40 protein-coding genes and 2 pseudogenes (2 of these 42 cut by a window edge) are annotated in these 57,671 nt (G+C 67.6%); 15 read left to right on the top strand and 27 right to left on the bottom strand.

The genetic code is table 11. The features are described from left to right. Nucleotides 1–529, top strand: the 3' portion of a protein-coding gene (locus MF607_RS07540; protein ID WP_242117033.1) for a response regulator. It extends 89 nt beyond the left edge of the window; the window shows 529 of its 618 coding nt (coding positions 90–618); its start codon lies off the left edge, out of view; it ends in the stop codon at nt 527–529. A gap of 453 nt (nt 530–982) precedes the next feature. On the opposite strand, the gene MF607_RS07535 is transcribed toward MF607_RS07540, so the two are convergent. The 9 genes from MF607_RS07535 to MF607_RS07485 all read right to left on the bottom strand — a co-directional run bounded on the left by MF607_RS07535 (nt 983) and on the right by MF607_RS07485 (nt 17,023). Beyond that, entirely contained in the window at nt 983–1,216 is a 234-nt protein-coding gene (locus tag MF607_RS07535; protein ID WP_242117031.1) for a hypothetical protein, read from the bottom strand. 424 nt (nt 1,217–1,640) lie between these two features. Next, nucleotides 1,641–4,889: a hybrid sensor histidine kinase/response regulator gene (locus tag MF607_RS22675; RefSeq protein WP_277925781.1), complete on the bottom strand. Its 3,249-nt coding sequence runs from the start codon at nt 4,887–4,889 to the stop codon at nt 1,641–1,643. Nucleotides 4,890–5,055: 166 nt separating this feature from the next. Beyond that, nucleotides 5,056–8,274: an error-prone DNA polymerase gene (locus MF607_RS07515; RefSeq protein ID WP_242117029.1), complete on the bottom strand. Its 3,219-nt coding sequence runs from the start codon at nt 8,272–8,274 to the stop codon at nt 5,056–5,058. A gap of 210 nt (nt 8,275–8,484) precedes the next feature. Further along, nucleotides 8,485–10,029, bottom strand: a complete 1,545-nt coding sequence (locus tag MF607_RS07510) for a Y-family DNA polymerase (protein ID WP_242117026.1) — start codon at nt 10,027–10,029, stop codon at nt 8,485–8,487. Continuing rightward, a complete protein-coding gene (locus MF607_RS07505) occupies nt 9,926–10,705 on the bottom strand; it encodes an ImuA family protein (RefSeq protein ID WP_242117024.1) in 780 nt (259 codons plus the stop codon). The genes MF607_RS07510 and MF607_RS07505 overlap by 104 nt, the downstream gene beginning before the upstream one ends. Before the next feature lie 262 nt (nt 10,706–10,967). Further along, nucleotides 10,968–11,852, bottom strand: a complete 885-nt coding sequence (locus tag MF607_RS07500) for a transglutaminase family protein (RefSeq protein ID WP_242117257.1) — start codon at nt 11,850–11,852, stop codon at nt 10,968–10,970. Continuing rightward, on the bottom strand, nt 11,852–14,341 hold the full coding sequence (locus MF607_RS07495; RefSeq protein ID WP_242117023.1) for a circularly permuted type 2 ATP-grasp protein: 2,490 nt from the start codon (nt 14,339–14,341) through the stop codon (nt 11,852–11,854). Before MF607_RS07495 ends, MF607_RS07500 begins: the two co-directional genes overlap by 1 nt. Nucleotides 14,342–14,493: 152 nt before the next feature. Beyond that, complete coding sequence (locus tag MF607_RS07490; protein ID WP_242117022.1) at nt 14,494–15,951, bottom strand: methyl-accepting chemotaxis protein; 1,458 nt, start codon at nt 15,949–15,951, stop codon at nt 14,494–14,496. Between the two features lie 115 nt (nt 15,952–16,066). Then, nucleotides 16,067–17,023 carry an L-threonylcarbamoyladenylate synthase gene (locus MF607_RS07485; protein WP_242117021.1) on the bottom strand — a complete coding sequence of 319 codons (957 nt, stop codon included), beginning with the start codon at nt 17,021–17,023 and terminating at the stop codon, nt 16,067–16,069. Nucleotides 17,024–17,069: 46 nt separating this feature from the next. Here MF607_RS07485 and MF607_RS07480 point away from each other — a divergent pair, with 46 nt between their 5' ends. Continuing rightward, nucleotides 17,070–18,791 carry an acyl-CoA dehydrogenase family protein gene (locus MF607_RS07480; protein ID WP_242117020.1) on the top strand — a complete coding sequence of 574 codons (1,722 nt, stop codon included), beginning with the start codon at nt 17,070–17,072 and terminating at the stop codon, nt 18,789–18,791. Here MF607_RS07480 and MF607_RS07475 read toward each other — a convergent pair. From MF607_RS07475 to MF607_RS07455, 5 genes and pseudogenes are all read right to left on the bottom strand, one after another. Beyond that, a complete protein-coding gene (locus tag MF607_RS07475) occupies nt 18,788–19,786 on the bottom strand; it encodes a DUF2332 domain-containing protein (RefSeq protein WP_242117018.1) in 999 nt (332 codons plus the stop codon). The two genes, MF607_RS07480 and MF607_RS07475, sit on opposite strands and share 4 nt — an antisense overlap. A 4-nt stretch (nt 19,787–19,790) precedes the next feature. Beyond that, entirely contained in the window at nt 19,791–21,596 is a 1,806-nt protein-coding gene (locus MF607_RS07470; RefSeq protein WP_242117016.1) for a methyl-accepting chemotaxis protein, read from the bottom strand. Nucleotides 21,597–21,633: 37 nt separating this feature from the next. After that, the gene (locus MF607_RS07465) at nt 21,634–24,372 is read right to left on the bottom strand and encodes a TonB-dependent receptor (protein WP_242117013.1); all 2,739 of its coding nucleotides are present in this window, start codon (nt 24,370–24,372) and stop codon (nt 21,634–21,636) included. Between the two features lie 232 nt (nt 24,373–24,604). Beyond that, nucleotides 24,605–25,651: pseudogene (locus MF607_RS07460) on the bottom strand (glycoside hydrolase family 43 protein); the annotation flags it as partial. Nucleotides 25,652–25,665: 14 nt separating this feature from the next. Next, entirely contained in the window at nt 25,666–26,697 is a 1,032-nt protein-coding gene (locus MF607_RS07455; protein WP_431311914.1) for an arabinan endo-1,5-alpha-L-arabinosidase, read from the bottom strand. Between the two features lie 550 nt (nt 26,698–27,247). On the opposite strand from MF607_RS07455, the gene MF607_RS07450 reads away from it, so the two are divergent. Beyond that, entirely contained in the window at nt 27,248–29,590 is a 2,343-nt protein-coding gene (locus MF607_RS07450; protein WP_242117010.1) for a glycoside hydrolase family 127 protein, read from the top strand. Here MF607_RS07450 and MF607_RS07445 read toward each other — a convergent pair. The 11 genes and pseudogenes from MF607_RS07445 to MF607_RS07395 form a co-directional block, all read right to left on the bottom strand. After that, the gene (locus tag MF607_RS07445) at nt 29,587–29,847 is read right to left on the bottom strand and encodes a CopD family protein (RefSeq protein WP_242117007.1); all 261 of its coding nucleotides are present in this window, start codon (nt 29,845–29,847) and stop codon (nt 29,587–29,589) included. The genes MF607_RS07450 and MF607_RS07445 overlap by 4 nt on opposite strands. Before the next feature lie 247 nt (nt 29,848–30,094). Then, nucleotides 30,095–30,391: pseudogene (locus MF607_RS23120) on the bottom strand (hypothetical protein); the annotation flags it as partial. A gap of 47 nt (nt 30,392–30,438) precedes the next feature. Next, entirely contained in the window at nt 30,439–30,804 is a 366-nt protein-coding gene (gene copC / locus MF607_RS07435) for a copper homeostasis periplasmic binding protein CopC (RefSeq protein WP_242117002.1), read from the bottom strand. Between the two features lie 124 nt (nt 30,805–30,928). Then, nucleotides 30,929–31,861: a 2-hydroxyacid dehydrogenase gene (locus tag MF607_RS07430; protein WP_242117001.1), complete on the bottom strand. Its 933-nt coding sequence runs from the start codon at nt 31,859–31,861 to the stop codon at nt 30,929–30,931. 11 nt (nt 31,862–31,872) lie between these two features. Beyond that, nucleotides 31,873–34,065: a TonB-dependent siderophore receptor gene (locus tag MF607_RS07425; RefSeq protein WP_242117000.1), complete on the bottom strand. Its 2,193-nt coding sequence runs from the start codon at nt 34,063–34,065 to the stop codon at nt 31,873–31,875. Nucleotides 34,066–34,278: 213 nt separating this feature from the next. Further along, the gene (locus MF607_RS07420; RefSeq protein ID WP_242116999.1) at nt 34,279–35,433 is read right to left on the bottom strand and encodes a M20 aminoacylase family protein; all 1,155 of its coding nucleotides are present in this window, start codon (nt 35,431–35,433) and stop codon (nt 34,279–34,281) included. A gap of 22 nt (nt 35,434–35,455) precedes the next feature. Then, complete coding sequence (locus MF607_RS07415) at nt 35,456–35,950, bottom strand: Lrp/AsnC family transcriptional regulator (protein WP_242116998.1); 495 nt, start codon at nt 35,948–35,950, stop codon at nt 35,456–35,458. Nucleotides 35,951–35,988: 38 nt separating this feature from the next. Further along, on the bottom strand, nt 35,989–37,365 hold the full coding sequence (locus tag MF607_RS07410; RefSeq protein ID WP_242116997.1) for an aminotransferase class III-fold pyridoxal phosphate-dependent enzyme: 1,377 nt from the start codon (nt 37,363–37,365) through the stop codon (nt 35,989–35,991). Between the two features lie 173 nt (nt 37,366–37,538). Further along, nucleotides 37,539–38,606 (bottom strand): tartrate dehydrogenase, encoded by a 1,068-nt coding sequence (locus tag MF607_RS07405; RefSeq protein WP_242116994.1) that lies wholly within the window; start codon nt 38,604–38,606, stop codon nt 37,539–37,541. Then, nucleotides 38,603–40,027 carry an NAD-dependent succinate-semialdehyde dehydrogenase gene (locus MF607_RS07400; protein ID WP_242117255.1) on the bottom strand — a complete coding sequence of 475 codons (1,425 nt, stop codon included), beginning with the start codon at nt 40,025–40,027 and terminating at the stop codon, nt 38,603–38,605. The genes MF607_RS07405 and MF607_RS07400 overlap by 4 nt, the downstream gene beginning before the upstream one ends. A gap of 41 nt (nt 40,028–40,068) precedes the next feature. Then, complete coding sequence (locus MF607_RS07395; RefSeq protein ID WP_242116991.1) at nt 40,069–40,974, bottom strand: GNAT family N-acetyltransferase; 906 nt, start codon at nt 40,972–40,974, stop codon at nt 40,069–40,071. Between the two features lie 327 nt (nt 40,975–41,301). Here MF607_RS07395 and MF607_RS07390 point away from each other — a divergent pair, with 327 nt between their 5' ends. Genes MF607_RS07390 through MF607_RS07370 form a run of 5 tightly spaced genes read left to right on the top strand, consistent with a single transcriptional unit; the run spans nt 41,302 to nt 47,642 of the window. Beyond that, nucleotides 41,302–42,582 carry an NAD(P)/FAD-dependent oxidoreductase gene (locus tag MF607_RS07390; protein WP_242116988.1) on the top strand — a complete coding sequence of 427 codons (1,281 nt, stop codon included), beginning with the start codon at nt 41,302–41,304 and terminating at the stop codon, nt 42,580–42,582. Then, nucleotides 42,579–44,105, top strand: coding sequence for an ABC transporter substrate-binding protein (locus tag MF607_RS07385; protein WP_242116986.1), 1,527 nt, complete (start codon nt 42,579–42,581; stop codon nt 44,103–44,105). Before MF607_RS07390 ends, MF607_RS07385 begins: the two co-directional genes overlap by 4 nt. Beyond that, entirely contained in the window at nt 44,102–45,061 is a 960-nt protein-coding gene (locus MF607_RS07380) for an ABC transporter permease (RefSeq protein ID WP_242116984.1), read from the top strand. Before MF607_RS07385 ends, MF607_RS07380 begins: the two co-directional genes overlap by 4 nt. Next, nucleotides 45,058–45,855 (top strand): ABC transporter permease, encoded by a 798-nt coding sequence (locus MF607_RS07375; protein ID WP_242116982.1) that lies wholly within the window; start codon nt 45,058–45,060, stop codon nt 45,853–45,855. Before MF607_RS07380 ends, MF607_RS07375 begins: the two co-directional genes overlap by 4 nt. Then, a complete protein-coding gene (locus MF607_RS07370) occupies nt 45,852–47,642 on the top strand; it encodes an ABC transporter ATP-binding protein (RefSeq protein WP_242116980.1) in 1,791 nt (596 codons plus the stop codon). Before MF607_RS07375 ends, MF607_RS07370 begins: the two co-directional genes overlap by 4 nt. 66 nt (nt 47,643–47,708) lie before the next feature. Here the strand turns inward: MF607_RS07370 and MF607_RS07365 are convergent, their stop codons facing one another. Both MF607_RS07365 and MF607_RS07360 read right to left on the bottom strand, forming a co-directional pair. Next, entirely contained in the window at nt 47,709–48,413 is a 705-nt protein-coding gene (locus tag MF607_RS07365) for a cupin domain-containing protein (RefSeq protein ID WP_242116978.1), read from the bottom strand. Beyond that, the gene (locus MF607_RS07360) at nt 48,410–49,072 is read right to left on the bottom strand and encodes a haloacid dehalogenase type II (RefSeq protein ID WP_242116976.1); all 663 of its coding nucleotides are present in this window, start codon (nt 49,070–49,072) and stop codon (nt 48,410–48,412) included. Before MF607_RS07360 ends, MF607_RS07365 begins: the two co-directional genes overlap by 4 nt. Before the next feature lie 381 nt (nt 49,073–49,453). Here MF607_RS07360 and MF607_RS07355 point away from each other — a divergent pair, with 381 nt between their 5' ends. The 7 genes from MF607_RS07355 to MF607_RS07325 all read left to right on the top strand — a co-directional run. Then, nucleotides 49,454–50,881 (top strand): aldehyde dehydrogenase family protein, encoded by a 1,428-nt coding sequence (locus MF607_RS07355; protein WP_242116972.1) that lies wholly within the window; start codon nt 49,454–49,456, stop codon nt 50,879–50,881. Beyond that, a complete protein-coding gene (locus MF607_RS07350) occupies nt 50,878–52,053 on the top strand; it encodes a DSD1 family PLP-dependent enzyme (protein WP_242116970.1) in 1,176 nt (391 codons plus the stop codon). Before MF607_RS07355 ends, MF607_RS07350 begins: the two co-directional genes overlap by 4 nt. 1 nt (nt 52,054) lies before the next feature. Further along, nucleotides 52,055–52,453, top strand: a complete 399-nt coding sequence (locus tag MF607_RS07345) for a RidA family protein (protein ID WP_431311913.1) — start codon at nt 52,055–52,057, stop codon at nt 52,451–52,453. A gap of 26 nt (nt 52,454–52,479) precedes the next feature. Beyond that, on the top strand, nt 52,480–53,679 hold the full coding sequence (locus MF607_RS07340; RefSeq protein WP_242116968.1) for an acetyltransferase domain-containing protein: 1,200 nt from the start codon (nt 52,480–52,482) through the stop codon (nt 53,677–53,679). A 40-nt stretch (nt 53,680–53,719) separates the two neighbouring features. Beyond that, the gene (locus tag MF607_RS07335; protein ID WP_242116966.1) at nt 53,720–55,045 is read left to right on the top strand and encodes an NAD(P)/FAD-dependent oxidoreductase; all 1,326 of its coding nucleotides are present in this window, start codon (nt 53,720–53,722) and stop codon (nt 55,043–55,045) included. Between the two features lie 91 nt (nt 55,046–55,136). Further along, nucleotides 55,137–56,843 (top strand): Hsp70 family protein, encoded by a 1,707-nt coding sequence (locus MF607_RS07330; RefSeq protein WP_242116964.1) that lies wholly within the window; start codon nt 55,137–55,139, stop codon nt 56,841–56,843. Then, nucleotides 56,840–57,671, top strand: the 5' portion of a protein-coding gene (locus MF607_RS07325) for a hypothetical protein (RefSeq protein ID WP_242116962.1). It continues 683 nt past the right edge of the window; 832 of the gene's 1,515 nt are visible here — the first part of the coding sequence; it begins with the start codon at nt 56,840–56,842; its stop codon lies beyond the right edge, outside the window. The genes MF607_RS07330 and MF607_RS07325 overlap by 4 nt, the downstream gene beginning before the upstream one ends.

Raw genomic sequence — 57,671 nt, 5'->3', positions numbered from 1 at the left:
CGTCGAAGCCGGCTCGCTCGACCGCGCGGTACAGACCGTCCGCGAAACAACCGACCTCGCCCTAATCCTCCTCGACCTGAACATGCCCGGCGCCATCGGCTATAGCGGCGTCGCCCTGCTCCATGCCGAGGCGCCCGACGTCCCCATCCTCGTCATCTCCGGCGCCGACCGCGCCGCCGCCTATGCACAGGTCGCCCGCTTCGGCGCGGTCGGCTTCGTCGGCAAGGACGCCCCGCTCGACCATATCGAATCCGCCATCGCCGCCGCCCTGTCCGGCGACCGCATGACCCCCGACACCGCGTCCGAGGACGACATCGCCGCCCGCGTCGCCACCCTCACCCCCACGCAACTGCGCGTCCTGCTCGGCGTCCTCGCCGGCCGCCTCAACAAACAGATCGCGCACGACCTCGGCATCGCCGAAGCCACGGTAAAGGTCCACATGACCGCCGTGCTGCGCAAACTCGACGTCGGCAACCGCACCCAGGCGGCGGTAGCGGCCCGCGCGCTGGGGCTGGAGGTGTCGGGGTAGGAGGGAGGACGGGGTTATGGAAACCGGTTGCGCTTGGGCAAGGTCGAGTTTTAGTGGGAAGCGAACTTAAACCGTCTGCACGACGATGCCTCCAAATCGCGCCTCGTCCGCCCAACACCTCACTCCATCCACGAAGCACTCATGGTTCGGGTAGTCGGCTCCGGTAGTTACGTATCGTGCGGCGTACCGGCCGTCCGAGCTTGCCTGAAAGAACTGGATCAACTCGCCGTCCACATCCGCCGCCCGTTCGACGCATGAGCGGCAAAGATAACGGGGATACCGTAGGTTCGGCTTCACTTCTTTCCCGCAGGTCGGACAAACCTGAACCATACGCGGACCTCCTCTCCCACCTTAGCCGCGCGTCTTCATGTCCGCTATTAGCGAAAGCCGACATGCCGGCCGGTGACTGCCGCAAAGGCAACCTCCGACGCGATGTCCCCTCGTGAGGGGTATTTAGTAGTTATCGCCTACGAACTTGAGAATGGCGATGCAGAGGAAGCGCAGAGCGCCGGCGAACAGTATCATCGGCGGCCCGAGCCAAAGTATCTGCCTGTCCCATCCCCAGCCAAGATCGAAGGCCCAGTCGCAAAGGGTTAAGCCCCACATGATCGACACGAGACCTACAAACAGGACGAAGATGACGTTCACCGCTCTGCGTTGCCGGTCCACGAAGCGTTCGACTTTCATCGGCAGATGATTGCACGTGGCCGAAACGTCCGCAATTGGGCGAAAGCAGACACGGGCGCGCTTTTTATTAGGAGCATCTTTGAAGAGGCGTCCCGAAAACGAAGACGCCGATCCTGAATGTGTCGAATTCCCCAAACCAATTCCGAGGCGCTCTTACCGACATCAACGGGCGACCATCGCCGGCTCGGGCAACGGACCGTCGACCCCCGAACCCCCACAACGCTTTCCTACAAGCCGAACGCTTGCCAATCTCCGCCCACGCTCTTTCCCATTGTCGACGCCCATCCCGCGACCCAAACAGCACCGCCCGAAGCAAAAGTGTCAACTTCCGCGGAACAGGCCACGCTTAACCCATTGTATTAAAACAATCTCACCCCTTGCAAAACCTTTGCATACTGTCACCTTCGTCAACTTCCACGCCCCGCTAACCCGCCAGCCACGCGTCGAAAACCTCCCCCGACAACGGCTTCAACAACACCGCCACCCCCGAAGCTTCCGCCCGCTCCGCCAGCGCCCGCCCGGCATCCGCCGTCACCAGCGCCACCCGCAAGCCCGGCGCCTTCCCCCGCAACATCCCGATCAGCGCCAGCCCATCGACCGCTCCGCCCAGATCATGGTCGACGAACGCCACCGCCGCCCCCTCGACCTGCGCCAGCGCCTCCTCGACCGTGGCCGCTACCCGCACCCCATGCCCCCGGCTGCCAGCCAGCGCCGCCATTCCCCGCCGCACCCCAACATCGTCGTCGACGATCAGGCAATCGAGCGGCCGTACCGCCTGCGCCACCCTCCGCACCGGCGGGGCGACCACCGCGCCCTCCGCAGCCGGCAACATCACCGCAAAGCGGCTCCCCCGCCCGACCCGGCTGTCGAGCGTCACTTCCGCTCCCAGCAACGCCGCCGTCCGCGCGACGATGGCGAGGCCCAGCCCCAGCCCGGCATCCTCGGCATTGGCCAGCCGCTCGAACTCGCGAAACACCCTTGCCCGGTCGCTCTCGGCAATCCCCGGCCCGCTATCGACGACCTCGATCCGCACCATGCCGCCCCGCCGCCGCACCCCGATCACCACCCCGCCCCGCGCCGTATAGCGTACCGCATTGCCCAGCAGATTCTGCACGATCGAGCGCAGCAGTACCCGGTCGGTCTCGACCACCGCATCCCCTGGCCCCAGCCGCAGCGTCAGCCCCTTGGCCCGCGCCTGACGGGCAAAACTGTCGACCAGTTCGCTCAGCAACCCCCGGACCGCGAAGCGCGTCGGCACCGGCACGATCCCCCCGGCATCCAGCCTCGATATGTCGAGCAGTGCGCGCAGCAACTGGTCCGCCGCAGCGATCGACTGGTCGATCCGCTCGACCAGCGGCCGGGCGCGATCGTCCGCCCCCCGCGCCAGCGCGGCGGTGAACAGCCGCGCGGCATGGAGCGGCTGCAACAGGTCGTGGCTCGCGGCGGCGAGGAACCGGGTCTTGTCGGCGGTCGCCCGCGCCAGTGCGGCATTCGCGTCCGACAGCGCGCGCGTCCGTTCCTCCACCCGCTGCTCCAGCTCGGCGCGCGCCGTCTCGACCGCGCGCAGCGCCTTTGCCTCGGCGGTAATGTCCGAGAAACACATGACATAGCCGCCGCCCGGCATCGGCCCGCCGACGGTTTTCAGCACCCGCCCGTCGTTCCGGACCCGTTCGAAACTGTGCCGCGTGCCGCGCCGCATATGCGCCAGCCGCCGGGCGACATGGTCGTCGACCTCGCCGGGGCCGCAATCGCCGCGCAGGGCATTGAAGGCGATCGCATCGGCAACCGGCGCCCCGACCCGGATCATCCCGGCCGGAAAGCCGAACAGGTCGAGATAGCGCTGGTTCCACGCGACGAGGTTCAGCTCGGCATCGACCACGCTGACCCCCGGATCGATATGCTCCAGCGTCGCGGCGAGCAGCCCTTTCGAGAATTGCAGGCTCTGCCCGCTCGCATCCAGCATCCGCGCGACGTCTTCGGCGCCCAGTGCCTCGCCCGACAGGGCGGAGGCGACCAGCCGCCGGGCCGAGGATACGCCCACCACCTGCGCCACCAGCCGTTCCGCCTGCCGCGCCGCCCGGGCATCGACATGCGTGCCCTCGCCCAGCCCGGCGGCCGCCCGTTCCTCGCCCACGAAACGCGCGACCAGCCGGGTCAGTTCGCCCAGATCGCGCACCGGCGGCACCCGTTCGTCGCGGGCGAACGGCAGGCGCGGCGCACGCGACGCGGCGACGATCGCATGGACGATCAGGTTCGCCGCCAGCGTCGCCACCGCCGCCGCCGACAGCGCGCCCATGCCCGGCACCCCCGACACCGGCAGCGGCGCGCCGGTCAGCGTCGGCACGAACAACAGGAACGTCCACCCGACCAGCCCGGTGGTCAGCCCCGCCTTCGCCGCCAGCGGATCGCGCCCGCCGCGCCGGATCGCCAGCAGCAGCGCCGGCGCGAACTGCGCCATCGCCGCGAACGCGACCAGCCCGATCGCCGCCAGCCCCCGGGTCGTCGGGATCAGCAGCGCGCATGCCGTCGCCACGCCAATGATCCCTGCGATCACCCCCCGCCGCACCCATAGCAGCGTGCGCCCGACATGCTCGGCCGCGGCAAGGCGCGGGCTGCGCAGGAGCAGCGGCGCGATCAGGTCGTTCGACACCATCGTCGCCAGCGCCACCGTCTCGACCACGACCATCGCCGTCGCGGCCGAGAAGCCGCCGAGAAAGCCGAGCAGCGCCACCGCCGGCGCGCCCGCCGCGACCGGCATGGCGATGACCAGCAGGTCGGGGCGCGCCATCCCGCCCTGCACCAGCGCCGCCCAGGTGATCGGCAGCACCAGCAACGCGGTCAGCATCAGATAGGCGACGAACGGCCAGCGCGCCCGCCACGGATCGGCCGGCTCGGTCGCGGCGACGACCGTCACCTGGAACTGGCGGGGCAGGCACAGCATCGCGGCGGCGGCCAGCAGCGTCGTGACGACGAAATCGCCAAGGTCCGGCGCGCGCGCGAACCCGGCCGACAGCCGCGCCAGCCCTGCACTCCGCGCGTCGGGCGCCGCCCCGCCGACCAGCAGGATGGCGAACAGCGCCACCCCGGCAAACGCCGCCAGCTTGACCACCGATTCGATCGCGACCGCCGCCAGCAGCCCGGACTCGGCGCGCGGCGCGGCGTCGCTGCGCGGTCCGAAGGCGATGGCGAACCCGGCCAGCACCAATGCGGTGACAACGACCGGCCGCGTGACATCGGCCATGCCTGCCAGGGCGGCATAGCTGGTCGCGACCGACCGCAATTGCAGCGCAACATAGGGCACGGTGCCGATCAGCGCGATCAGCGTGACCAGCGCCGCCACCCCCCGGCTGCGCGAAAAGCGCGATCCGATGAAGTCGGCGATCGACGTCGCGCCATCGGCCTGCACCGCGCCGACCAGCCGCACCAGCAACCGCCCGCCCAGCACGAAGATCAGGATCGGCCCCAGATAGATCGGCAGATACGCCCAGCCATCGGCAACCGCGCTGCCGACCGCGCCGTTGAACGTCCAGCTGCTGCAATAGACCGCCAGCCCCAGCGTATAGACGATCCGCCGGTCGCGCGGCGTCAGCCCGCGTCGACGCGCGCCCCATGCCACCGCGAACAGCAAGGCGGCATAGCCGATCGCGACCGCGAACAGCAGCAATCCGTTCATGCTTGGCCTCCCGTCCGGTGTCCTACGCGTAGAGTCCGATCCGGCAAAGCCGGATCGGGGCGGCACCGGCCCACTCCCCCACCCGACCACCCACAGCGTATCCTGGACTGGGTGGTCGGTTGGGGGAGTGGGCCGGTGCCGCTTCCACGTAAGTGGCCAGCCGATATCAGTGGAAATCGCGCGACTTGGGTACCAGCCGCACGTCGCGCGGATGGCGCGAGGCGACCGGACGGACCGCTTCGTCGCCGCGCGACGACGGGATCGGCGGCGGCGCTTCGCCCAGCCTGTCGAGCAGGTCGCTGCGATCCCATACCCGCGCACCCATCAGGTGGACGATCCCCTCGCGACTACGCTGCACCTCGCCCTCGACCAGCATCAGCCGCGCGCCCATCACCTCGCGCCGATACGCCTCGAACAGCCGCGCCCACAGCACGACATTGGTGATGCCCCCCTCATCCTCCAGCGTCACGAAGATCGCATTGCCCTTGCCCGGCCGCTGCCGCACGAGGACGAGGCCGGCGGCGGTGACCCTTGCCCCCGCCTTCGCCGCCATGATCCCGGCGCAGCTGGTCACCCCCATCCGATCGAGCCGGTCGCGCAGGAACTGCATCGGATGCCCCTGCAACGACAGGCGCAGCGTCTGGTAATCGGTCACGACATGCTCGACCGCCGGCATCGCGGGCAGCGCCATGTGCGGCTCCGCGCCCAGTTCGGCGGCACGGGCGTGCGCGAACAGCGGCAGTTCGGCATCGGGCGTGCGCCGCACCTCCCACAACGCCGCGCGCCGGTCGAAGCCGATCGAGCGGAACGCATCGGCATCGGCCAGCAACCGCAGCGCCCGCTGCGGCAGTCGCGCCCTTCGTGCCAGTTCCTCAACGCTGGCAAAGGGCCGCACGGCGGCGATCGCCTCCGCCCAACCCTCCCGAAACCCGTCCATCTGCCGAAACCCCAGCCGCAGCGCGCGTTGTTCCCCCTCCAGCTTGTTGTCCCAGTCGCTGACATTCACATCGATACCGCGCACCTCGACCGCATGGTCGCGCGCGTCGCGGACGATCTGCGCCGGCGCGTAAAACCCCATCGGCTGCGAATTGAGCAGCGCGCAGGCGAACACTGCCGGGTGATGGCATTTGATCCATGACGATACATAGACCAGTCGCGCGAACGACAGCGCGTGGCTTTCGGGAAAGCCATAGCTGCCAAACCCCTCGATCTGACGGAAACAACGCTCGGCAAAGTCGGGCTCATAGCCACGCCGGGTCATGCCCTCGATCAGCTTTTCGCGCAGCTTCTGGATCGTGCCGGGATTGCGGAACGTCGCCATCGCCCGGCGCAGTTCGTTCGCCTCGCCCGGACTGAAATCGGCGGCGACGATCGCCAGCTTCATCACCTGTTCCTGGAACAGCGGCACGCCATAGGTCTTGTCGAGCAGCGTCTTGAGTTCGTAGGGATCGTGCGGCGGTTTCGGCGACGGATAGGTCACCACTTCCTTGCTGGCCCGCCGCCGCAAATAGGGATGCACCATGTCGCCCTCGATCGGCCCCGGCCGCACGATCGCCACCTGTACCGACAGGTCGTAGAGCGAGACAGGCTTCAGGCGCGGCAGCATGTTCATCTGCGCCCGGCTCTCGACCTGGAACACGCCGATGCTGTCGCCCCTGTGCAGCATCCGGTAAACATCTTCGTCGTCCGCCTTCAGGTCGACGGTCAGGTCATGCTCGCCCAGCCCGTGGAGCCGGAGCAGGTCGAACGCCTTGCGGATGCAGGTCAGCATGCCGAGCGCCAGCACATCGACCTTCATCAGCCCCAGCGCGTCGATATCGTCCTTGTCCCATTCGATGAAGGTCCGCCCTTCCATCGCGCCGTTATGGATCGGCACCATCTCGTCCAGTCGCCCCTGCGTCAGCACGAAGCCGCCGACATGCTGCGACAAATGCCGCGGAAATTCGAGGATCTGGTCGACCAGCCAGCGCAGTTGCGCGATGTCGGGATTGTCGAGATCGAACCCGGCACTGGTATAGCGCCGCGCCTCCATCTGCCCGGCGAAACTGCCCCACACGGTGCTGCCCAGCCGCTGCGTCACGTCGCGGGTCAGGCCCAGCACCTTGCCGACCTCGCCCACCGCGCTTCGTGGCCGGTAATGGATGACGGTCGCGGCGATGCCCGCCCGCTCGCGGCCATAGCGGGCATAGATATACTTGATCACCTCCTCGCGCCGTTCATGTTCGAAATCGACGTCGATATCAGGCGGCTCGCCGCGCTGTTCGGACACGAAGCGCGAGAAGAGCAGGTCGTGCTCGCTCGGGTCGACCGAGGTCACACCCAGCAGGAAGCACACGATCGAATTGGCCGCCGACCCGCGCCCCTGGCACAATATCGGCGGATCGCACGTCCGTGCGAACCGGACGAGATCATGGACGGTCAGGAAGTAATGGGCGTATTTCTCGCTGCGGATCAGCGTGAACTCTTCGTCCAGCCGCCGCTGCACCTCGACCGGCAGATCGGGACCATAGCGTTCGTGTGCGGCGGTCATCGCCAGATGTTCGAGCCAGTCCTGCGCCTCCCATCCCGGCGGCACCGGTTCGTGCGGATATTCATATTTCAGGTCGGTCAGGCGGAAGGTGATGCGCTTGAGGATTGCGACGCTTTCCTCGACCGCTTCGGGACAATCGCGGAACAGCCGCGCCATTTCTTCCGGCGATTTCAGGTGGCGTTCGGCATTGGCGGCCAGACGTTTGCCGGCGGCGGCGATCGTCGTCCCCTCGCGAATACAGGTCAGCACATCGTGCAGCGGGCGCTGTTCGTGGCCAGCATATAGCGCGTCGTTGGTCGCAAGCAGGGGCACGCCGACACTCCGCGCCAGCGCGATCCTTGCCGCCAGCCGCCGCCGGTCGCGCCCGCCGCGCGGCATCGTCGCCGCCAGCCACACCCGCCCCGGACAGGCGTCGCGCAGCCGCGTCAGCAACGCCGCATCGGGCGCGGTGACGATCAGCAGCAACCCTTCCTGCCATGCCAGCAGATCGGTCAGTTCGAGATGGCAGTCGCCCTTCTTCGCCTTAAGATTGCCGCCACTCAGCAACCGGGTCAGCCGCCCCCATGCCGCCCGATCGACCGGATAGGCGACGATGTCCGGCGTCCCGTCGGCGAATACCAGCCGCGCGCCGACGACGAAATCGAAGGGATAGTCGGGCAGCCCGGCCTCATGCCGCTTCTCCTTCGCATTCTTTAACGACAGAAACGCCTGCACGACCCCGGCAACCGTGTTGCGGTCGGCGATCCCGATCCCGGCCATCTTCAGTGCGTTCGCCTGCCCCACCATCTCGGACGGCGGCGACGCCCCGCGCAGAAACGAGAAATGCGTCGCGGCGATCAGTTCGGCAAAGGCCATCTCACGGACGAGCCTCGCCCGCTCCGCCCGTCATCCCGGCGCAGGCCGGGATGACGAAGGGGCACGCAACCCGCGTCATCGCCACACCACTTTTCGTCATTCCCGCGAAGGCGGGAATCCATTCACGCCGACGCTGCGAATGGAATCGAGCCGCCAGCGCATATGGATTCCCGCCTCCGCAGGAATGACGGGGGCCAGAGAACCACCCGCTCACGCAAACACCCCATGCACATACCAGAGCGGATCGGGCGTCTCGCGATCGTACAGTCCATGCCGGAAGATCCAGTAGCGCCGCCCCCGCACATCCTCGACCCGGTAATAGTCGCGCGTCCGCACCTTGGCCTGGCCCCTACGCCACCACTCCGCCGCGATCCGTTCCGGCCCCTCGAAGCGGATCACGTCGTGCAGCACCCGCCGCCAGCGAAAGCGATGCGGCGGGCCGTCGGGCACCTCGGCCATCACCTCGATCCGTTGCGGGGGGTCGAACAGGTGGATCGGGCGCAGCGGCGGTTCACCCTTCTCGGGCGCGTCCCAGCCGGTCGGGACCGGCGCATCGATCGCGTCGATGGTCAGCACGCCTTGTTCCGGCAGGTGGCTGTCGCCCGGCGCGACCCGCGCGATGCGCCCACGTCCCAGCCGGGTAGTCAACCGGTCGACCAAAGCCGCCATTGCCTCCTCGCTGACCGCACCGCCCTCCAGCTGCAACTGCGTTGGCGCCAGCGGTTCGAGTGCGGGCACGCTCATCCGGATCATGTCGAAACCGAACCCCGGATCGATCGGATCGGCCAGCGCATCGATCCGTTCGCGGAACAGCCGCAGGATCGATGGCGGATCGCGAAGCGGCAGCCCGCTTTCGACCGCCAGATCGCGCAGCGCCCCGTCCGCCCGGTACAGCCGTACCGCGAACCGCCGCCCGCCCCGGTCGCGCGCGGTCAGTTCCGCCTCCGCCTCCGCCGCCAGATCGCCGATCGTCGCCAGCACATCGGCGTCGCGCGCGATCGGTTCGGCAAAGCGCCGTTCGAAGAACAGTGCCGGCAGCGCGCGGCGCGGTCGCAACCGCTGATCGGCGTCGCCCAGCAGCCGGGCGAGTGCCGCTACCGTCTCCTCGCCGAAACGTGCCGCAATCGGCGCGGTCGGGCGGCTCGCGAGATCGCCGATGGTGCGCAGGCCCGCCCGGCGCAGCGCCACCGCAATTTCGTCGTCGAGCCGCAGCGCCGCCACCCCCAGCCGCCGGATCGCCGCCGCCTCGCTCGCCGCCGGCGCGCTCTGGAACCGGGCGAGCGCCTGTGCCGCATCGGGCGTATCGGCCAGCGCGTGGCGCAACGTCCCAAACCGGGCGAGACGCGCCTCGACCTCGGCGACCAGCGCCGCTTCGCCGCCGAACAGGTGCGCGCAGCCGGTAATGTCGAGCGTCACCCCGTCACCGCCGTCCAGCGCTACCAGCGGCGTGAACCGGTCGCAGGCATCGGCAATCCGCTCCAGCCAACCGTGATCGGCGAACGGATCGGCATCGACCACCGCCAGTTCGGGCAGTTGCGCCCGCGCATCGGCCAGCGCCATGCCGGGGGACAGCCCCTTGTCGAGCGCCTGGGGATCGACCGAAGCGATGCGCAACGCGCCCCGCACCGTCTCGACACAGACGAACGGCGCATCATCCGGCACGGCGCAGGGGGATTGGCGCAGCAGCCGGTCGGCGGGCAGGAACGGCCACCACAACGCCAGATGGCGTCGGGCTGGTGAAGACGGCTTGCTCACGGTTCCACTCCACTTGCCAGCGGCCATCGGCACCCCGGCCGCGCTGACGCAATAATTCCAGGTCGAAGGTCGGATGGCCCGGCGCATTGGCCGGCAGGGGTTGCGACGCGCACGACCGCACCGCCCAGCGGGTATCGGCGGCGCTCGCCACCGGCGTCGCGGCGATACGCAGCAACAACGCCGCCACCCCGCTTTCCTCCGCCGCCAGCGCGAGCCGGCGGCTGGCGGTCAGGTCGAGCACTTTGGGATCGCGGTGCAGTTCGATCACCGCCACCCCGACTCCGGCACAACGCACCACATCGGCGGCGGCGCGCAGCACCGACAGGGCATTGGGCAGCACTCCCAGCAACAGCCGGGCGGGGTCGACGCCGATCTCGACCAGCCCCGGGGCGTGCAGATGCCCGCCACCGCGCACCGCCGATTCTTCACGCAGCCAAACGATGCCACCGCCGAGCCGAATCGACAGCATGCCGGCAAAGCCGGTTGCGCTGCCCGCATCACCGCCCTCCAGCGCGAAAATCTCGTGCAACCGCCCGCGCGCAATGCCGCCCGCCAGCGCCGCATCAATGTCGCCATGCCCGGTCGCGACGCGAACCGCCTTGCCCACCGGCGCGCGCCGCTCCATGGCGGCGACTCGCAGCTTCAACGCGGACAGGGTGGGCGACTCTTCGTTCATGATTTGTTCTCTATCGCGCGTCTGTTGCGGATTCGTCAATCCAGTGGGATTGGAATGATTTCACGCGAAGGCGCGAAGGCGCAGAGAGGGTGCGCGGCTTGGTATCCGCGTGCGTCCGGCAGACGATCCGCACCTGGATGCCGTGGGATAAGGCCGCTGTCGCGGAAGAAGGCTGAGGCAGACGCAACCCCTCTGCGCCTCCGCGCCTCTGCGCGAAATCTACCTTCTGCTTTCTCTTCGCGTCTTCGCGCCTTCGCGTGAATCAATCGACCGGCAATGGCTCGACATCGACCGACACATGCATCGTCTGCGCCCCCGACCCCAGCACCACGCCGTCGATCGGTGCGATGTCGGCATAGTCGCGGCCGATCGCCATCACGACATGGTCCTCCGCCATCCAGATGCCGTTGGTCGGATCGACACCGACCCATCCCAGCTCGGGACCGGCCCAGACCAGCACCCACGCATGCGTCGCATCGGCGCCGACCAGCCGCTCCTGCCCCGGCGGCGGCAGCGTGCGCAGATAGCCCGAGCAATAGGCGGCGGGCAGCCCCGCGCCGCGCAGCCCCGACAGCATGATCTGCGCGAAATCCTGACACACTCCGCCGCGCTTGGCGAAGGCTTCGGCGGGCGGCGTGTCGACCAAAGTCGCGGTCGGATCGAAGGCAAAATCCCGCTGGATCCGCCGGGCCAGCGCGATCGCCGCGTCGAGGATGCCGCGATCGTCGGTCAGGTCCTCGGCACACCATGCCGCGATTTCGGGTACGATCGGAACGTGGGCGGAGGGGAAGAGATAGCTGACCGGGCTGGCCGGCCCGGCATCCTGCACCGCCGCCACCATCGCCCGGATGTCGCCCAGCGTCGGATCGCCCGGTGACGGGAACGGGATCGGACGCTCGACCCGCACGGTCGCGCGACTCTCGATCGTCAGCGTCTTTTCAGGCCGATCGACTACCAGTCGCGTTACATTGGCCAGCCCCGCCTGCGCCCGCGCCGGCGCGGTCGACCCGCCCGGCTCGACCAGCAGCGCATAATCCTCGAGTTCCTGTCCCGACCACAGGATCGGCCGCAGACGCAGGTTGCAACGCGCGAACCCGGCCGCCTCGGCATAATCGAAGCGGGTGATATGGCGGATGGCATAGCGCATCATGCCAGCGTCAACCCGGCTTCGCGGAGCGCCTGCGCCCCCTGCAGGAAATAGCGCGTGGCGATGGCGTCCGACAGTTTCTGCAACTGCTGGTTGATCTCCAGCAGCCAGCCCCGATCGAGCCGTTCGGCCGATCCGATCGCGACCGCCGCGGTCAATCGCGCGGCGATGCGCTGCTGCGGTTCGGCTATGCCGGCATCGTTCAACACCGGAAGCTTGCAAAGATGCTGGACGATCGTTTCAACCTGAAATGCGATGCCGCGCGGATTGCCGGGGTCGAGCGCGATCAGGTCGATCACCGGCACCCGTGCGAACCCGATAAGATAGCGCTGGCGATAGCTGATCTGGCTGTCGGCAAGGTCGAGCAGCGTCGACAGGTCCTCGGCGCTCGCCCGGCGCAGATCGACCGCCAGCAAGGTCCGCGTCGCCGCCATCGCGCGTTCGATCCGCCGACCCAGGTCGTGGAAGCGCCACGCATCGGTTCGCCCCATATGTTCGGCCGACAGCCCGGCCAGCGCCGCATAGCGATGCTGCAACGTGCCTGCGCGGTCGAGCAACGTGCCTGCGGTCGGATGCGGCGCGTCGAGCAGCCGCACCATGTCCGCCGACAGCCGGTCGCGCGACACGCCGCCGATACCCGTCGCCATGCGGTTGATCGCGCGGACGCTGCCCCAGCCCTCAACCGATTCCATCGCCTCCCGCCCGAAATCGACCAGGTCGCGGCGACGGTGGCTGGGCGGCCGGGCGGCGGCGCCGGTATCGGCGATGATCGTCACCAACCGCTCGACCGTTTCCGGCGCCAGCGCCGCGCCGGTATCGGCCGAGATCGAATGACCGAACAGCACGCGGATGACGCCCAGCAGCGCCTCGCCCCGTTCCAGATAGCGGCCCAGCCAGAACATGTTGTCGGCGACGCGGCTGGGCAGCGTGCCGGGATTGCGGCGCAGTTCGACGCTGTCGGCCGGCTGAAGCAGCGATATCGGTGCGACCGGATCGGGACCGTGGACGATGACGTCGGCCGACCACGACCCCTCGCCCATCACCGCCGCGCGCGCATCGGGCTGGTCGCCGATACGGACGAACCCGCCGGGCAGCACCACCCAGCGCCCGTCGGCCCCGCGCGCGGCGAAAACCCGCAGCGAGAAGGGGCGCGGCTGCAAACCCTCGCCACAGGCGGTCGGCATGGTCGAAAGCTCGGCGACCTCCTGACCCACATAATCCTGCGGCCGCAGCGCCATCGCCGTCGCCAGCCGTTCGCGTGCCTCGCCGTCCAGTGCGGCACCCAGCACCGCGCCGTCCGGCAATCCTGCGACCGGCGGGCCGGCAAAGGCCGGTCCCACCACCAGCTGATCGAGCGAAGTCAGCACATGCTCGCGGTCCGCCGCGCGACCGCACCACCATGTCGCAATCGACGGCAATGCGGGCGCTCGCCCGAGCAACCGTTCCCCCAGCGCCGGCAGGAACGCGGCAAAGGCCGGCGATTCGAGCACGCCGACACCCGGCGCATTGGCGATCACGACATTGCCCGCCGCCATCGCGTCGACCAGCCCCGGCACGCCGATCGTCGAACCGGCATCGAACGCCAGCGGGTCGATCAGCCGCGGGTCGATCCGCCGCCACAGCGCGTCGATCCGCTTCAACCCGGCGATGGTGCGGACATAAAGGTGATCGTCGCGCACCGCCAGATCGGCACCCTCGACCAGCAGGAACCCCAGATAGCGCGCCAGATGCGCCTGTTCGGCATAGCTGGGATTGAGCTTGCCCGATGTGAGCAACCCGATGCGCGGCTCCGCCCGGCGACAGGCGGCGGCGATCCCGGCGCGCATCGCGGCGAAGAAGGGCGCGTGTCGTTCGATATTCAACCGCGACGGCAGACCGCCCAGCGTCCGCGCCATCGCCAGCCGGTTTTCGAGCGCATATCCCGCCCCCACCGGCACGCGGACATGGTCCGCCAGCACCCGCCAGCGTCCGTCCGGACCGCGACACAGGTCGGCGGCGACGAAGTGCAACTGGTGCCCGCCCGGCGGCACGACGCCGACCATCGGCCGCAGGAACAAGGGCGATCCGGTGACCATCATCGCCGGCAACGTGCCGTCCGCTACCAGTTGCTGGTCTCCATGGATGTCGGCGATCACGCTCTCGAACAGGTCGGCGCGTTCGGCCATCCCGTCGGCAATGATGCGCCATTCGTCGGCACCGATCAGCAGCGGGACCGGCGACAGCGGCCAGCGGCGTTCCTCGCTCTCGCCCGCCGCGCGATAGGCGGTGCCGATATCGTCGGCATGGCGTTGCGCCCGTTCGCGCGCGGCGGCCAGCGTATTGCCGGGCAGGCTGGCCAGTTCCTCGAACGCGACCTCCCATGCCGAACGGTCGCCATCGGTCGCGGCGGACAGCACGTCGCCCTGCGGCGCGCGGGTCCGATACTCCGTCAGCCAGCGCTCGCCCGTCGCGCCAGCATCATACCGTCCGTTGATCGCGCGGCTGGCCATAATGCTTCCCAAAACCCCGACCATTCCCAAGCACGCGCGCCGCACAGGTGCAACCGGTTTGCGGAAATGGGTACGGATGCGAGGAGGTTTCTCCGCGTATCAGGCAGCATCGGACCTCCTACCCCCACCGGTCGGAAGTAGGAGGTCCGGCTTTACGCAGCCGCCAGCCGCTGCTGCATCCGATGCACCTCGTTGCCGCTCTCTGCCGCCCCGGACAGCTTGAACCGCGCCACTTCGGTCGCCAACACCTCGGCCTCCTGCGCGAGCACGCGGGCGGCGGCGGTGGCTTCCTCGACCATCGCCGCGTTGCGCTGCGTGACATTGTCCATCTCGGACACGGCGGTATTGACCTGTTGCAGGCCGGTCGACTGCTGCGCCGCCGACGTCGCGATGCCCGAAACGAGGTCGCTGATCTCGCCGATACGGCCGATGATCCGTTGCAGCGCCTGTCCCGTCGCATTGACCAGTTCGACGCCGACTTCGACCTGTTCGGACGAGGCGAGGATGCGCGTCTTCACGTCCTTGGCGGCATCGGCCGAACGCTGCGCCAGCGCGCGGACTTCGGACGCGACGACGGCGAAACCCTTGCCCGCTTCGCCCGCACGGGCCGCCTCGACACCGGCGTTCAGCGCCAGAAGGTTCGTCTGGAACGAAATGCCGTCGATAACGCTGATGATCTCGCTGATTTCGGCGGACGACCGCTGGATACCGCCCATGGCATCGACCGCGCGGCGGACGATCTTGCCCGATTCCTCGGCTTCGCCGCGCGCCTCGCCGACGATGCGGTCGGCACGCGATGCGCCCTCGGCGGTCTGGCGGACGGTGCCGACGATCTGCTCCATCGCCGCCGCCGTTTCCTCTAGACTCGCCGCCTGCTGTTCGGTGCGCTGCGACAGGTCGTCCGATGCATGGCGGATATTGCCCGATCCGATGCGGATCTGCTCGCCCGATCGGGTGACCATGCCCAGCGTCTCGCACATCTGCCGGCGCATCGCTTCGAAACTGTCGGCCAGCGCCTGATATTCGCGCGGCAGCCCCTCCAGCGACACGGTCAGGTCGCCCTGCGCCATTCGTTCGAACGCCGCCCCGCAGCGCTCGATGACGGCGCGCCGCCCGGCCTGTTCGGCCTCGAAATAGGCGGCGAGCGCGATGTCCATATCGATCAGCGACGCCTTGACTAGCGCGGTCGCCGCGCGTGCGCGCGCCCGCGCTCCGAACGGCCAGCCGATCCGCCCCAGCACCAGGCGCGGCAGGACATGCTCGAGCATTCGCGCATAGCCGCTGATATACCAGGTCGGCGCCAGCCCGATGCGGGCATGGACCTGCCCGATATTCGATGCGGCAGCGGCATAGTCGCGGTTGATCGGTCCCGAAAACAGCTTGCGCCAATGGTCGAGCTGCTTGTCGCGGGCATGGTCCATCCGCGCCTGCGACTGGAACATCGCGCTGATCGACGGCGTCGCCGCGATATGCCGGTAAAGCGCGGTCAGCGCGGCAGGCGCATGGCGTTCGATCGCGCGCTTGACCCGCGGAAACGAACGATAGCTGCGATCATCATAGGCGAACGCCGCCAGTCTCTTGTCGAAGTCGATTTCGTCGGTTGCACTCACGATCGGTACCCTCCCGTACCAACGCAAGCTACCGCCCGACGGTTAATGTTGCGTAGCTTTTTAAAGGCAGGGGCGTCGCGTAAGTCCCGGTAAAGCGCCGACTTGCAGCATCGGGTCAGACCGGCGTCGCCGCGCGGCGCAGCCGGTCGTTGATCGCCGCACCCAGTCCCGCATCGGGGATCGGTGCGACCGCGATTCGCCTCGCGACCGACGCATCGGCGACGTGCAACGCGTCGAACAGCCGCGCCGCCGCCTCGACCGGATCGCCGCTGGCCGACAGTGTCGCGTCGCCCGCGAACGGCCCGAAACCGATCCACCATTCACCGTCGCGGCGATCGATCGCGTGCAGCCGAACCGGCTTCGACGGGGCGTAATGGCTGGCGAGTTGTCCCGGCGCCTCGATCCCCGCCCCCGCTCCGCCGACCGCGACGCCCAGCAGGTCCGCCACCGCCGATCGCGTCACCGGGCCGGGGCGCAGTTCGCGGACCTGCCCGTCCATACAGGCGATGATCGTCGATTCGATGCCGCGCGTCGTCGGTCCAGCATCGATGACCAGCGGAATGCGACCATCGAGGCTGCGCAGCACATGCTCGGCCCGTGTCGGGCTGATCGATCCGCTGGCATTTGCGGAGGGCGCGGCGAGCGGCCGTCCGGTCGCCGCCAGCAACGCCTGCATCGCGTCATGCGCCGGCACCCGGATCGCGACCGTCGGCAGCCCCGCGGTCACCAGCGCGGCGATCCCGGCTCCCGCGCGCATCGGCAGCACCAGGGTCAGCGGCCCCGGCCAGAAGGCGTCGGCCAGCCGCAATGCATGGTCGTCGAACACCGCCAGCGTCTGCGCCGCCGCCAGCGTCGGTACATGGACGATCAGCGGGTTGAACCCCGGCCGCCCCTTCGCGGCATAGATGCCGGCGACCGCATGCGAATCACCGGCGTCGGCGGCAAGGCCATAGACCGTCTCGGTCGGCACCGCGACGCAGCCGCCATCGGCGATTACCGCCGCCGCCGCATCGATCGCCGCCATGCCGTACGGTAAGGTGACGGTGGCGATGCGGGGGTTTGGAGCGGTCATGATTTGGGCGCTATACCGGCAAAAACACGAGATCGAGAGAGGGCAAATGGAGCTGACCCCCGCCACCGCCGAACAGCGTTTCGCGCTGACCCATGCCGCCGGGATCGAGGCGCTGGCAGCCGATCCGCGCTTCGCCGATGCGACGCCCGACATGCTGGATGCGATCCTCACCGGTATCGGCGAATTCGCCGCCGGCGAATGGCGGCCGCTCGACCGGATCGGCGACACGGTCGGCGCGCGCTGGACCCCCGAGGGCGTGGTGATGCCCGATGGCTATCGCGGCGCCTATCAGGCCTATGTCGCGGGCGGTTGGGGCACGATCGGGTCGCCCGCCGATTTCGGGGGTCAGGCGATGCCCTTCGCCGTCGCGACCGCCGTGCTGGAGACGCTGGGGACCGCCAATCTCGGCTTCGCGCTCGCCCCTACGCTGACGGTAGGCGCGATCGAGGCGCTGACCCATCATGGCAGCGCCGAGCAACAGGCGCGCTATCTGCCCAAACTGGCGACCGGCGAATGGACCGGTACCATGAACCTGACCGAGCCGCAGGCCGGATCGGACGTCGGCGCGCTGACGACGCGGGCGGAGCCGGTCGGCGACGGCAACTGGCGCATCCGCGGCACCAAAATCTACATCTCGTTCGGCGATCACGACATGGCGGACAATATCGTCCACCTGGTCCTCGCCCGCACGCCCGGCGCCCCGGCGGGGACCAAGGGGATTTCGCTCTTCCTAGTGCCCAAGTACCGGCTCGACGCCGATGGCAATCCGGGCGAGCCGAACGACATCCGCGTGGTATCGATCGAACACAAAATGGGTCTGCATGCCTCGCCAACCTGCGTGCTGTCGTTCGGCGACCATGGCGACTGTTTCGGCGAACTGATCGGGGCGGAGGGCGCGGGGATGCGCGCGATGTTCACGATGATGAACAATGCCCGCCTCAACGTCGGGCTGCAGGGCGTGCAGGTGGCGGAGGCGGCGACGCAGCGGGCCGTCGCCTATGCCCGCGAACGCGTCCAGTCGCCGCGCGCCTCGACCGGCGGTGCTCCGGTCGCGATCATCGAGCATCCCGATGTCCGCCGGATGCTGCTGCGGATGACCGCGCAGACCATGGCCGGGCGGGCTTTGGTCTATTACGCATCGGGTCAGGTCGATCGCGCGACGCTGGGGATCGAAGGGGCGAAGGCACGGCTCGATCTGGTGACGCCGCTCGCCAAGGCGCATGGCACCGATATCGGCTGCGAGGTCGCGAGTCTTGGGGTGCAGGTCCATGGCGGCATGGGCTATGTTGAGGAAACCGGCGCGGCGCAGCATTATCGCGACGTCCGCATCACCCCGATCTATGAGGGCACCAACGGCATCCAGGCCGCCGATCTGGTCGGGCGCAAGCTGTCGGGCGATGGCGGGGCGGCGATCGACGCGCTGTTCGCCGACATGCGCGGCGAGGTCGAACACGCCGCGCTCGGCGATCTGCTCGGCGATACGCAGGCGGTGGCGCGCTGGATGCTGGAGGCGAGCGTCGACGACCGGCTGGCGGGCAGCTATCCGTTCCTGACGATGCTGTCGACCTGCGTCTGCGGCTGGCTGCTCGAGCGGCAGGGGCGTGCGCTAGCCGGGGTCGACGACGCGAACTTCGTGGCGCGCAAGCGGGCGGCGGTGACGTTCTACCTCGACCGGATCGTGCCCGAGGCGCGTGGCCTCGGCATGGCGGCGATGGCGGGTGCCGGCGGATTGTACGGCCTCAGCGCGGAACAGTTCGCCGCAAGCTAACCGTGCCAGTCGATCCAGTTGCCATAGGCGTGGCAGGTAGCCAGATGCCGGACATCGCCGTCGGGATAGGTGGTGAGCGTCAGATGGACCGCATCCCGCGCGTCGGTCCATTCGAAGCCGATCCGCGCCAGCGGATAGTCTACTGCGGCCATCGCGTCGGTCACCGCCGCCCGCGTCGCCGGGCTGCAATATTGCAGCGCCATGGTGTGGATCACGACGCGGCAAATGCCGCGATCCGGCGGGTGTGCCAGTTCGGCGGGTAGCCAGCGAAGTATGTCATCGCACGCGATCGATGGCGGCACGTCGTCGGCGACCGCCAGCGCGTGGCGCAGCCGTTCGGCGCGTTCGGGTTCGTCCGCCCATACATAGGCCATCAGCCGTTCGCGCGCTTGCTGATCGGCGGCGGCGAGCGGGCGCAGGTCGACGCCGCGCGTCCCCACGATCTCGACCGGGCGCGCGAGTGGGGCCTGCCCACGCCACTCGGGCGTGATCCGTACCGGCGAATCGCGACGCCCGACCTGCACTCCGCCCAGATCATAGGCATAGCGCGCGAGGTTCAGGTTCAGCCCGGCGCTTGCCCCCAGTTCGAGCAGTTCGACCGGCAGGTCGTGGATTCCGCGCAGTGTCATCAACGCAGCCATGATCGCCGCCGCCCGCCCGACCTCGTTGGTCTGGGGCGGCAGCCGCATCCAGTCGGCGATGAAGCCGTCCGCCGTCGCCATGGCGTTGCCGATCACCGCATCGAAATCGCCGGCCCGCATGGCGTAGAGCGCGCCGAGCGCCGCATCGTCGCCGCGCCGGGCCAGCGCATGCAGCGCGGCATTGAACCGCATCGCCAGCGCATCGGCGGCGGCATCGCCCGGCCAGTCGGCGATCAGCGCTGCGGTACGCGGCGCGCGGGCGAGTTGACGCTCCCCCGCCCCCAATACCGCCGCGACGAACGCCGAGCCCAGGTCGCGCGCGACCAGTGCATATTGCCCCAATGGACCCGGCATGACGTCAGAACGCGTCCCAGTCGTCGCTCGCATTGACCGCGCGTCGCGGCGCAGGCTCGGGCGGGGCGACCCAGCGGCGCTGCTGCTTGCGTGGCGTGAACTTCGCTACGTTCGCCGCGGTACCGCCATCGATCGCAAAGGTCGCGACCGATCCGGCAAGCGCTTCGGCCTCCGACACCAGCTGCCGCGCGGCGGCGGAGGTCTGTTCGACCATCGCCGCATTCTGCTGGGTCATCGCGTCCATCTCGGCGATGGCGACGTTGATCTGGCCGAGGCTGGTCGCCTGATGCTCCGACTGACGGGCGATCGCGTCGATCGACCCGCTGACCGACGTGACGCGCTCGATGATCCGTCCCAGCGCCTGCCCGGTCTGCCCGACCGGTTGCACGCCGGACTGGACATGGGTCGATGCCGACTGGACCTTGTTCTTCACCTCGGTCGCGGCATCGGCCGAACGCTGCGCCAGCGCGCGGACTTCCGACGCGACCACGGCGAAGCCCTTGCCCGCCTCACCCGCGCGCGCCGCCTCGACCCCGGCGTTCAGCGCCAGCAAATTGGTCTGGAACGCGATGCCGTCGATCAGGGTGATGATCTCGGCGATCTCGTTGCTGGCGCGTTCGATGCCGTGCATCGCCTCGATCGCCTGCCGTACGATCGCGTCGCCACGCTCCGCCTCGGTCCGGGTATCGGCCATCGCGCTGCTGGCGCCGGTCGCCGCCCCCGCCCCGTCGCGGATCGATTTGGTCACTTCGTCCAGCGCCGACGACGATTGCTGCAACGCCGCCGCCTCGCGCTCGGTCCGTTCGGCCAGATCCATGGCGGCTTGCGAGATTTCGTCGGAATTATGCTTGATGCTCTGCACCGTGCCGCGCACTTCGCCCAACACCCGGTTCAGGCTGGACGTGGCGTTGTTGAAATCGTCGGACAGCGCGCGGAACGCGTCGGGGACATCGGCGACGCGCGCGGTCAGATCGGCCTGCGACAGGCTGCGCAGGCCGCCCCCGATCGCGGTCATCGCCGCCAGCCGGTCATGATCGTCGGCGACCTTCGCCGCCGCCGTGTCGCGGAACACCAGCACCGCGCGCGCCATATCGCCCAGCTCGTCGCTGCGCCCCGCCGCGTCGACCGCGATATCGTGCCGCCCCGCCGCCAGATCGGCCATCGCCTGCGTCAGCGTCGTGATTGGCCGCGCAATCTGTCGGCTGAGCATGACCGACAGCGCGATGGCGAGCCCGATCAGCGCGATGCCGCCGATCGCCAGCGCGATCAGCGCAGTGGTGATCGCGCTGGCCTGCGCCGCCGAATTCGCCTCCATCTCCTCGGTTTCGGTTGCACGCAGCGCGCGCAGCGGCAGCGCCACCTTGCTGACCAGTACCTTCTGCCCGGCGCCGCGCACTTCCTCCTGCGCCGCGTCGCGTTCGCCGGCTTTGACCTTCGCAATCAGCCGGTCGCCCCAGTTCTGCCGCCATGCCAGCGTTTCGCGGCGCGCTTCCTCCAGCTGGTCCTTTTCGGACTGGACGGTCAGCATCGCCGCCAGCGCGGCGGCCGTCTCGTCGAACTCCTGCCGCCCTTCGTCATAGGATTTCAGATAGGTCGGATCGCCGGTGACCAGGAACCCCCGAAACTGGCTGTTCTGCCGCAGGATCGACGTTTCGAGCGTCAACGCCTTCGCATAGACCTCCTGGCTGTGATTGTTCCGTTCAGTCGACCGCGCGATCATCATGATGCTGGCAAAGAACACCAGCATCACCACCGCCGCCGAAGCGATGACGGCGAGGAACGACAGCCCGAGCTTGCGAGGAATTTTCATGGGTTCGGTTCGTCCGTAACAGGCGTGGATGACGTCATCAGAATCGCGACCGCAGCGTAATGCCGTAGGTCCGTGGTTCGGCAAGGTAAGAGGCGGTCATCGCATTGCCGACGCCGAAGGCAGGCGCGCCGAAGCGCGTTACCTGCGACACGCTGCCCGCACCTTGGAACGGCAAGGCAAAGGCGACCTGCTGATAATCGGTATCAAGGATATTCTGGCCCCAGAACTCGATCGCCCAGCGCTGTTCGGGACCGCGCAGACCGATACGCGCGTTCATCAGGAAGAAACCATCGAGCCGCTTCTCGGCGAACAGGTCCGATCCGGTATTATAGTCGCTGGTCAGGCGGCTATCGACATAGAAGAGCGCGCTCAGGCTGCGCCCGACGGGCGGGGTCCACACCGCCGAGTTGGTGATCGTGTGGCGCGGCGCGTTCGACATCTGGTTGCCGGGCAGCAGGAACAAGGCGGCGTTCAGCGGCTCGCCCGCCTCGCTGCCGACCAGATTGTCGCGATACTGGGTATGGGCATAGGTATAGCCGATATTGAACGCGACGTCGCGTGCCGGATAGGCACCGGCTTCGAATTCGAAGCCCTGCGTCACCACGCCCGCGCCGACCTTGCCCGAACACGCGCCGGTCGTCGAGTTGTTGTCGCCATCGGCACCGGCCAGCGACTGGTCGCACGAACTGATGTTCTGGACGATGAAGTTGGTGCCGTTGAAGGTGTTCAGCTGGAAATTGCGGAACGCCGATCGAAACGCGGCGAGGTTCGCGGTGAACTTTGCCGAGCTGTATTTGACGCCGATTTCCAGCGCCTGCACCGTTTCCGGGTCGAAGCGCAGGTTGCGCGCCGATGCCGCCGTCGGCGTGGTGAACACGGTCCCCGACAGGTCGGAACGGTCGAGATTATAGCCGCCCGCCTTGTACCCGCGCGCATAGGACGCATAGAGCAGCGTGCTCGCCGCCGGCTTCCACGACAGCACGGTCGTGCCGGTCACCTGTCCTTCGCTCAGCTTGTCGCGGATCGGCAGGCCGGTCAGCGCGGCGGTCGAATTGCCCGTGCAGGTCAGGGTAACGATGCCGGCCGCGAGCGACCGCAGCGTCGCGTTGCTGCTACCGAGCAGCGGCGCCATCGCTGCCTGCTGACTGGGGCAGACGGTGTTGTTGTTGACGAAGCTGGCGTTCAGCGACTTCTGTTCATGGGTATAGCGCAGGCCGCCGGTAAAGCTGAGCGTATCGGTCACCTTGAAGATATTATGGGTGAAGAACGCATAGTTGCTGCTGGTCTGGTCATAGACGTCGCGCACGCTGCCGAGATCGTTGAGCGTGCTCAGCCGGTCGATCGCGCCGATGATCTGCGGACCGACCGCCGGGGTCAGCGCGGCGCGACCAGCAGTGCTCAAACAACCGCTCGCCGCCGGATTGCGTAGCGCCGCCAGCGGGTTGATCGTCGCCACGACCCGGCATGCCGCGAACGCGCCATATTGGGCACCGAAGCGGAGATTATCGACGACCTCCAGATTTTCGTGGGCGTAATAGCCGCCGACCATCCAGTCGAGACGGTTGTTGAACAGCCCGCCGCTCAACCGCGTTTCCTGCGTAAAGGTATGGAACTCGCGATAGGCGTTCCCGTCGTCGGGGCGATAGGCGATGTCGACATTGCCGTAATCGACATCGGCCGCGCCACCGGCCTTGTATTCGCGATACGCGCTGATCGAGATGAGCTGGAGGTTGGAAAAGGTCCAGCCGATCCGTGCCGATGCGCCATAGTCGGTGGTGACGTTGCTATAGGCCCGCCCGGGCGTGTTGGCGATCCGGCGGTTATACGGATCGCCGGCGCTGGGCAGCACGCCGCCCAGGCTCTGCAGGATCGACACAATCCGGTTCTGCGCCGATGGCGTATAGTCGCCCGGGACACCCGGCGTCGGATCGATCTTCTCCTGCGTATCGATATAGACCGCGCCGCAGCATTTTTCGTCGCGGTGCGTATAGTCGCCGATCAGCCGGATCGAGAAATTGTCGACCGGTTTGAAGAACAGCTGCCCACGCACGAACGTGCGGTTGCGGTCGTTGTAATCGGTGTTGTTGACGACATCGCGATAGAAGCCGTCGCGCTTGCCGACGACGCCGTCGACGCGGAACGCCAGCTTGTCCTTGACGATCGGCCCGGTCAGCGCACCGGCAAGGCGCACCGCATTGAAATTGCCGTAACTCGCCTCGCCATAACCGCCGAATTCGAACGAGGGATATTTGGTGTAGATGCTGATCGCGCCCGCCGACGAATTGCGTCCCGACAACGTGCCCTGCGGCCCGCGCAGCACTTCGATCCGCTCGACCTCGCCCAGATCGTTGAGGCCCGAGCCGGTGCGGCTGCGATAGACGCCGTCGATGAACACCGCGACCGAGCTTTCGAGGCCGGGATTGTCGCCGACCGTGCCGATGCCGCGCAGGCGTGCCGCCGCATTGGCTTCGGACCCGGTCGAGGACACGATCAGCGACGGCGACAATTGCGCCATCTGGCGAATGTCGGTCGCGCCCGAATTCTGGAGTGCGGCGGTGCTGTAGGCGCTGACGGCGATTGGTACGTTCGACAGGCGCTGCGAACGCCGAGTCGCAGTGACGACGATATCGGAGGTGTTCGCGGATTCCTGTTCGCCGGGTTTTACCTCCGGCTTGTCGCCCTTGGTCGTTACGACGCCGCGCAATCCCTGCGCTGCCGCCGGTCCCGCCACCACTACAGCGGCGGTCGCCGCAAGCAAAACTCCCAACTTCCGCATCAACGCTCCCCCACCCGGCATTCTGCCCGCAGGGAAATCATTAGACCGGCAGCGGATACTAGATAGTTAACACGAAAGACGCCAAATGACCGTTCCCAAGACAAGGACGGATCGAAACGGTCGAGACGTGTATTGGCCGGTCACTGTTCTGCGTCGCTTCTTCGCCAACGCAAATCCGCCGGGCAACGCATGGCTGCCCGGCAGGCGATCGATTCGGTGTCGTTCAGACCCGCAGCGGACCGTTGGCGGCGGGCGGTTCGAACTGGGGTACGCCGTCCGCATCGTAGCGGACCGGCTGGACCCGGGTGTGGCGATTGGGATCGAACAGCGGGTCGCCGGTAATCTTCTCATAGTCACGGGCGTGGAAGACCAGCATGTCGCGACCGCGTTCGTCGACGGTGAAGCTGTTATGGCCGGGGCCGAATATCTTGCGGGCTGGATCGGTCTTCATCACCGGCTGCGGCGACTTGGTCCATGCCGTCGGGTCCATGATGTCGGCATCGTCGCGCGCGGTCAGCATGCCCAGGCAATAGCGCGCGTCGGTGGCACTCGCCGAATAGGTCAGGAACAGCCGCCCGTTGCGCGCGAGCAGCGCCGGAGCCTCGGCAACCTTGTAGCCGCGAATCTCCCATGGCAGCGTCGGCACGGTCAACCGCGCGGGCTTGGCGGCCAGCGTCAGCGGCGTCGCAAGCGGGGCGAGATACAGGTTCGAATTGGTATCAATTCCCGGCTCGCGCTGCGCCCATGCCAGATAGCGGGTGCCGCGATGCACGAAGCTGGTCGAATCGAGGTTGAAGCTGTCCCATGGCGTCTCCAACTGACCCAACACGGTCCAGTTGCCGGTCATCGGATCGGGACCATCGCACACCACCGCATAGGTGCGGATGCGGAACACGTCCTCGCCGCCGCCGCTGGGACCGGCGGCGAAATACATGATCCACTTGCCGTCGATCTGGTGCAGTTCGGGCGCCCACAGGAAACCGGAGCGCGGGCCCGACGCCTCGTGCCGCCACAGGACCTTTTCCTGCGCGTTCGTCAGCCCGCCGATCGTCTTCGACCGGCGCAGTACCAGTCGGTCATATTCGGGCACCGATCCGGTCAGATAGTACCAGCCATCGGTGTGGCGAAACACCTGCGCATCGGCGCGGTTCTTGACCAGCGGGTTGACGATGCCGGTCGTGCCCCCGCGACGCCGCTGCGCCCAGGCGGGCAGCGTGCTCGCGGTACCGGCGGCGGCCACCCCGCCCAGAAACAGGCGGCGGGACAGGGCTTCGGTCATCAGCATTCTCTCCATTACTGTGCGCTCGGCCAGCCGTCGCCGCCCCATGTCAGGGTTGCGATCCGCAGGGTCGGTGCCCCCGCATTTTCCTTGTCGTAGGCGTGATAGACGATACGGTCGATCCCGTCGCCACCACGGTAATGGCCGGCATGACCGGGCCCGCGATACCGGCCCTTTTCCTCCAGATCGGCGCGCAGCAGCACGGTGCCACCGCCGGCCAGCATCGAACTGCCATCCTTGCCCAGATAGGGTCCGGCGATCGTCTTCGACCGGCCGATCACGGTGTAATAGGTGCTGTTCACGCCCTTGCAGCAATAGTCGTAGCTGGCGATCAGCCAGTAATATCCGCCGCGTTCGAAGATATAGGGCGCTTCGATGATCGACGGCGCCCCGGCGGGCACCGAGCGACGGGCGAGCGCCAGCGGCTTTGCCTCGGGGTTCAGCGGCTTGCCGGTCCGCGGGTTCAGTTCGACCAGCTTCAATCCGCTCCAGAAGCTGCCGAACGACAGCCAGTGGCGACCGGACCTGTCGACGACGAATGCCGGGTCGATCGCGTTATACGCATCACCCGGCACCGATCGCAGCACCATCCCTTCGTCGCGCCAGCCATAGCCGCGTGCGTTCGGGTCGAGCGTCGCATTGGTAGCGAGGCCGATCGCCGAACGGTTCGATCCGAAGGTCGAGACCGAATAATAGAGGCGATAGCGGCCGTTCACGAACGAGATGTCGGGCGCCCACAGATTGCGCGCGCCCGGTATCGCCTTCACCGTCCAGTCGGGCAGTTTGGCAAAGGGCGGCGTGCCCGCCTGCCAATGGACCAGATCGTTGGAGGTCCGCTCGGCGAGCAGCCCCTGCCCGTCGCGACCGATGCCGGTCGAAAAGACGTGCCACGTCGCCCCCTGCCGGATCAGCACCGGATCGTGGACCGGACGGATATCCCCCTCCGGAGCCGCGGTCTGCGCGACCCCCGCCCCGGCGAGCGACAACGCGGCAACCGTCAGCAGCGAGCCTGCCAGCCCCATGTTACTGGGCCACCGGCCAGCCATCGGCACCCCGTGTCCGATGATCGTGGTTCTGCGGTCCCATCGCCCGCGACCGGGCGTGGTGCGCCTGCCCGAGGGTCTCAGGCTCGCATTCGTCCCTTTGGCTGCAATCACGGCAGCAACGACCAAGCGATAGCGGATGCCGACACTGGTATTTCTGCCGCGATAACCACGGTATCCTCCCGATCCGACAGCAATTTTATACTCAGACAATTACGGCGGTATTCCCGGAACGCAATAGGCTCGACTTGAAATTTTTGCCGGATGTTAGCTGGCCTTGGCGAGCAGCGAGCGTCCAGTTCAGCCCATGTGTAAGTGGCTGCTTCAGCGAAGACCTGCAATTCGAGGTTTGTCCGATGCAATGCGCACCGCCGTACCCATCACTATGATAGCGATACCAACGACAAGAATGCCGCGTTGCAGGTTGACCGACACGATAAAGTCGGACAATTTCCAACCGAAGAGGATTATAGAACAGAAACGTCAGTCAGGACCATCGATGTCGAACCACGTCACGTCTTCGCCCCCATGCTGCGCCGGAACGGTCCGGGCAATGACGGTCAGTCGACGCAGCCTGCTGATCGGCGCCAGCCTGTTGCCGTTCGGCGCGTCGGCGCTGGCCGCGACTCCGGCGATTCGTCGAGCGGAACCGGTTCCGGCGCGATTCGTGACGTTGCAGCCCTCGCCCTTCGCCGAGGCGTTCGCCGCGAACCGTCGCTACCTGCTCGACCTCGACCCCGAACGACTGCTGCACAATTTCTACATCTCGGCCGGGCTGCCCGCGCCCAAGCCGGTCTATGGCGGCTGGGAAGCGCAGGGGATTGCCGGCCACAGCCTTGGCCATTGGCTGTCGGCCTGCGCGCTGACCGTCGCCAATAACGGCGATGCGGCGGTAGCGACGCGGCTCGACCATGCGCTGAAGGAAATGGCGCGGATACAGGCGGCGCATGGCGACGGCTATGTCGGCGGCACCACCGTCGAACGCGATGGGAAGACCGTCGACGGCAAGATCGTGTTCGAGGAACTGCGCCATGGCGATATCCGCAGCGGCGGGTTCGACCTCAACGGCGGCTGGGTACCGCTCTATACGTGGCACAAGGTCCATGCCGGGCTGATCGACGCGCATGTGCTGGCCGGCAACAAGCGGGCGATGCCGGTGCTGCTCGGCATGGCCGGCTATCTGGCCGGGATACTCGAGCCGCTGTCCGACGAACAGATGCAGCGCATCCTTGCGGCCGAACATGGCGGACTGAACGAAAGCTATGCCGATACCTATGCGCTGACCGGCGATGCCCGCTGGCTGCGCATGGCGGAGAAGATCCGGCACAAGGCAGTGCTCGATCCGCTGACCGCGCAGCAGGACAGGCTCGCCGGGCTGCACGCCAATACCCAGATTCCGAAGGTCATCGGCCTTGCGCGCCTGCACGAACTGACCGGCGCACCGGCGCATGCGACCGCCGCGCGCTTCTTTCACCAGCGGGTGACCGGGCATCACAGCTATGTGATCGGCGGCAATTCCGAACGCGAGCATTTCGGCCAGCCCGACCAGCTATCGAAGCGGCTGGGCGAGGCGACGTGCGAGGCGTGCAACAGCTACAATATGCTGAAGCTGACCCGGCACCTCTATGGCTGGCAGCCCGAGGCGCGCTGGTTCGATTATTATGAGCGGGTGCAGATCAACCATATGCTCGCCCATCAGCGCCCGTCGGACGGGCGCTTCGTCTATTTCATGCCGCTGGCGGCAGGGGCGCGGCGGACCTATTCCAGCCCCGACGACAGTTTCTGGTGCTGTGTCGGATCGGGCATGGAAAGCCACGCCAAGCACGCAGATTCGATCTGGTGGCAGGATGCGGACACGCTGTACCTGAACCTGTTCGTGCCCTCGAAGCTCGACTGGAGCGAGCGCGGGCTGGCGGTCGATCTGGATACCGCCATGCCGCTGAAGGGCGATGCGACGCTGACGGTGCGGCGCGCACCGCGTGGGCGTCAGGCGATTGCGATCCGCCTGCCCGGCTGGGCAAAGGACCCGGTGGTGGCGCTCAACGGGCAGGCGATCGCGCCGACGCTGCGAAACGGCTATGCGGTGATCGATCGCCGGTGGCGCGCGGGCGACAGGGTCGCGCTGACGCTGCCGATGACGCTGGCCGCCGAGCCTACGCCGGATGATCCGACGATCGTCGCCTTCACCTATGGCCCGCTGGTGCTGGCGGCCGATATGGGCAGCGAGGCGCAGCCGTTCGACAGCACCGGTCCGGCCTTGGTCAGCGACGGCGCGATCGCCGCCAGCCTGACGCCCGCCGGCGACAATCGCTTCACCGCGACCGGTGCTCTGGGCGAGGCGCTGACCTTCCGGCCCTTCTATTCGCAATGGGACCGGCGAACGGCGGTATATCTGCCGACCTTCACCAGCGACCGCTGGGCGGCGGCGCGCGGCGACTATGTACAGGCGCAGGCGGAAGCGCGCGCGCTTGGCCGCCGCACCGTCGACACGCTGTATATGGGCGAGATGCAGCCCGAGCGCGACCATCAGGTGGCACCGGGCGGCAGCGAGGTCGTCAACTGGTCGGGTCGCTCGGCCCGGCGGCTCAAGCCGGGTCAGACGCTGTCGATGACGCTGGCGCGGCGGCCGGGACCGGCGGTGCTGCGCCTGCTGATCTGGGGCCGCGACGTCGATCGCGCGGTCGATATCGCGATCGACGGTGCGCCGCTCGCGACCGCCACCCACAAGGGGCCGGCGGCGGACCGGTTCGTGGCGCTCGACTATCCGATCCCCTCGGCGGGCGCGCAGGGGCGGCCGGACGCGAAGGTCGATCTGACCGCGAAGAAGGGCGATGCGGTGATTTATGAAGTGCGGATGCTGACCGCCGAGGATGCCGCGCCGGTGACCGCAGTTTAGGACATTGCCGAAACCGGCGGTTCGAGCGTCCCGGCCCAGCCGATCAGCAGCACGATCAGCACGCCGGCGGCGAACTCGGTCGACAGGCTGATCCTGAGCGCGCGCAGGTCGCCGCTGGCGGTCAGGCGCGGCGTCAGCACGAAGCGGTTGGCGGCGGCGAGCGCCAGCATCAGCGCGAACAGCGCCAGCTTGGCGAGGAGCAACTGTCCGTACAGGCTGGTGCCGAGCCGCGCGATGCCGTCGATGCCGACCAGCATCGCGGCGTTGGACGATGCCGGTCAGCACGATCGCGGCGACGATCGCCGTGCCCAAACCGGCAAAGTCGGCCAGTGCCCCGGCGGTCTGCGGCGATCGCCGAACCGCAAGGGTGACGAACACCGCCAGCGCGCCGATCCACGCCCCCGCCGCAAGTAGATGGACGATGTCGGCGATCAGGTGCAACCGGCCCGCCACCCCCTCTTCCATCGCACCATGGCCGTTCCACGCCAGCGTCGCACTGGCCACCGCCGCAAGCAGCGCGACGGGCGTGAAGCGCGGCTGCGGCACCAGCAATGCGACCAGCATCGCGAGCAATGCGGCGCTGCGAACGAGGAAGGCGGTACCGGGCGTCGTGTCGCGCACCAGCATCAGCAGCAGGTCGCGGTCGACCGACCCGACCCCCGCCCCGGTCATCGCCGCCGCCAGCAGCACGAAGGCGACGGTCGACAGCAGCAGCGCGGCCACGGTCGCCACGATCAGCGCCCGGCGCGCGACCAGTTGCCGGCGCGCGAACCATGCCAGCCCGAACGTCGCCGGCAACACCGCCAGCAACAGGCCGCGCACGACGATGAGCGGCCCGTCGCCCAAGGTCAGCCGACCGTGATCGTGTAGCTGCCGGTCACCCGGTGGGTGTCGGACGACACGACGTGCCAGTCGACCCGGTAGCTGCCGCGCGGCAGCGGGCGGGCCAGCGTCAGCACCAGCGAGCTGCCGTCATCGCCGACCTTCGCGGTGGTGGGAATGCGGTGCGGGCCCATGCCCGGCATTGGCAACATGGTCAGTTCCGCGCCCGACAATGGCGCGACCAGCTTTTCGGAAAAGGTCAGCGTCAGCGTCTTGGGCGCGACCGCGACCTTCGCTTCGGCGGCCGGGGTCGCGGATACGAGCTTGGGATGGGCGAGCGCCGGGGTGGCGAGCAGGGCGGCAACAGCGAAACCGGTCAGGACGTGACGCATGGACGGGAACCTCCGAAATGGGGACGGCGAACCACCGTCTGCTTGTCTGTACGCAGGCGGGGCAATCGCCCCTCATTCGATCGTTCGGCCGCGCGGACCGGCTCCCCGGACGCAAGCAATGCCATCAGTAACCGGCGCTGCGGTCGACCAGCCCCGGGGGCAGGGTCCCGGCGCGATGGGCGAGGATCGCCGCCGCCACCGCGCGCGCGCCGCCATCGATGTCGGTCTCGGCGGCGACGTGCGGGGTCAGCACGACCCTGGGATGACGCCATAGCGGATGATCCGGCGGCAACGGTTCGGGATCGGTGACGTCGAGCATCGCGGCCGCGACCTGACCTGTGTCGAGTGCGGCGAGCAGCGCGACCTGGTCGAGATGCCCGCCCCGCCCCATGTTCACGATGGCAGCGCCACGTGGCAATCGGGCAAAGGTCGCGGCGTTCAGGATATGGCGCGTTTCCGCGGTCAGCGGCAGCGCGCAGATCAGTATGTCGCTGATCGCCAGCACATCGGTCAGCGCGTCGGCGCCATGGCGGCAATCGATGCCGGGCAGGTCGCGCGGGCGCCGGCTCCACCCGGTCACCGGAAAGCCGAGCGCCGCGATCTGCGTCGCGATCGCTCCGCCCATCGCGCCAAGGCCGAGGACGGTCACCCGCCGCGCCCCCTTGGCAATTACCGGCTGCGGCGCCCATTGCCCGGCACGCTGTGCCATCAGATAGTGCGGCAGGTCGCGATGCAGCGCCAGCACCGCCAGCGTCGCATAATCGGCCATTTCGACGACCAGTCCGGGCTCGACCGTGCGGACCAGCGCGACATGGTCGGGAAGGGCGTCGGCACGCAACTGGTCGACACCCGCCCCGACCGAGAACACCATCGCCAGATTCGGCAACATGGCGAACAGGTCATCGGGCGGCGTCCACGCCGCGACATGGGTGATCGCCGCAGGATCCCCCATGTCGGGCCATAGCCGTACCGTCAGCCCGGGCACCAGCCGGGGGAGCAGCGTCTGCCACCGCTCCCCGCGCGCCGGCGTTCCCAGATGGAGCAGGACGGGGTCCATCGTCCGTCCGCTCAATAGGAGTAGCCGACCCGGACCATGAACTGGCGCGGTGCGCCGGGCAGCGTCCACAGCCGCGAATAGGAGCTGGGGAAATAATGTTCGTCGAACAGGTTCGTCACCTCGCCCGACACGCGCAGCCGTTCGTTCGGTTCGTACGACGCCATGACGCGGGTCAGCGTATAGCCCGGCAGATAATAGAATTCGCCGTTCGCGAAGCGGAAGCCCGTCTCGCCCAGCCGCTTGCCGACATAGTTGACGCCCGCACCCAGCGTCAGGCGGCTGCTGCCGATGTCGAAATCCTTGAACACCAGCGCGCTGCCGCTGTTCTTGGGAATGTTGAGCAGCGGGTCGCCCTCGCGCAGACCGAAGCCGAAATTGGGGTCGAGCGCGTTCGCGGCGACCTCCGCATCGATATAGGCATAGTTCAGCTGCACGCGGAAACCGGCCGGCAGGTTGCCCGACAGTTCCGCCTCGACGCCCTTGCTGCGTGCCTTGCCGACCGCCAGCGAGAAATTGGCGTTGACCGGGTCCGCGGTCAGCACGTTGTTCTTGGTCGTCTTGAAGAAGGCGAGCGTACCGGTCAGCCGCTTGCGCAGCAGCGACACCTTCGCCCCCGCCTCGTACGAAACGGTACGTTCGGGTTCGAAAGCGTTGTTGTTCGCGTCGGTCCCGTTGTTCGGGCGGAAGCCGCGCCCGTAATTGGCGTAGATCGAGACGTTATCACCGAACACATAGGTCGCGCCGACCGACGGGCTGAACGCGGTCTTTTCCTGCATCGTGCGACGCGCGGCGACACGGTCGTCGACAATCTGTTCGAAATTGTCGAAGCGGCCGCCGAACCGGACCTTCAGCGCATCGGTCACATCGACCTGATCCTGCAGATAGGTACCCCAGCTGTTCTGCCGTTCCAGATAGCTCTGGAACCGGCCGGGGGTGGGCAGCTTGCCATAGACCGGGTCGAAGATGTCGATGCGATTGCCGAGCACCAGATTGCCGGCGGTCTGCGACGCCACGACCGGCGGGCGATAGCGGTTCTGGACGACGTCGAGCTGATAATCGTCCCAGTCGGCGCCGATGATCATGTGATGCTGCAGCGGGCCGGTCGCGAATTGGCCGCTCAATTCACCGCGGAAGGTCAGGTCGGTGGTCGAATAATCGCGTTCGCGGCGCTGGCGCGACAGGGTGGTGCCATCGGTATAGATGCGCTGGCGACCGGCGGCGAGTTCGGCCTCGGTCGAAATGCCCTTGAAGAAGGTATCGCGATAGCCGATGCCGAGCACCAGCGACCAGTTGGGGCTGAAGTCATGCTGCAACTGTGCCTGATGGCCCATGGCGCGGACATGGACCGGGCCATCGCCCGGTTCGCCGAAGAAGCGTTCGCGCGGTACCAGCTTCAGATCGCCGGTCGGCGCGACGATGCCGCGGTCGAACACGACCTTCTGGTCGATATATTCGAATTCATAGCTGATCGAGCTGTCCTGCCCGAGCTTGGCGAGGATCGACGGGGTGACCGTTACCTTCTCGCTCGACAGGAAATCGCGGAAACTGTCGGCGGACTCGGCGGCACCGGTCACGCGCACCGCGACCCGGTCCGACAACGGCACGTTGAAATCGCCTTCGCTGCGGAAATTATTGTAGCTGCCCGCCGACAGGATCACGCCGCCATGCAGGTCGAAGCCGGGCTTCCTGGTGATGATGTTGACCGTACATCCCGGTTCGCCGCGCCCGAACAGCGAGGAGTTCGGACCCTTCAGCACCTGCACCTGCTGCACGTTCGACGTGTCGCGCGCGCCGCCATAGCCGCGGGCGGCGTTGAACCCGTTGACCAGATAGTTGCTGCCGGCACCTTCGTCGCCGGTGAACCCGCGACAGGCGAACACATCGAACAGGCCGCCGAAATTATTCTGTCGGGCGATGCCGGTCGCGAAGTCGAGCGCGTTGTCGAGCCGGGTGATCCCGGCATCCTTCAACGTTTCCATCGACAGAACCTGAATGCTCTGCGGCACCTCGATCGTCGGTACGTTGGCGACATATTGCTGGCGCACGCCCTGAACGACGATCTCGTCCTGCTGCGGCGCTTCCTCCCCTTCGGGAGCGGCGGTCGCAGCGGCTGCGGCGACCGCAACCTCCTGTGCCGATGCGGCAGCAGGTGCCAGAAGCGCCAGATTGGCGGCGCCGAAGAAAAGCAGATGTCGGTTGCGCATTTGAACCCCCAAGCGTGAAACGGCTATCGCGTCGTCCTCGACCTGGCAGCGTCCCGATCTTCGTCCCGGTACCTGTGGACCGGCGGATCGATGTGTCGCCACCTCTGCGGCACCTGCATGATGATGGGTAGCTTCAAGCATTTTGTTGCGAAGCTGTGACAGCTTCGGAACGAAATGCGGATTTAGGCGTGACGTGCCCATGCATTCATGCCGTCAGCCCGTGGGAAGCTGCGTCCGCGCCAGTTCGGCGAACCATGCGATGCCGATCGGCGTCACCGCGTCGTTGAAGTCATAGGCCGGATGGTGGAGCGCGGCGACATGCGATTCGTCGCGTTGCCCCATCCACAGATAGGCGCCGGGCCGGGCCTGCAACATGAAAGCGAAGTCTTCGGAGGTGAAGGCGGGCGCCGGCGCTTCCGCCGCGTCGCCGCACACCGCCTGCGCCGCCGCCAGCGCGATCGCCGCGCTTTCCGCATCGTTCACGGTCGCCGGATAATAGCGGACATAATCGACCGCGATCTGCGTCTCGCTCGATCGCGCGACGCCCTCGCACATCCGGCGCAGCGATTCCTCGATCCGGTCCTGTACGGCGGGTGAAAAGGTGCGGACGGTGCCGGTCAGCGTCACCGACGCCGGAATGACGTTGTGCGAATCGCCGCCATGGACCTTCGTCACCGACAGGACCGCGCTTTCGGTCGGTGGCAGGCGGCGGGAGACGATTGTATGGAGTTGCTGGACCAACGTCGCCGCAGCCAGGATCGCGTCGGGCGTCTGGTGCGGCATGGCGGCATGACCGCCCTTGCCCGAAATGGTGATATCGAACCGGTCGGCGGCGGCCATGATCGGCCCCGGCCGGGTCCGGGCGCTGCCCAGCGGCAGGTCGGGCCAGTTGTGCAGCGCGAACACCCGGTCGCACGGGAAGCGATCGAACAGGCCGTCGCGCACCATCGCGTCGGCGCCGCCCTGTCCTTCCTCGGCGGGCTGGAAGATGAAATGGATCGTGCCCGAAAAATCGCGCGTCTTCGCCAGATGCCGCGCGGCGCCGATCAGCGTCGCGCTGTGCCCGTCATGGCCACAGCCATGGAACACGCCCGGCGTCTTGCTGGCATAGGGCAGCCCGGTCTGCTCGGCGAAAGGCAGCGCATCCATGTCGGCGCGAAAGCCGATCGCCCCATTGCCGGGACCATTGCGCAGCGTGCCGACCACGCCGGTGCCGCCGATCCCGGTCGCCACCTCCAACCCCGCGGCGCGCAGCGCCTCGGCGATGATCGCGGCGGTACGGTGTTCGGCGAAACCCAGTTCGGGGTGCGCGTGCAGGTCGCGGCGCAGCGCCGCGAGGTCGGCAAGATCCTGGTCGTCGATACGCATCGTGGGGCGCCTTTCGCGAGGGTCAGCTCCGCTCGTCGAACAGCGCCTCGATCGGGTCGTAGCGTTTCACGATCGGAGATTTGAGTACGATATAGCTGAAATATTTCTCGATCCCGAAATCGCTTTCGAGGATCGATTCGATCAGTTCCTGATATTGCGACACGTTGCGGGTGATGAACTTGACCAGATAATCATATCCGCCGCTGACCAGATGGCATTCGACGACTTCGGGCACGTTGCGCGCGCGTTGTTCGAAGCGCGAGAAATCGCCGGTCCGGTGATCCTTCAGCGTGATCTCGGTGAAGACAGTCAGCGTCTCGCCAAGCTTCGCCAGCGCGACATGCGCGCCATAGCCGGTGATATACCCCGCCTTTTCCAACCGCTTGACCCGCGACAGACACGGGCTGGGCGACAGGCCGACCGCATCGGCCAGATCGACGTTGGTGATCCGCCCATTGCGCTGCAACTGCGCAAGGATGCGGAAATCCAGTCGATCGAGTTTGGGCGATGGTGTCATAAAGGAGACTTTATCTCATCATTTCGTAACCGCAACGTCTATCGCAGCACTGCACGAACTTCGGGCAGGTCCGCCACTTGATCGAGCGTCCGCACAAGGCGCTTCAACAATGTATCCATATCGGTTTCATCGCAACTGATCGCCGGGGCGAGGCCGATCGTGCCGTCGGCGAACGCGCGGAAGATGATGCCGTTGGCGTAGCCGGTGCGCGCCAGCTTGTCGGGCAGGCCGATCGCGGGGTCGAACCGCGTCTTGCCCGCCTTGTCCGCGACCAGTTCGATGCCGGCGAGCATGCCCGCCTGTCGCACGTCGCCGACCAGCGGATGATCGGCGATCGCGGCCAGTCCCGCTGCGAGTTGCGGTGCACGGGCGACGCCGTTGGCGAGGATGCCGCCCTCGTACAGGTCGAGCACGGCCAGCGCGACGGCGGCCGACACCGGATGCCCCGAATAGGTCGCACCGTGCCCGACCGGCAGATGATTGTCCGGACCATCGGCGATGCCGGAATAAATTTCGTCGGTCATCAGCACCGCGCCCATCGGCACGTAACCGGCGGTCAGTCCCTTGGCGAGCGTCATCAGATCGGGGGTGACGCCTTCGGTTTCGCAGGCGAACAGCGGACCCGTACGACCAAAGCCGGTAATGACCTCATCGGCGACCAGCAGGATGCCCAGTTTGGTGCAGGCGGCACGCATCGCGCTCAGCCAACCCAGGGGCGGAACGATGACGCCGGCCGACCCCTGCACCGGTTCGGCGAAGAAGGCGGCGACATTGTCCGCGCCCAGTTCGGCGACCTTGGTCTTCAGCGCGGCGACGCTGGCGTCGATCACCGCCTGCGGATCGCTGCCGACGCTGTGGCGATAGGGATAGGGTGCCGGGATATGATGCTGCCAGTCATGCGGCAGGTCGAACAGCCGGTGGAAGGCGGGCAGGCCGGTGATCCCCGCCCCGTTCGACGACGAACCATGATAGCCCTTGTCGAGCGCGATCACCTGTTTCTTGGCCGGGCGGCCCTTGGCATTCCAGTAGTTGACGATGAAGCGCAGCGCGGAGTCGACCGCGTCCGATCCGCCCAGCGAGAAATAGACGCGGTCGAGGCCCGGCGGCGACAGTTCGGCCAGCCGCTCGGCCAGCCGGATCGCGGGTTCGCTGGCGAAGGAGAAATAGCCGGTGGCATAGGGCAGCCGCCGCATCTGTTCGGCCGCCGCCTCGACCACGCTTTCCTGGCCATAGCCGATATTGACGCACCACAGCCCGGCAAAGGCGTCGAGCAGCTGGTTGCCGTCGCCATCGGTCAGATACATGCCCTGCCCGCCGGTCAGCACGGTCGCGCCGCGCGTCTCGTGCCCGCGCCAAGCGGTGACGGGGTGGATGAGGTGGCGGCGGTCTGCCTCGATCAGCGAATTGGAGAACATGGCTGGCCCTGTTTCTGAAGATGGGGCCATCTTACGGGGCGTCGGCGGGTGTCGGATGATGGCGCAGGCGGTGCGGCGGGGCCAAGCTGCCGAACTTCGCGAATGTGCGGCAGATTATGCCGCGGCAGGATTTTCGAGGTCCCCCCCCTGGGAAGGGAGGGGAGTAGAAGGCGTTACCCGATCGCCGCTGCGATCGCCTTCCCGCATTCCACGGTCGACGCCGTACCCTTCAGATCGCGGGTCCGGCCGGCCTCGCTGGCCAACACCGTCTCGATCGCGGTCACGATCGATTTCGCCGCTGCATGCTCGCCGAAATGGTCGAGCATCATCGCCGCGCACCAGATCTGGCCGACCGGATTGGCGATCCCCTGCCCCGCGATATCGGGTGCCGAGCCATGGACCGGTTCGAACAGCGACGGCACGCTGCGATCGGGGTTGATGTTGCCGCACGGGGCGATGCCGATCGTGCCGGTGCAGGCCGGACCGAGGTCCGACAGAATGTCGCCGAACAGATTGGACGCGACGACCACGTCGAACCGGTCGGGGTTCATTACGAACTGTGCGGCGAGAATGTCGATATGATATTTGTCGGTGCGGATGTCGGGATACTTCTCCGCCATCGCTGCGACGCGGCTGTCCCACCACGGCATGGTGATGGCGATGCCGTTCGACTTGGTCGCGGAGGTCACATGCTTGGCCGGACGCTTCTGCGCGAGGTCGAAGGCGTAGCGCAGGATGCGGTCGGTACCGATGCGGGTCATCACCGTTTCCTGCAACACGACCTCGCGGTCGGTGCCGGGGAAGGCGGTGCCGCCGATCGCCGAATATTCGCCTTCGGTATTCTCCCGCACGATCATCATGTCGATGTCGCCCGGATTGCGGCCGGCCAGCGGGCACGGCACGCCCGGCATCAGCCGCGCCGGGCGCAGATTGACATATTGGTCGTATTCGCGGCGGAACTGGATCAGCGAATCCCACAACGAGATATGGTCGGGCACGGTGTCGGGCCAGCCGACCGCGCCGAAGAAGATCGCATCGACATCGCCGATCCGCGCCTTCCAGTCCTCGGGCATCATCCGGCCGTGGCGGACATAATAATCGCAGCTCGCGAAATCATGCCATTGCTGCTCGACGGTAAAATTATGCACCGACGCCGCCGCTTCGAGCACGCGAATACCCTCCGGCACGACTTCCTTGCCGATCCCGTCGCCCGGAATCACCGCAATCCGATAATTGGTCACAGGCCCTTCAATCCCCCCCAGTGAAACGCTTTGGTTTCCAGATATTCGTCGATGCCCTCGCGCCCGCCTTCACGGCCGAGGCCCGATGCCTTGATCCCGCCGAACGGCGACATTTCCATCGCGATCCCGCCGGTGTTCAGCCCGACCATGCCGAATTCCAGCGCCTCGCCGACCCGCCATGCGCGGTGCAGGTTCTCGGTGTAGAAATAGCTGGCAAGGCCGAACGGCGTGGCGTTGGCGAGGTCGATCGCCTCCTGCTCGGCCGAAAAGCGGAAGATTGGCGCGACCGGGCCGAACGTCTCCTCCGACGCGAGCCGCATCTCGGCCGTGGCGCCGGTCAGCACCACTGGTCGGGCAAAGCGTTCGTCGTCGCGCGCGCCATCGGGCGCGGCGGCGATCCGCGCGCCCTTGGCCAGCGCATCCGACAGGTGATCGGCGACCTTCTGCGTCGCGGCGGCATTGATCAGTGGGCCGATCGTCGTCCCCGCATCGCGGCCATCGCCCACCCGCAGCGCGCGCACCGCCTCGCCCAGCTTTTCGACGAAGCGATCGTGGATGCCGTCCTGTACGAGGATGCGGTTGGCGCAGACGCAGGTCTGGCCTGCATTGCGGAACTTCGACGCCATCGCGCCCGCCACCGCCGCGTCGAGATCGGCATCGTCGAACACGATGAACGGCGCATTGCCGCCCAGTTCGAGGCTCAGCCGCTTCAGCGTATCGGCCGATTGCTGCATCAGCAGCGATCCGACGCGGGTCGATCCGGTGAACGACAATTTGCGCACGACCGGCGACGCGGTCAGCGTGGCGCCGATCGCTTGCGGCAGGCCGGTGACGATGTTGACGACACCCGCCGGGATGCCGGCCCGTTCGGCCAGCTTGCACAGCGCCAGCGCGGTATAGGGGGTCAGTTCGGACGGCTTGATGACGACGGTGCAGCCCGCCGCCAGCGCCGGCGCGACCTTGCGCGTGATCATCGCCGCCGGGAAATTCCACGGCGTGATCGCCGCGCAGACGCCGACCGGTTCGCGGGTCGCGAGGATGCGGCGATCGCTGGTTGGGGCCGGGATGGTGTGGCCGGCGATCCGCCGCCCTTCGTTCGCGAACCATTTCACGAACGACGCGGCGTAACCGATCTCGCCCTTCGCCTCCGCCAGCGGCTTGCCCTGTTCGGCGGTCATGATCGCCGCCAGCGTGTCGGCATGGTCGAGGATCAGCGCATGCCAGCGTTCGAGCAGCGTCGCACGATCGTCGGCGGTGCGGCGCTTCCACGCCGGCAGCGCATCGGCGGCGGCGGCGATCGCCACTTCGGTATCGGCGGCCCCCGCCGCCGGGATCGTGCCGATCACGTCGCCGGTCGCCGGATCGGTGACGTCGAGCGTCGCGCCGTCCCGTGCCGCGACCCATTCGCCGCCGATCAGCATCGTTTCGAGCAGCAGCCCGGTGCCGCGCAGGTCGGCGTCGCTCAGCACAGCGCCTGGCTCACGATCGCGAACGCCGTCGCGGGGGCGGTCGCCGGCGGCTCGGCGCCCTTCACCATCGTCACTACCCGCCCGACCCGTACCAGTCCCAATTCCTCCAGCCATGGTCCCAACCCGCTATTGCCGTGAATGTCGAGCCGGATGAACTCGCCGCTGCGCGACCCGATCCACTGGGCGATCAGCGCCTGCGCGCGCACCATGTCGGGGGCGATGACCGGACCGACGACATAGCCGCGCCCGAACCGGCGAAACAGCGCGACCCCGGTCACGTCGTCGCCCTGCGTCAGCACCACGCCCTTCGCGCGGTCGCGCAGCACGGTCATGACGGTCGGGCGATCCAGCCCGCTGCCCGCGCGGACCAGCGCATCGACCACCGCCCCGTCGCGCTCGCCCATCGGACGGATGCGCTCACCCGGCCCCAGCGGCACCAACGGCGCCTGAAACGCCGCACCCTGGTGCTGCAATATCTCGCCGATGCCGTTGAAGCCCAGCTTGCGATAGAGCGGCAGCCCGTCCTCGGTCGCGTTAAGCTGGATCGAGGCATCGCTACCCAGCGTGTCGGCGATCTGGTCGAGCACCGATTCCATCACGATCCGGCCGATGCCCGCACCGCGATGCCGCCGCGACACGATCACCATGCCGAGCGTCGCGACCTTCGGTCCGGCGCGCCACCACATGGTCGTGCCGACGATTTCGCCGCCCAGTTCGGCGACGGTGCCGGTGCCGACCGCCAGCATGTCCGACAGATCCTCGGCCCGATGCGGCCATTGTTCGGCCTTCGACAATGCGTGGAGTTCGGTGATATCGTCCTGCGTCATCGCCCGCAGGCGCATCTTCCGGCTTTCGGCCGGCAGGGGATCGGCACTTGTCTGCATCGTCTCGCGTTCCATCGCTATCCTCACACCATGGTGTAGCCGGGCGAGCGGCGCAGGAGGTGCCGCGCCGCGGGGCAGCCGGCATCTTATCGCGCATAAATCGGCCACCCGCCGGAATATCCTGCCGCAAAAGCGTTGGCTGGGGTAGCGGCGGGAAAGCGAAACCCCCTTCCCGCTACCCCACGGAAATACGGCGGAAGCGGTACGCTGTGCGGTCGCCCGGCCATCGATCGGCACATATGACCTGTCGCTCCGGCAACTAAAGTGTAACGATGCCGGGCAGGATAGAGCAGATTATGCCGTGCCGGGGCAGCATCGCTCCGAGGGGGACGCCGACACGCCATGAAGCTGGAATCCTATTGGCTGGACAGCGGCGAACGCTTCGCCGGGGCCGAACAGGGCCCGGTGCCGGTGCGCGCATCGGTCGTCGTGGTGGGCGGCGGCTTTACCGGACTGGCGGCGGCGCGCGCACTCGCGATGGCCGGAACCGATGTCGTGGTGATCGAAGCGAACCGGATCGCCGGTGAGGCATCGGGACGCAATGGCGGCCAGTGCAACAACGGCGTCGCCGGTGACTTCGCCGGCCTGATCGCCCGGTTCGGCATCGAACGCGCGACGGCCATCTATCGCGCGTTCGACACCGGCGTCGACCGGGTCGAGGCGATCGTCGCCGAGGAAGGCATTGCCTGCGACTTCACCCGCAACGGCAAGCTCAAGCTGGCCGACAAGCCCGAACATGCCGCCAAGCTCGCCCGGCAGGCCGAACTGCTGTCGCAGACGGTCGAGCCCGGCATCCGCCTGATCGAGAAGGTCGATTTACCCCGTGAGATCGGGTCTGATGCCTTTCACGGCGGGCTGCTCTATCCGCGCAGCGGGTCGCTGCACATGGGTCGCTTCGCCAGCGGCCTCGCCACCGCCGCCGTCCGGCATGGCGCGAAGCTATACGAGGATGCGGCATTGACCGGTATCGAGCGCATTTCCGGCGGGCGCCACCGACTGACGACGAAGCGCGGCACGATCGAGGCCGATGCGGTCCTGCTGGCGACCGGCGCATCGATGGCAGGCCCCTTCCGCTGGCTGCGACGCCGGATCGTGCCGATCGGCAGCTTCATCGTCGCGACCGAACCGCTGGGCGCGCTGGCGCAGGAGATCATGCCGGGGCGGCGCAACGGTACGACCACGCGCAATGTCGGCAATTATTTCCGCCTGACCGCCGATAACCGGCTGATCTTCGGCGGGCGGGCACGCTTCGCCCTGTCCAGCCCGCGCAGCGACACGCGCAGCGGCGCGATCCTCGAGGCGGGGATGCGCCGCATCTTCCCGCAATTGGCCGATACGAAGATCGCCCACACCTGGGGCGGGATCGTCGACCTGACCGCCGACCGGCTGCCACGTGCGGGATCACGCGGCGGCATCTATTACGCGATGGGCTATAGCGGCCATGGCACGCAGATTTCGGTGGTGATGGGCGAGGCGATGGCTCGCATCCTTGGCGGTGCGCGCGAAGCGGACGAGAATCCGTTCCACGACATCGCATGGCCGGCGGTGCCGGGGCATTTCGGCCCGCCATGGTTCCTGCCCGCGGTCGGTGCCTATTACCGCTATCAGGACTGGCGGCATTGATCGGCCGGCGCGATGCGATCCGCCTGATCGGCGGCGGCGGGCTGTCGATCGGCCTCGGCGCGTGCGGGTTCGAACCGGCGCGGCCCGAACCGGCTGGCGGTCGCCTGAGGGTTGCCGTCGCGGTGTCGTCGACCGCCGACACCATGGACCCGGCACGGCAGACGGTGGTCACCGATTTCTGCCGCTGCGCCATGGTCTATGACGGGCTGACCAAGCTGGACGAACGCTTCTTGCCGCAACCAGCGCTGGCCGAGGCGATCGAGACCGCCGACGCGCGCGATTGGTCGATCCGGCTTCGCAAGGGGGTGCGCTTCCACGACGGGTCGCCGCTGACCGTCGCCGATGTCGTCTACTCACTGCGCCGGCATCTCGATCCCGCCGTCGGGTCGAAGGCGAAGGTGTTCGCCGACCAGTTCGCATCGGTGCGTGCCGATGGCCCGGACCGGGTCCGCATCGTGCTCAAGACGCCCAATGCCGATCTGCCGACGATCCTCGGCATCCAGCAGTTCCAGATCGTTCGCGACGGCACCCGCGATTTCAACAAACCGGTCGGTACCGGGCCGATGCGGATGCTCGAATATATGCCGGGCGTCCGCTCGCTCGCCGCGCGGTACGACGATTACTGGCGGGGGCCGGTGCGGCTGGGCGAGTGCGAGCTGTTCGCCATCCCTGACGACAGCGCGCGGATCAACGCGCTGCTGTCGGGCGATGTCGACCTGATCCATGCGATCAACCCGCGCATCACCCGCCACCTGACCGGCGCGGGGTTCGAGCTGCTCGAATCCAAATCCAGCGGCTATACCGACCTGATCGCGCGGATGGATCGGGCACCGGGCAACAACCCCGATTTCATCGAGGGGCTGAAGCTGCTGCTCGACCGCGAAACGATGCGGACCGCGATCTTTCGCGGCTATGCGACGATCGCCAACGATCAGCCGATCGCACCGACCAATCCCTATTACGACCCGAGCGTGCCACAGCGGCCCTTCGATCCCGATCGTGCGCGCTTCCTGTTCAAACGCGCCGGGCTGGCGGGCGCGCGGGTGCCGCTGGTCACCTCCACCGCCGCCGACAAGTCCGACGACATGGCGGTGCTGATCCAGGACGCTGCGCGGCGCGCGGGCCTCGGCCTCGACATCCGCCGCGTGCCGTCCGACGGCTATTGGACCAATAGCTGGATGAAGGTGCCGCTGGGCTTCGGCAACACCAACCCGCGCCCGACCGCCGACATCATCTTCACGCAATTCTTCGCATCGAACGCGTTGTGGAACGAAAGTGCGTGGAAGAACGCGCGCTTCGACCGGCTGCTGGTCGCAGCGCGCGGCGAGACCGACGAAGCGCGGCGCAAGTCGCTCTATGGCGAAATGCAACATCTGGTCCACGATCAGGCCGGCATCGGCATCCCGTTGTTCATCAGTTCGATCGACGCCTACAGCCCGCGCCTCAAAGGGTTGCGCCCGATGCCGCAGGGGGGACTGATGGGGTTCGATTTCGCCGCCCATGTCTGGCTGGAGGGCAAATGACGCTGTCGCCGCTCGTTTCGCTGATCGGCCGCCGGGTCGGGGCGTCGCTGGTCACGTTGCTGTTCGTATCGCTGGCGGTGTTCGGCATCGCGCAGCTGATGGAGGGCGACGTGGCCGAGGCGATCCTGGGTCAAAGCGCCACGCCGGAGGCACTGGCGGGACTGCGCGCCGCGATGCACCTCGATCAGCCGGCATGGGAACGCTATCTCGAATGGGCGACCGGCGTGCTGACCGGCGATCCGGGGCGTTCGCTGATCACCGGGCTGCCGGTGTGGGAGATGATCGCCGCACGGCTGGGCAATTCGCTGACGCTGGCCGGGTTGACCGCCTTGGTATCGGTGCCGCTCGCACTGCTGCTGGGCATCGTCGCGGCGGTGAAGCGTGGCACGGCGTTCGACCGGACGATCAGCATCGCGACGATCGGCATCGTGTCGGTGCCGGAATTCCTGATCGCGACGCTGGCGGTGATGCTGTTCGCGGTGACGCTGCGCTGGCTGCCGGCACTGTCGTCGACCCGCGACGTTCATTCCACCTGGGATTTGGTGCGGGTGTTCGCGATGCCGGTGTTCAGCCTCGCCTGTTTCGTGATGGCGCAGATGGTGCGGATGACGCGCGCGGCGGTGATCGACGCGCTCGACACCTCGTACGCAGAGGCGGCGCGGCTGAAGGGCTGTTCGCCCGCGCGGGTCGTGCTGCGCCACGCCCTGCCCAACGCCATCGGGCCGATCGCCAATGCGATCGCGCTCAGCCTGTCGACCTTGCTGGGGGGCGTGATCGTGGTCGAGATCATCTTCAACTATCCGGGCGTCGCGCGGCTGATGGTCGATGCGGTCGCGACCCGCGACCTGCCGCTGGTGCAGACCGTCGCGGTCATCTTCTGCATCGCCTATCTGCTGCTGGTGACGACCGCCGACGTGGTCGCGATCCTCGCCAATCCGCGGTTGCGCCACCGGTGAGCAGGCTCGCGATCAGTGGCCGGATCGGCCTTGCCCTCGTCGTGCTGTGGGTGATCGTCGCCCTCGCCGGCCCCGCCCTCGCGCCGCACGGCGTGGGGGAGGTCGTCGACCTCGACGTGTTCAGCGGCGTCAGCCGCGCCTTCCCGCTCGGAACCGACTATCTCGGTCGCGACATGCTCAGCCGGGTGCTCTACGGTGCCCGCTACACCGTGTTCATCGCCTTCGTCGCGACCGCCATCGCGGTGGTGACGGGGGTGCTGCTGGGCCTTGCGGCGGCGGCGGGGGGATGGGTCGACATGTTGTTGTCGCGGCTGTTCGACATCGTCATCGCCATCCCCAGCCTGATGTTCGCGCTGGTCGTGATCGCGGCGACGGGCGCGTCGATCCCGGTGCTGATCGGGACGCTGGCGGTGATCTATACCCCCGGCGCGTTCCGCACGGCGCGGTCGCTGGCGATGGGGGTGATGGCGCTCGATTTCGTGTCCGCCGCGCGGGCGCGGGGCGAAGGCCTGCCCTATATCGTCGTGCGCGAGGTGCTGCCCAACGTTACCGGACCGCTCGCCGCCGATTTCGGGCTGCGGTTCGTGTTCGTCGTGCTGCTGCTCAGCGGGCTTTCGTTCCTGGGGCTGGGCGTACAGCCGCCCGAGGCCGATCTGGGCGCGCTGGTCCGCGAAAACATCGCCGGCCTCGGCTTCGGCGCGCCTGCCGTGCTGTTTCCGGCGGTGGCGATCGCCTCCCTTACCATCGGGATGAACCTGTTGATCGACTCCCTGCCCGGACGCCGCCGCCGATGACCGCTCCGCTTGCGCGCATCGACCATCTGCGCATCACCGCCACCGGCGAGGACGGGTGCGAGATCGTGATCGTCCCTGACGCCACGCTGTCGGTGGCACCGGGCGAGGTGCTGGCGCTGATCGGCGAATCGGGATCGGGCAAGACGACCATCGCCCTGTCGCTGCTCGGTTATGCCCGGCCCGGCTGCCAGATCGCCGGCGGTACGATTGAGGTCGCGGGGCAGCGGCTCGACACCGCCAGTGCCGAAGAACTGCGCAGCATCCGCGGCCGCACCGTCGCCTATGTCGCGCAGAGCGCGGCGGCGGCGTTCAACCCGTCGCTGACGATCATGGCGCAGGTGATCGAACCGGCGCTGATCCACGGCACGCTCGACCGCGCCGCTGCCGAGACGAAGGCGAAGGACCTGTTCCGCCGCCTGGCCCTGCCCGATCCGGAGGGGGTCGGCGACCGCTATCCGCATCAGGTTTCGGGCGGGCAGTTGCAGCGGCTGATGGCGGCGATGGCGCTAATCACCGATCCGAAGCTGGTCATCTTCGACGAACCGACCACCGCGCTCGACGTGACGACGCAGATCGAGGTGCTCAAGGCATTCAAGGACGCGGTTCGTGACCTCGGCACCACCGCCGTCTATGTGACGCACGACCTCTCGGTCGTGGCGCAGATTGCCGATCGTATCGCCGTGCTGAAGGGCGGCGAGGTCCAGGAACTCGGCACCACAGAACAGATATTGTTTGCACCGACCCATGACTATAGCCGCGCGCTGGTCGCCGCCGCCGCGCCGCGCACGCCGGCCGTCGCGCCGGCCGTCGAGGAAAAGCCGCTGCTCGACCTGTGGGGCGTCGTCGCCGGCTATGGCGGGACCAACCATGACGGCAGCCCGCGCGTGAAGATCCTCGACGGGATCGACGTGTCGATCAGGCGCGGACAGGTGCTGGGTGTGATCGGCGAGTCCGGTTGCGGCAAGAGTACCCTTGCGCGCGTCGTCGCCGGACTGCACGCACCGACCGCTGGACGCATATTGCTCGATGGCACGCCGTTGCCGCCGGTCGTCCGCCGCCGCTCGCGCGACGAATTGCGCCGGGTGCAGATGGTGTTCCAGAGCGCCGACACCGCGCTCAACCCGGCGGTCAGCGTCGGCGCCGCCATCGCTCGACCACTCGCTTTCTATCACGGCATGGATCGCGCGTCGGCACGGGCGGAAGTCGCACGGCTGCTCGACCTTGTCCGCCTGCCCGCCGCGCTCGCCGACCGGTTGCCCGGCGAATTGTCGGGCGGGCAGAAGCAGCGGGTGAACCTGGCACGGGCACTTGCCGCACGGCCCGACCTGCTGCTGTGCGACGAAGTGACCTCGGCGCTCGACCCGGTGGTGGCCGAAGCGGTGCTCGACCTGCTGATCGAACTGCGCCGCGAACTCGGCCTCGCCTATATGTTCATCACCCATGATCTGGAGATCGTGCGCGCGATCAGCGACGACGTGCTGGTGCTCTATGCCGGGCGCGTCGCCGAACGGGTAACGCGCGATGGCCTGCGCCATGGCGCGCACCATCCCTATACCCGGCTGCTGACCGCGTCGGTGCCCGAATTGCGGCCCGGCTGGCTCGAGGAAACGCCCGCGCGGGACGCAGCTGCTGCCGGCGGGGCGCGGATGCGGGACATGGGGTGCAGCTTCCTGCCGCGCTGTCCCAAGGCGGTAGATGCCTGTGCCGCAGAAATGCCGCCGATGCTGATCGAGGACGACCGCCGCATCTTCTGCCACCGGTCGGTCGATACGCTGGCGGGGCGGTAAGGTCTTTAAACTACCGTACCCCCGCCTGCGCAGGGATACGGTAGTTTCGGTTATGTCACATGCCGATCAGTCGACCACCGGCCGCCAGATCGCATAGACCTTCTTCACATGCACCTGGCTGTCCCATGCGCAATGCGCGGCATGTTCGAGCAGGAAGACGTCACCGGTCGAGAAGGTCCGGCTGGCCCCCGTTTCGTCGGTGAAGGTCACGCTGCCGTCGAGCAGGTGCATCAGTTCGTGATGGCGATAGCGCATCGCGATGCGGTGATAGGGAGTCGAATCCCACGTTCCGCAGATGAACACGCCGTCGCTCGACAGATAGTCGGTGTGGTTGCGGCACGACGGGGTCGGTCCGACCAGCAGCTCGGCGAGCGGCGGGTTGGACGGGGTCAGTTCGGCCGCCTCGTCGATCGGCACCACCGCTTCGGCGGCCGGCGTTTCGATCGCATAGCGCATCGCCAGCACGCGGGTGGCGGGTGCCGCCGCCCAGTCGAAGGCGACCCCCGTCGGGATGACCGCACTGCGACCCGCGTCCAGCGTGGTGTCGCCGATTCGCAGCGATCCTTCGAGGACGATGACGAATTCGTCACCGGGCAGGCCCGCCACCGAACCGCTGCCGCCGTCGAGCGCGACCAGGTCGACGCTGCACGGCCCGTCCGCCAGCGGCAGCGCGGTGCGCGCGGTCGCATAGTCGCCGGTGTCGTTCACCGCCGCATCGGCGGCGAAGGCGCGCAGGTCGATGAACGACCGCACCTTGGCTTCGACGCTCACAGCCCCACCAGCCCGGGCAGACCCGCGAGGCTGGGGATGTCATGCACCTGATAATAGGGGTTGAGCGGTTCGTGCCCGCGATTGACGAACGCCTTGTCCTTGATGCCAAGGTCGAACGCCGTCATCTGGTCGTAGCGGAAGCTGGACGAGACGTGCAGCACGTCCTCCGGCCCGCAGCCGAGCTGGTCGAACATATATTCGAACGCCTGCATCCGCGGCTTGTACGCCTGCGCTTCCTCGGCAGTGTAGACGGCGTGGAACGGCGCCTGCAGCTTCTCGACGCTGGCCGGGATCAGGTCGACCATCGAGTTCGACAGGATGACCAGCGGATATTCTGCGGCGACGCGCTTGAGCGGCTCGACGACGTCCGGGTGCGGTCCCCAGGTCGGAACGGCCGCATAGACTTCCGCCGTGTCGCTGTCGCGATATTCGATGTTCCACCGCTTGCAGGTCCGGCGCAGCGCACCCTCGACCACGTCGCGATACGGCTTCCACGCGCCCAGCACTTCGTCGAGGCGATAGGCCGAGAAGTCGTCGGTGAACTGCTGCATATCGGCTTCGGCGATGCGATCGGCATACAGGCGGCGGGCGACCGGCGCCATTTCGAAATAGATCAGCGTGCCATAACAATCGAACGTGATGTACTTTGGACGAAGCACGGTCAGCCCCCTTCGTAAAGCTGGTGTGGAACGACGCAGATATTGGCCGCGACGGCACGGCAGATAGTCTTGTTTCGTCCGGTTTCGCACGGCGAAGCGAACGACGTTTCGCGCCCTCCGGCATAATCTGCCGCGCCTGCATTGCCATGCGCTGCGACCGCTTTTGGCGGAATGCACGGCAAAATAGAGGAAGATTGCGGCAGAAAATGGCGGCCGGCGATGCAAAATTGCCGACTGCACGTCCCGACGGCGGCGGGAATGCCGTTTTGCCGGTCCTTTTCGAAAGCGTCTGCTGAACGCTTGCCCCTAGACTCGGGATCGACAGGCGGCCTTTAGGGTTCGCTGCCCGCATCGGGCGCCGGACACGTGGACGGGATGGACATGACGCACGACAGGTCGGGACAATATTATATCGACGGCGGCTGGTGCGATCCGGTCGGCGACGCGCCGCGGATCGGCGTAATCGATCCGGCGACCGAGACGCAGATCGGCACCATCGCCGCCGGATCGGCCGCCGATGTCGACCGTGCGGTCGCGGCGGCGATGCGCGCCTTCGACAGTTTTGCTCTGTCGCCGGTCGCCGACCGGATCGCGCTGCTCGACCGGATCGCGACGCTGATGGAGGAGCGCGCCGAAGCCTTCGCACAGGTGATCGCCACCGAAATGGGCGCGGCGATCAGCTTCGCGCGCGCATCGCAGGTCCCCTTCGCCATTGCCCATGTCCGCGCGCAGATCGACGTGCTCCGGTCCTACCGCTTCGAACGGCCCGATGACGGCTTTACGGTCGTCAAGGAAGCGATCGGCGTCTGTGCGCTCATCACGCCATGGAACTGGCCGCTCTATCAGATCACGGCCAAGGTCGCCCCCGCCATCGCCGCCGGATGCCCGGTGGTGCTGAAACCCAGCGAATTGTCGCCGTACAGCGCGCTGATGTTCGCGCAAGTGGTGCATGATGCAGGCCTGCCGGCGGGGGTGTTCAATCTGGTCAACGGTACCGGTGAAGCGGTCGGTGCGGCATTGTCGGCACATCCCGATGTCGCGATGATCTCGATCACCGGATCGACCCGCGCCGGCGTGCTGGTGGCGCAGGCAGCGGCGGTCAGCGTCAAGCGGGTCGTGCAGGAACTGGGTGGCAAGTCGCCCAACCTGTTCCTCGACGATGCCGATTTCGCCGCCGCCGTGCCACGCGCGGTGATGGCCGGCATGCGCAATGTCGGCCAGTCGTGCAGCGCGCCGACGCGAATCCTGGTGCCCGCCGACCGGCTGGCCGAGGTGGAGACGCTGGCGGCGGCCGCAGCGGCCGAGTGGCGCGTGGGATCGCCGCTCGACGATGCGACGACGATGGGGCCGATCGCCAACGCCGCGCAACATGCCCGGGTGCAGGCGATGATCGAGGCCGGCATGGCGGAGGGTGCGACATTGGTCTGCGGTGGCCCCGGCCGTCCTGCCGACCTCAATCGCGGCTACTATGTCCGCCCGACCATCTTTTCGAGCGTGACCCGCGACATGCGGATCGCGCGCGAGGAGATTTTCGGGCCGGTGCTGTGCATCATGCCCTATTGCGACGAGGAGGACGCCGTCGCGCTGGCCAACGACACCGTCTATGGCCTCGGCGCGCACGTCCAGTCGGGCGATCCGGCGCGAGCACAGGCGGTTGCCCGGCGCATCCGGTCGGGACAGGTCCATATAAATTCGCCGAAATGGACCGCGCACGCGCCGTTCGGCGGATACAAGCAATCGGGCAATGGTCGCGAATACGGCGTCCATGGCTTTGAAGAATATCTGGAAACCAAGGCGATACTGGCATGACGACCCTGATGGAAAAGACCGCGATGCAGGACGATGCCGCGACGCTGGCGACGGTCGAGACGCCGTGCCTGATCCTCGACGCCGACCGGATGGATCGCAACATCGCCCGGCTGCGCGCGCATCTGTCGCCGATGGGCGTGACGCTGCGTCCGCATCTGAAGACCGGCAAGTCGATCGAGGTCGCGCACCGGCTGATGGAAACGCCGGAGGGTCCGGCCACCGTCTCGACGCTGAAGGAAGCCGAACAATTCGCCGCGGCCGGCGTGCGCGACCTGATCTATGCGGTCGGCATCGCCCCCGACAAGCTGCCGCGCGTGCTGGCGCTGCGGACCAGGGGCGTCGATATCGCCGTCGTGCTGGACACCGTCGAACAGGCCGAAGCGGTCGCGGCGGCATCGCGCGAGGCAGGCACCGCCATCCCGGCACTGATCGAGATCGACTGCGACGGGCATCGTTCGGGCGTGCTGCCCGACGACAGCGCGGCGTTGCTGGCGATCGGTCGCGCGCTGGTCGAGGGTGGCGAGCTGCGCGGGGTGATGACCCATGCCGGTGGCAGCTATGCCGCGCGCACACCCGAGGAGCTGCGTCGCTACGCCGAAGTGGAGCGCAAGAGCGTGGTCGATGCCGCGACCACGCTGCGCGATGCCGGCCTGCCCTGCCCGGTGGTGAGCGTCGGATCGACCCCGACCGCGCATTTCGCCACCGACCTGACCGGCGTGACCGAAGTGCGCGCAGGCGTGTTCGTGTTCTTCGATCTGGTGATGCACGGCATCGGCGTCTGCGCGGTCGACGATATCGCGTTGTCCGTGCTGGGCACGGTCATCGGTTTCCAGAAGGAAAAGGGCTGGATCCTGATCGACGCCGGCTGGATGGCGATTTCGCGCGATCGCGGCACCGCCAAGCAACCGGTCGATCAGGGCTATGGCATCGTCTGCACGCTCGACGGCGTGCCCTATCCCGACCTGATCCTTGCCGACGCCAATCAGGAACATGGCATCATCACCGTGCGGCCGGGGACCGACGAGCAGCTGCCGCCGCTGAAGATCGGCGACCGGGTGCGCGTCCTGCCCAACCATGCCTGTTCGACCGCCGCGCAGCATCCCGCCTATCATGTCGTCCATGGCGACGATCCTGCCGTCACCGCGACGTGGTCGCGCTTCGGGGGGTGGTAAGGTGACCGACGTGACGATCCGGCCGGTGCTGACCGACGACGCCCCCTTCCCCGCCGGCCATTATGCGCAGGCAATACGGGCGGGCGATCACCTGTATATCTCCGGCCAGTTGCCGATCCGTGCCGACAAGCAGCCTTTGGACGACATGGCCTTCGAGGCGCAGGCGGCGCAAGCGATCGACAACATGCTGGCGATCCTGACCGCCGCCGGGGGCAGCCCTGCGCAACTGGCGCGCGTCAACGCCTATATCGTCGGGGTCGAGAACTGGCCGCGCTTCAACGGCGTCTATGCCGCGAAGCTGGGCGAGGCACGGCCGGCACGTACCGTCGTGCCGGTGCCCGAGCTGCATTACGGCTATCTGGTCGAAATCGACGCCGTCGCGCTGCTGCCGCAGGGTTGACCCTTCTCCCACCAACGGAGTTTTCCATGGCCAGCATCCCGACGGACCGCCCCTTTCCCGGCCGAACCGCCCCGCCCCCCGTGGCAAAGGCGGCGGCGGGCGCGCGGCTGGTCAGTATCGACGCGTTGCGCGGTTTCGTGATGGTCCTGATGCTGCTCGACCATATCCGCGAGGCGTTCCTGCTGTGGGTGCCGATCGGCGATCCGGTCGATGCGCTGACCGTCGCGCCCGACAGCTTCTTCAGCCGGATGACCAGCCAGATCTGCGCCCCGGTCTTCGTCGCGCTGACGGGTCTCGGCGCCTATCTCTATGCGCAGAAGCACAGCAAGGCCGAGACGGTCGCCTTCCTCCTGAAGCGCGGCCTGTTCCTCGTGCTGCTCGAACTGACCGTCGTCAACTTCGTGTGGCGTGCGGAATTTCCGTTCACGATCGTCTATCTGCAGGTGATCTGGGCGATCGGGTTGAGCATGATCGTGCTCGCCGGGTTGATCCGCCTGCCCCATGCCGTGATCGCCGCGATCGGCGTGGCGATCGTCGCCGGGCATAATCTGCTCGACCCGATCGTCCTGCCGCCCGAGCATCCCTTCTACGCGCTTTGGTCGCTGCTGCATGAGCGCGGCACGATCACGCTCGGCGGGTTGCCGATCCGCTTCAGCTATCCGCTCCTGCCATGGATCGGGGTCATCTGCCTCGGCTGGACGATCGGGCCGTGGTTCGCGCGGCTGGACGTGACGACGCGGCAGCGGCGGCTGGCGCTGACCGGCCTCGCCATGCTCGCCGGCTTCCTCGTGCTGCGGTTCGCCAACGTCTATGGCGACACGCCGTGGTTCGTGGTGCCGGGATCGCCGCTGCGCACGGTGATGAGCTTCCTCGCGCTTACCAAATATCCGCCGTCGCTGCTGTTCGTGCTGGCGACGCTGGGCACCGGGCTGCTGCTGCTCGCGCTGTTCGACCGGATCGCCGATGCGCGGGTCACCGGCTGGCTGTCGGTGCTCGGCGGCGCGCCGATGTTCTTCTACCTCTTCCACCTTTATGTCCTGCGTACGCTGTACCTCGGCGCGGTGGCGGTCTTCGGCCTCAACCATGGCGAGGTGTTCGGCTTCCCGTCGATCCACTGGATCTGGCTGATGTGGGTCGCGATGATCGTGCCGCTCTACTTCCCCACGCGCTGGTTCTCGAACCTGAAGAAGCGCCGCAAGGACATTCGCTGGCTCAAATATCTCTGAGCGTCCCTCCCCTGTACCGGAACTGCTGGAGCCTATCGGAATGCCCGCACCGCTGACGTTCGTCGATTCGACCCCCGACCTGCCCGCGACCGCCGATGTGGTGGTCATCGGCGGGGGGATCGTGGGCAGCTTCACCGCCTATTACCTCGCCAAGCGCGGGCTGAAGGTCGCGCTGGTCGAAAAGGGTCGCATCGGCGGCGAGCAATCCAGCCGCAACTGGGGCTGGTGCCGCCAGCAGAACCGCGACGCGCGCGAGCTGCCGATGGCGACCAAGGCGCTCGACCTGTGGGAGCAGTTCGCCGCCGACACCGGCGAGGATACCGGCTTCAGCCGCTGCGGCCTGCTCTATCTGAGCGATAACGAGGCCGAGATCGCCGGCTGGGCACGCTGGCGCGATTTCGCGCGCACCGCCGGGGTCACCACGCACATGCTGTCGTCCGCCGAGGCGACCGAGCGCGGCCGGTTCAGCAACAAGGCGTGGAAGGGCGGTGTCTTCTCCCCCACCGACGGCACCGCCGACCCGTCGCGCGCCGCGCCGGCCGTCGCCCGCGCGATCATGGCACTGGGCGGCACGGTGCATCAGCAATGCGCGGTGCGTGGGCTGGAGACCGAGGGCGGTCGGCTGTCTGCCGTCGTCACCGAACAGGGCGTGATCCGCACGAAGATCGCGGTGCTGTCGGCCGGCGCATGGGCGTCGTCCTTCTGCTACCAATATGGCATCCGCTTTCCGCAGGCGACGATCCGCCAGACCGTCATGTCGGTCGGGCCGGGCGAGGAAATTTTCCCGCCGGCGATGCACAGCGACTTTATCTCGATAACTCGGCGCGGCGATGGCGGCTATACCCTGTCGATCAGCGGCAGCGGTAAGGTCGACCCGACCCCGCAATTCCTGCGCTTCTCGACCCAGTTCCTGCCGATGTTCCTGCGGCGCTGGCGCAAGCTGTCGCCGGGCGGGCTGGAAGGGGTGCAGTCGGGCCATGAGAACGTCAGGCGCTGGAAGCTCGACAGGCCGACGCCGATGGAGCGGATGCGTATCCTCGACCCGACGCCCGACGCCGCGACCGTCAAACGCACCCATGCGCGCGCGCTGGAGATGATGCCGCGTCTGCGCGAACGGGCGGTGACCGGGGCATGGGCGGGTTATGTCGACAGCACCCCCGACGGCGTCCCCGGCATCGGTGAGATGGCGAGCCTGCCCGGCTTCGTGCTGGCATCGGGGTTCAGCGGGCACGGCTTCGGCATCGGCCCCGGCGCCGGGCATCTGATCGCCGATGTGGTCAGCGGGGCGGAGCCGATCGTCGACCCCAAACCCTATCATCCCGACCGGTTCGAACAATCGTCCTGGGGCAAGGTCGCGGAGTTCTGATCGCGACCGTCGTTCCAAGGGACGAACGCGCCCCCGTTGCCTGACGAAGCCGGCGCGCTACACCCTGTCTCCGTATACCAAGGGGACAGGCATGATCGTCGGCATCGATCTGGGAACGACCAACAGCGCTTGCGCGATCTGGCGCGACGATGCGCCGGTCATGGTTCCCAATGCGCTGGGCGATTATCTGACCCCCTCGGCGGTCAGTATCGGCGACGACAATGCGGTGCTGGTCGGACAGGCGGCGCGCGACCGGATGGCGACCCATCCCGACCGCACCGTCACCAGCTTCAAGCGGCGCATCGGCACACGCGAGACGGTAAAGCTCGCCAAACGCGACTTCGATTCCGAGGCGCTGTCGGCGCTGGTCCTCGCCAGCCTGAAGCGCGATGCCGAAGCGTTCACCGGCGAAAGCGTGACCGAAGCGGTCGTCACCGTCCCGGCCTATTTCAACGATCGGCAGCGCAAGGCGACAAGGCGGGCGGGCGAACTGGCCGGGTTGCCGATCCGCCGGCTCATCAACGAACCGACCGCAGCCGCCCTCGCCTTCGGCATTGCCGACCGTGCCGATCACGAACCGTTCCTCGTCTTCGATCTGGGCGGCGGCACCTTCGACGTGTCGATCGTCGAGATGTTCGACGGCGTGATCGAGGTGCGCGCCTCGGCCGGCGACAACCGGCTGGGCGGCGACGATTTCAACGACTGTCTGATCGCGCTGGCTCGCGCCACGCTCGATCCGCAGGGATTGCTGGCGAAGCTGCCTCCCGACCGGGCCACCGCGCTGCTGGCGCAAGCCGCCGAACGCTGCCGCCGGGCGCTGAGCGAGCAGGACGGCGCCGACTTCAGCGTCACCATCGGCGATACCGCGCTGACCGTGCCGGTGACCGCCAGTGCGTTCGAGGAAGCCGCCGGCGGCCTGCTTCAGCGCATCCGCGAACCCGTGCTGCGCTCGCTGCGCGACAGCAACATCGCCGCCGCCACCCTGTCCGAAGTCGTGCTGGTCGGGGGGGCCACGCGGATGCCGATCGTGCGCCGCGCGGTCACGCGGATGTTCGGGCGGTTCCCGGCGACCACCGTCCATCCCGATCATGCGGTGGCGATGGGCGCGGCAGTGCAGGCCGGGCTGCTGGCGCGCGACGCCGGGCTGGAGGAAATCCGGCTGACCGATGTCTGCCCGTTCACGCTGGGCGTTGATACCAGCGAGCCCGACGGACGCGGCGGGTTTCGCACCGGGCTGTTCTCGCCGATCATCGAACGCAATTCGGCGGTGCCGATCAGCCGCGTCTCGACCTTCTCGACGCTGTCCAATCAGCAGACCAGGGTCCAGTTCGGCGTCTATCAGGGTGAGGCGCGCGAAGTATCGGGCAACGTCAAGCTGGGCGAGATCACCGTGCCCGTCCCCCCGCGCCGCGCGGGCGAGGTCACGGTGGAATGCCGCTTCAGCTACGACACGTCGGGGCTGCTCGAAATCGACGTCAGCGTGCCGGAGACGGGCATGACCCGCAATCTGGTGATCGTCGACGACGAGGACGCCCCCGACCCCGCCGAACTGGCGAAGCGCCGCGCCGCGCTGGCGGCACTGAAGGTCCATCCGCGCGACGATGCGGTCAACGCGGCGCTGCTGGCGCGGGCGCGGCGAGCCTATGAATCCTTCCTCGGCGATACCCGCGCCGCGATCGGCCATATGCTCGGCCAATTCGAAAACGCGCTGGCAACGCAGGACGACCGGATCATCGCAGAAGCGCGCACGGCGTTCGGCGCGGCGCTCGACCAGATCGAAGGCGAGCGCTTCCTGTGAAGCACGGCATTTGGGCGACTCTCGACCTCGACCCGACGACCGACCGCAGCGCCATCCGCAAGGCCTATGCCGCCCGGCTGAAGGCGATGGATGTAGACGCCGATCCGGCGGGCTTCGCGGCACTGCGGGCGGCGCGGGATGCCGCGTTGGCGGGGGTGGCCGAGGTGGTCACCGGGCCGGCTCTCGAAGCCGACCTCCCGCCCGTACCATCCGTGGAGAGTGAGCCGGAAACCGATCCAGAACTCGCGGCCTTTCACGAAGCGATCAACGCACATTTCCACGCGCTCGAAGCCCTGCTGTTCCCCGACCATGACGCACCGCCGACGCCGGAGGAACTGGAGGCGATCGAACATCACGGGTTGGCGCTGCTCGCCGATCCCCGGCTCGAACAGGTCGATTTCGCGGCCAGCGCCGAACGCTGGTTCTCCGAGATGCTGGCAGCGACCATCCCGCGCTGCGACCCGTTGCTCGAACCTGCTGCGGCGACGTTCGGATGGATCGACCGCCGCGACGACTATGCGCTGCCAGCAGAAGCGCTGGCGATCGTCGAACGCATCGGGGCGATCCGTTTCACGAAACTGGTCGGCGATCCCGCGCACCGGCTGCACCGCGCCTGGGTCGAGCTCAATCGCGGCGACGAGCGCCGAGCGCCGCTGTGGAACTCACGGAAACCGCGACGCGAGCTCCTGTCCCTGATCCGCGACCGCTATCCGATGGTCGAAAGCTGGCTCGAACCACAGCGGGTGGCGGATGTCGACGGTCCCGACACCGCCATCATTGGCGTGCCGGTCTGGCTGATAATGTTCCTCATTGTCGTCGGGCTGCGCA

Origin of the sequence: Sphingomonas lacusdianchii (assembly GCF_022664395.1) — a bacterium.
In the GTDB taxonomy this organism is placed as follows: Bacteria; Pseudomonadota; Alphaproteobacteria; order Sphingomonadales; family Sphingomonadaceae; genus Sphingomonas; species Sphingomonas lacusdianchii.
Note: the sequence above shows the minus strand (reverse complement) of the source record. Positions and strands in the feature narration are given on the sequence as shown.

Bases quoted from the DNA above. Each gene is read 5' to 3' on its own strand.
- MF607_RS07535 (WP_242117031.1), bottom strand. From the start codon at position 1,216: ATGAAAGTCGAACGCTTCGTGGACCGGCAACGCAGAGCGGTGAACGTC.
- MF607_RS07455 (WP_431311914.1), bottom strand. From the start codon at position 26,697: ATGGCTGGCCGGTGGCCCAGTAACATGGGGCTGGCAGGCTCGCTGCTG.
- MF607_RS07370 (WP_242116980.1), top strand. From the start codon at position 45,852: ATGACCGCTCCGCTTGCGCGCATCGACCATCTGCGCATCACCGCCACC.
- MF607_RS07410 (WP_242116997.1), bottom strand. From the start codon at position 37,365: ATGTTCTCCAATTCGCTGATCGAGGCAGACCGCCGCCACCTCATCCAC.
- MF607_RS07340 (WP_242116968.1), top strand. From the start codon at position 52,480: ATGGCCAGCATCCCGACGGACCGCCCCTTTCCCGGCCGAACCGCCCCG.
- MF607_RS07470 (WP_242117016.1), bottom strand. From the start codon at position 21,596: ATGAAAATTCCTCGCAAGCTCGGGCTGTCGTTCCTCGCCGTCATCGCT.
- MF607_RS07395 (WP_242116991.1), bottom strand. From the start codon at position 40,974: ATGGAACGCGAGACGATGCAGACAAGTGCCGATCCCCTGCCGGCCGAA.
- MF607_RS07515 (WP_242117029.1), bottom strand. From the start codon at position 8,274: ATGGCCTTTGCCGAACTGATCGCCGCGACGCATTTCTCGTTTCTGCGC.
- MF607_RS07355 (WP_242116972.1), top strand. From the start codon at position 49,454: ATGACGCACGACAGGTCGGGACAATATTATATCGACGGCGGCTGGTGC.
- MF607_RS07465 (WP_242117013.1), bottom strand. From the start codon at position 24,372: ATGCGGAAGTTGGGAGTTTTGCTTGCGGCGACCGCCGCTGTAGTGGTG.
- MF607_RS07495 (WP_242117023.1), bottom strand. From the start codon at position 14,341: ATGGCCAGCCGCGCGATCAACGGACGGTATGATGCTGGCGCGACGGGC.
- MF607_RS07480 (WP_242117020.1), top strand. From the start codon at position 17,070: ATGGAGCTGACCCCCGCCACCGCCGAACAGCGTTTCGCGCTGACCCAT.
- MF607_RS07335 (WP_242116966.1), top strand. From the start codon at position 53,720: ATGCCCGCACCGCTGACGTTCGTCGATTCGACCCCCGACCTGCCCGCG.
- MF607_RS07400 (WP_242117255.1), bottom strand. From the start codon at position 40,027: ATGCTGATCGGCGGCGAATGGGTCGCGGCACGGGACGGCGCGACGCTC.
- MF607_RS07330 (WP_242116964.1), top strand. From the start codon at position 55,137: ATGATCGTCGGCATCGATCTGGGAACGACCAACAGCGCTTGCGCGATC.
- copC (WP_242117002.1), bottom strand. From the start codon at position 30,804: ATGCGTCACGTCCTGACCGGTTTCGCTGTTGCCGCCCTGCTCGCCACC.
- MF607_RS22675 (WP_277925781.1), bottom strand. From the start codon at position 4,889: ATGAACGGATTGCTGCTGTTCGCGGTCGCGATCGGCTATGCCGCCTTG.
- MF607_RS07425 (WP_242117000.1), bottom strand. From the start codon at position 34,065: ATGCGCAACCGACATCTGCTTTTCTTCGGCGCCGCCAATCTGGCGCTT.
- MF607_RS07430 (WP_242117001.1), bottom strand. From the start codon at position 31,861: ATGGACCCCGTCCTGCTCCATCTGGGAACGCCGGCGCGCGGGGAGCGG.
- MF607_RS07505 (WP_242117024.1), bottom strand. From the start codon at position 10,705: ATGAACGAAGAGTCGCCCACCCTGTCCGCGTTGAAGCTGCGAGTCGCC.
- MF607_RS07500 (WP_242117257.1), bottom strand. From the start codon at position 11,852: ATGCGCTATGCCATCCGCCATATCACCCGCTTCGATTATGCCGAGGCG.
- MF607_RS07450 (WP_242117010.1), top strand. From the start codon at position 27,248: ATGACGGTCAGTCGACGCAGCCTGCTGATCGGCGCCAGCCTGTTGCCG.
- MF607_RS07475 (WP_242117018.1), bottom strand. From the start codon at position 19,786: ATGCCGGGTCCATTGGGGCAATATGCACTGGTCGCGCGCGACCTGGGC.
- MF607_RS07390 (WP_242116988.1), top strand. From the start codon at position 41,302: ATGAAGCTGGAATCCTATTGGCTGGACAGCGGCGAACGCTTCGCCGGG.
- MF607_RS07415 (WP_242116998.1), bottom strand. From the start codon at position 35,950: ATGACACCATCGCCCAAACTCGATCGACTGGATTTCCGCATCCTTGCG.
- MF607_RS07380 (WP_242116984.1), top strand. From the start codon at position 44,102: ATGACGCTGTCGCCGCTCGTTTCGCTGATCGGCCGCCGGGTCGGGGCG.
- MF607_RS07420 (WP_242116999.1), bottom strand. From the start codon at position 35,433: ATGCGTATCGACGACCAGGATCTTGCCGACCTCGCGGCGCTGCGCCGC.
- MF607_RS07445 (WP_242117007.1), bottom strand. From the start codon at position 29,847: ATGCTGGTCGGCATCGACGGCATCGCGCGGCTCGGCACCAGCCTGTAC.
- MF607_RS07350 (WP_242116970.1), top strand. From the start codon at position 50,878: ATGACGACCCTGATGGAAAAGACCGCGATGCAGGACGATGCCGCGACG.
- MF607_RS07485 (WP_242117021.1), bottom strand. From the start codon at position 17,023: ATGACCGCTCCAAACCCCCGCATCGCCACCGTCACCTTACCGTACGGC.